This is a genomic window from Streptomyces sp. NPDC050548 (genome assembly GCF_044457385.1).
GTDB lineage: Bacteria > Actinomycetota > Actinomycetes > Streptomycetales > Streptomycetaceae > Streptomyces.
The window spans coordinates 168,838-225,276 of sequence record NZ_JBITGV010000015.1; the positions used below are offsets into that span (position 1 = coordinate 168,838).

General features: G+C 70.3%; 54 protein-coding genes (2 of these 54 cut by a window edge). 30 read left to right on the top strand and 24 right to left on the bottom strand.

The annotated features are described in order from the left end of the window. Positions 1-290 carry the start of a uracil-DNA glycosylase gene (locus ACIBJH_RS34610; RefSeq protein WP_026178657.1) on the bottom strand. The gene continues 388 nt to the left of window position 1, outside the view, so 290 of the gene's 678 nt are visible here — the first part of the coding sequence; its start codon is at positions 288-290; its stop codon lies beyond the left edge, outside the window. Positions 291-462: 172 nt separating this feature from the next. Beyond that, positions 463-1,548: a WD40/YVTN/BNR-like repeat-containing protein gene (locus tag ACIBJH_RS34615; RefSeq protein WP_399120996.1), complete on the bottom strand. Its 1,086-nt coding sequence runs from the start codon at positions 1,546-1,548 to the stop codon at positions 463-465. A 282-nt stretch (positions 1,549-1,830) separates the two neighbouring features. On the opposite strand from ACIBJH_RS34615, the gene ACIBJH_RS34620 reads away from it, so the two are divergent. Next, complete coding sequence (locus ACIBJH_RS34620) at positions 1,831-2,415, top strand: hypothetical protein (RefSeq protein WP_399120867.1); 585 nt, start codon at positions 1,831-1,833, stop codon at positions 2,413-2,415. A 61-nt stretch (positions 2,416-2,476) separates the two neighbouring features. Here ACIBJH_RS34620 and ACIBJH_RS34625 read toward each other — a convergent pair whose 3' ends face one another. Continuing rightward, positions 2,477-4,495: a HEAT repeat domain-containing protein gene (locus ACIBJH_RS34625; protein WP_399120868.1), complete on the bottom strand. Its 2,019-nt coding sequence runs from the start codon at positions 4,493-4,495 to the stop codon at positions 2,477-2,479. A gap of 86 nt (positions 4,496-4,581) precedes the next feature. Beyond that, positions 4,582-6,249, bottom strand: coding sequence for an acyl-CoA dehydrogenase family protein (locus ACIBJH_RS34630; RefSeq protein ID WP_399120869.1), 1,668 nt, complete (start codon positions 6,247-6,249; stop codon positions 4,582-4,584). Positions 6,250-6,323: 74 nt separating this feature from the next. On the opposite strand from ACIBJH_RS34630, the gene ACIBJH_RS34635 reads away from it, so the two are divergent. Beyond that, positions 6,324-7,079, top strand: a complete 756-nt coding sequence (locus ACIBJH_RS34635; protein ID WP_399120870.1) for a PaaX family transcriptional regulator C-terminal domain-containing protein — start codon at positions 6,324-6,326, stop codon at positions 7,077-7,079. Between the two features lie 39 nt (positions 7,080-7,118). Here the strand turns inward: ACIBJH_RS34635 and ACIBJH_RS34640 are convergent, their stop codons facing one another. Next, positions 7,119-7,913, bottom strand: a complete 795-nt coding sequence (locus ACIBJH_RS34640) for a pectate lyase (protein ID WP_399120871.1) — start codon at positions 7,911-7,913, stop codon at positions 7,119-7,121. Between the two features lie 32 nt (positions 7,914-7,945). Beyond that, positions 7,946-8,896: a polysaccharide lyase family 1 protein gene (locus tag ACIBJH_RS34645; RefSeq protein ID WP_399120873.1), complete on the bottom strand. Its 951-nt coding sequence runs from the start codon at positions 8,894-8,896 to the stop codon at positions 7,946-7,948. Between the two features lie 239 nt (positions 8,897-9,135). Between ACIBJH_RS34645 and ACIBJH_RS34650 the strand changes: the two genes are divergently transcribed. Next, positions 9,136-10,464, top strand: a complete 1,329-nt coding sequence (locus ACIBJH_RS34650) for a PHB depolymerase family esterase (protein WP_399120874.1) — start codon at positions 9,136-9,138, stop codon at positions 10,462-10,464. Between the two features lie 36 nt (positions 10,465-10,500). Continuing rightward, positions 10,501-11,772, top strand: a complete 1,272-nt coding sequence (locus tag ACIBJH_RS34655; RefSeq protein WP_399120875.1) for an SGNH/GDSL hydrolase family protein — start codon at positions 10,501-10,503, stop codon at positions 11,770-11,772. Here ACIBJH_RS34655 and ACIBJH_RS34660 read toward each other — a convergent pair. Further along, positions 11,769-13,118 (bottom strand): nucleobase:cation symporter-2 family protein, encoded by a 1,350-nt coding sequence (locus ACIBJH_RS34660; protein WP_399120876.1) that lies wholly within the window; start codon positions 13,116-13,118, stop codon positions 11,769-11,771. The genes ACIBJH_RS34655 and ACIBJH_RS34660 overlap by 4 nt on opposite strands. 126 nt (positions 13,119-13,244) lie before the next feature. Then, positions 13,245-14,591: an FAD-dependent oxidoreductase gene (locus tag ACIBJH_RS34665; protein WP_399120877.1), complete on the bottom strand. Its 1,347-nt coding sequence runs from the start codon at positions 14,589-14,591 to the stop codon at positions 13,245-13,247. Positions 14,592-14,824: 233 nt separating this feature from the next. Here ACIBJH_RS34665 and ACIBJH_RS34670 point away from each other — a divergent pair, with 233 nt between their 5' ends. Continuing rightward, complete coding sequence (locus ACIBJH_RS34670) at positions 14,825-15,295, top strand: DUF6214 family protein (protein WP_399120878.1); 471 nt, start codon at positions 14,825-14,827, stop codon at positions 15,293-15,295. Positions 15,296-15,321: 26 nt separating this feature from the next. Here the strand turns inward: ACIBJH_RS34670 and ACIBJH_RS34675 are convergent, their stop codons facing one another. Further along, positions 15,322-16,017 (bottom strand): TetR/AcrR family transcriptional regulator, encoded by a 696-nt coding sequence (locus ACIBJH_RS34675; protein WP_399120879.1) that lies wholly within the window; start codon positions 16,015-16,017, stop codon positions 15,322-15,324. 261 nt (positions 16,018-16,278) lie between these two features. On the opposite strand from ACIBJH_RS34675, the gene ACIBJH_RS34680 reads away from it, so the two are divergent. Then, positions 16,279-16,527 (top strand): DUF2630 family protein, encoded by a 249-nt coding sequence (locus ACIBJH_RS34680; RefSeq protein WP_093630547.1) that lies wholly within the window; start codon positions 16,279-16,281, stop codon positions 16,525-16,527. A gap of 46 nt (positions 16,528-16,573) precedes the next feature. On the opposite strand, the gene ACIBJH_RS34685 is transcribed toward ACIBJH_RS34680, so the two are convergent. The 4 genes from ACIBJH_RS34685 to ACIBJH_RS34700 all read right to left on the bottom strand — a co-directional run bounded on the left by ACIBJH_RS34685 (position 16,574) and on the right by ACIBJH_RS34700 (position 19,583). Beyond that, positions 16,574-17,269 carry an HAD family hydrolase gene (locus ACIBJH_RS34685; RefSeq protein ID WP_399120880.1) on the bottom strand — a complete coding sequence of 232 codons (696 nt, stop codon included), beginning with the start codon at positions 17,267-17,269 and terminating at the stop codon, positions 16,574-16,576. A 13-nt stretch (positions 17,270-17,282) separates the two neighbouring features. Beyond that, positions 17,283-17,939, bottom strand: a complete 657-nt coding sequence (locus ACIBJH_RS34690) for a phosphatase PAP2 family protein (RefSeq protein ID WP_399120881.1) — start codon at positions 17,937-17,939, stop codon at positions 17,283-17,285. Between the two features lie 49 nt (positions 17,940-17,988). After that, the gene (locus ACIBJH_RS34695) at positions 17,989-18,924 is read right to left on the bottom strand and encodes a M56 family metallopeptidase (protein WP_399120882.1); all 936 of its coding nucleotides are present in this window, start codon (positions 18,922-18,924) and stop codon (positions 17,989-17,991) included. 107 nt (positions 18,925-19,031) lie between these two features. Next, entirely contained in the window at positions 19,032-19,583 is a 552-nt protein-coding gene (locus ACIBJH_RS34700) for a DUF5134 domain-containing protein (protein WP_262062808.1), read from the bottom strand. A gap of 184 nt (positions 19,584-19,767) precedes the next feature. Here ACIBJH_RS34700 and ACIBJH_RS34705 point away from each other — a divergent pair, with 184 nt between their 5' ends. The 3 genes from ACIBJH_RS34705 to ACIBJH_RS34715 all read left to right on the top strand — a co-directional run bounded on the left by ACIBJH_RS34705 (position 19,768) and on the right by ACIBJH_RS34715 (position 24,735). After that, positions 19,768-21,456: an FUSC family protein gene (locus ACIBJH_RS34705; protein WP_399120883.1), complete on the top strand. Its 1,689-nt coding sequence runs from the start codon at positions 19,768-19,770 to the stop codon at positions 21,454-21,456. Continuing rightward, positions 21,453-22,040, top strand: a complete 588-nt coding sequence (locus ACIBJH_RS34710) for a MarR family winged helix-turn-helix transcriptional regulator (protein WP_399120884.1) — start codon at positions 21,453-21,455, stop codon at positions 22,038-22,040. Before ACIBJH_RS34705 ends, ACIBJH_RS34710 begins: the two co-directional genes overlap by 4 nt. A gap of 118 nt (positions 22,041-22,158) precedes the next feature. Continuing rightward, a complete protein-coding gene (locus tag ACIBJH_RS34715; RefSeq protein WP_399120885.1) occupies positions 22,159-24,735 on the top strand; it encodes a cellulosome protein in 2,577 nt (858 codons plus the stop codon). 7 nt (positions 24,736-24,742) lie between these two features. On the opposite strand, the gene ACIBJH_RS34720 is transcribed toward ACIBJH_RS34715, so the two are convergent. From ACIBJH_RS34720 to ACIBJH_RS34730, 3 genes are all read right to left on the bottom strand, one after another. Then, on the bottom strand, positions 24,743-25,810 hold the full coding sequence (locus ACIBJH_RS34720; protein ID WP_399120886.1) for an aldo/keto reductase: 1,068 nt from the start codon (positions 25,808-25,810) through the stop codon (positions 24,743-24,745). 93 nt (positions 25,811-25,903) lie between these two features. Continuing rightward, positions 25,904-26,659 (bottom strand): VOC family protein, encoded by a 756-nt coding sequence (locus ACIBJH_RS34725; RefSeq protein ID WP_399120888.1) that lies wholly within the window; start codon positions 26,657-26,659, stop codon positions 25,904-25,906. A gap of 96 nt (positions 26,660-26,755) precedes the next feature. Further along, on the bottom strand, positions 26,756-27,148 hold the full coding sequence (locus ACIBJH_RS34730; RefSeq protein ID WP_399120889.1) for a VOC family protein: 393 nt from the start codon (positions 27,146-27,148) through the stop codon (positions 26,756-26,758). A gap of 75 nt (positions 27,149-27,223) precedes the next feature. Between ACIBJH_RS34730 and ACIBJH_RS34735 the strand changes: the two genes are divergently transcribed. Further along, entirely contained in the window at positions 27,224-27,763 is a 540-nt protein-coding gene (locus ACIBJH_RS34735) for a GNAT family N-acetyltransferase (protein WP_399120890.1), read from the top strand. Between the two features lie 3 nt (positions 27,764-27,766). Here the strand turns inward: ACIBJH_RS34735 and ACIBJH_RS34740 are convergent, their stop codons facing one another. Then, entirely contained in the window at positions 27,767-28,450 is a 684-nt protein-coding gene (locus ACIBJH_RS34740) for a glycerophosphodiester phosphodiesterase family protein (protein WP_201048328.1), read from the bottom strand. Positions 28,451-28,853: 403 nt separating this feature from the next. Here ACIBJH_RS34740 and ACIBJH_RS34745 point away from each other — a divergent pair, with 403 nt between their 5' ends. The 5 genes from ACIBJH_RS34745 to ACIBJH_RS34765 all read left to right on the top strand — a co-directional run bounded on the left by ACIBJH_RS34745 (position 28,854) and on the right by ACIBJH_RS34765 (position 33,463). Further along, positions 28,854-30,251, top strand: coding sequence for a DUF6421 family protein (locus ACIBJH_RS34745; protein ID WP_399120892.1), 1,398 nt, complete (start codon positions 28,854-28,856; stop codon positions 30,249-30,251). Positions 30,252-30,289: 38 nt separating this feature from the next. Next, positions 30,290-31,036 carry an SDR family NAD(P)-dependent oxidoreductase gene (locus tag ACIBJH_RS34750; RefSeq protein ID WP_399120893.1) on the top strand — a complete coding sequence of 249 codons (747 nt, stop codon included), beginning with the start codon at positions 30,290-30,292 and terminating at the stop codon, positions 31,034-31,036. Then, on the top strand, positions 31,033-32,103 hold the full coding sequence (locus ACIBJH_RS34755; protein ID WP_399120894.1) for a threonine aldolase family protein: 1,071 nt from the start codon (positions 31,033-31,035) through the stop codon (positions 32,101-32,103). The genes ACIBJH_RS34750 and ACIBJH_RS34755 overlap by 4 nt, the downstream gene beginning before the upstream one ends. Positions 32,104-32,189: 86 nt before the next feature. Continuing rightward, a complete protein-coding gene (locus tag ACIBJH_RS34760; RefSeq protein WP_399120895.1) occupies positions 32,190-32,762 on the top strand; it encodes a transglutaminase domain-containing protein in 573 nt (190 codons plus the stop codon). Between the two features lie 8 nt (positions 32,763-32,770). Further along, positions 32,771-33,463 carry a B3/4 domain-containing protein gene (locus ACIBJH_RS34765; protein ID WP_399120896.1) on the top strand — a complete coding sequence of 231 codons (693 nt, stop codon included), beginning with the start codon at positions 32,771-32,773 and terminating at the stop codon, positions 33,461-33,463. Positions 33,464-33,467: 4 nt separating this feature from the next. On the opposite strand, the gene ACIBJH_RS34770 is transcribed toward ACIBJH_RS34765, so the two are convergent. Together ACIBJH_RS34770 and ACIBJH_RS34775 are read right to left on the bottom strand one after the other, a co-directional pair. Further along, complete coding sequence (locus ACIBJH_RS34770) at positions 33,468-34,196, bottom strand: lysophospholipid acyltransferase family protein (RefSeq protein WP_399120897.1); 729 nt, start codon at positions 34,194-34,196, stop codon at positions 33,468-33,470. Between the two features lie 186 nt (positions 34,197-34,382). Continuing rightward, entirely contained in the window at positions 34,383-34,799 is a 417-nt protein-coding gene (locus ACIBJH_RS34775) for a DUF4395 domain-containing protein (RefSeq protein ID WP_399120898.1), read from the bottom strand. Positions 34,800-34,874: 75 nt separating this feature from the next. On the opposite strand from ACIBJH_RS34775, the gene ACIBJH_RS34780 reads away from it, so the two are divergent. The 4 genes from ACIBJH_RS34780 (at position 34,875) to ACIBJH_RS34795 (ending at position 38,063) form a co-directional block, all read left to right on the top strand. Then, a complete protein-coding gene (locus ACIBJH_RS34780; protein WP_399120899.1) occupies positions 34,875-35,288 on the top strand; it encodes a TlpA family protein disulfide reductase in 414 nt (137 codons plus the stop codon). A 208-nt stretch (positions 35,289-35,496) separates the two neighbouring features. Next, the gene (locus tag ACIBJH_RS34785; RefSeq protein WP_399120900.1) at positions 35,497-36,006 is read left to right on the top strand and encodes a flavin reductase family protein; all 510 of its coding nucleotides are present in this window, start codon (positions 35,497-35,499) and stop codon (positions 36,004-36,006) included. A gap of 244 nt (positions 36,007-36,250) precedes the next feature. Then, positions 36,251-37,039 carry an electron transfer flavoprotein subunit beta/FixA family protein gene (locus ACIBJH_RS34790; protein WP_266868343.1) on the top strand — a complete coding sequence of 263 codons (789 nt, stop codon included), beginning with the start codon at positions 36,251-36,253 and terminating at the stop codon, positions 37,037-37,039. 61 nt (positions 37,040-37,100) lie between these two features. Beyond that, complete coding sequence (locus ACIBJH_RS34795) at positions 37,101-38,063, top strand: electron transfer flavoprotein subunit alpha/FixB family protein (protein ID WP_399120901.1); 963 nt, start codon at positions 37,101-37,103, stop codon at positions 38,061-38,063. Positions 38,064-38,131: 68 nt separating this feature from the next. Here ACIBJH_RS34795 and ACIBJH_RS34800 read toward each other — a convergent pair whose 3' ends face one another. After that, on the bottom strand, positions 38,132-39,025 hold the full coding sequence (locus ACIBJH_RS34800) for an endonuclease/exonuclease/phosphatase family protein (protein WP_399120902.1): 894 nt from the start codon (positions 39,023-39,025) through the stop codon (positions 38,132-38,134). A 184-nt stretch (positions 39,026-39,209) separates the two neighbouring features. Here ACIBJH_RS34800 and ACIBJH_RS34805 point away from each other — a divergent pair, with 184 nt between their 5' ends. Together ACIBJH_RS34805 and ACIBJH_RS34810 are read left to right on the top strand one after the other, a co-directional pair. After that, positions 39,210-40,514: a DUF6986 family protein gene (locus tag ACIBJH_RS34805; protein ID WP_399120903.1), complete on the top strand. Its 1,305-nt coding sequence runs from the start codon at positions 39,210-39,212 to the stop codon at positions 40,512-40,514. 95 nt (positions 40,515-40,609) lie between these two features. Further along, entirely contained in the window at positions 40,610-42,577 is a 1,968-nt protein-coding gene (locus ACIBJH_RS34810) for a protein kinase (RefSeq protein ID WP_399120904.1), read from the top strand. Here the strand turns inward: ACIBJH_RS34810 and ACIBJH_RS34815 are convergent. Further along, positions 42,523-43,305, bottom strand: a complete 783-nt coding sequence (locus tag ACIBJH_RS34815) for a hypothetical protein (RefSeq protein ID WP_399120905.1) — start codon at positions 43,303-43,305, stop codon at positions 42,523-42,525. The genes ACIBJH_RS34810 and ACIBJH_RS34815 overlap by 55 nt on opposite strands. 8 nt (positions 43,306-43,313) lie before the next feature. After that, entirely contained in the window at positions 43,314-44,351 is a 1,038-nt protein-coding gene (locus ACIBJH_RS34820; protein WP_399120906.1) for a LacI family DNA-binding transcriptional regulator, read from the bottom strand. A 205-nt stretch (positions 44,352-44,556) separates the two neighbouring features. Here ACIBJH_RS34820 and ACIBJH_RS34825 point away from each other — a divergent pair, with 205 nt between their 5' ends. After that, positions 44,557-45,513, top strand: coding sequence for an ROK family protein (locus ACIBJH_RS34825; protein WP_399120907.1), 957 nt, complete (start codon positions 44,557-44,559; stop codon positions 45,511-45,513). Positions 45,514-45,582: 69 nt separating this feature from the next. On the opposite strand, the gene ACIBJH_RS34830 is transcribed toward ACIBJH_RS34825, so the two are convergent. Further along, on the bottom strand, positions 45,583-47,604 hold the full coding sequence (locus ACIBJH_RS34830; protein ID WP_399120908.1) for an NPCBM/NEW2 domain-containing protein: 2,022 nt from the start codon (positions 47,602-47,604) through the stop codon (positions 45,583-45,585). Positions 47,605-47,792: 188 nt separating this feature from the next. Here ACIBJH_RS34830 and ACIBJH_RS34835 point away from each other — a divergent pair, with 188 nt between their 5' ends. The 8 genes from ACIBJH_RS34835 to ACIBJH_RS34870 all read left to right on the top strand — a co-directional run bounded on the left by ACIBJH_RS34835 (position 47,793) and on the right by ACIBJH_RS34870 (position 56,420). After that, on the top strand, positions 47,793-48,764 hold the full coding sequence (locus ACIBJH_RS34835) for a TIGR01777 family oxidoreductase (RefSeq protein WP_399120909.1): 972 nt from the start codon (positions 47,793-47,795) through the stop codon (positions 48,762-48,764). A gap of 30 nt (positions 48,765-48,794) precedes the next feature. Beyond that, positions 48,795-48,989 (top strand): hypothetical protein, encoded by a 195-nt coding sequence (locus ACIBJH_RS34840; protein WP_019069460.1) that lies wholly within the window; start codon positions 48,795-48,797, stop codon positions 48,987-48,989. A 139-nt stretch (positions 48,990-49,128) separates the two neighbouring features. Beyond that, the gene (locus ACIBJH_RS34845; RefSeq protein WP_399120910.1) at positions 49,129-50,172 is read left to right on the top strand and encodes an NUDIX domain-containing protein; all 1,044 of its coding nucleotides are present in this window, start codon (positions 49,129-49,131) and stop codon (positions 50,170-50,172) included. A 250-nt stretch (positions 50,173-50,422) separates the two neighbouring features. Then, positions 50,423-52,243, top strand: a complete 1,821-nt coding sequence (locus ACIBJH_RS34850; RefSeq protein ID WP_399120911.1) for an ABC transporter family substrate-binding protein — start codon at positions 50,423-50,425, stop codon at positions 52,241-52,243. Between the two features lie 95 nt (positions 52,244-52,338). Continuing rightward, positions 52,339-53,325, top strand: coding sequence for an ABC transporter permease (locus tag ACIBJH_RS34855; RefSeq protein WP_399120912.1), 987 nt, complete (start codon positions 52,339-52,341; stop codon positions 53,323-53,325). Beyond that, positions 53,318-54,238: an ABC transporter permease gene (locus ACIBJH_RS34860; RefSeq protein ID WP_399120914.1), complete on the top strand. Its 921-nt coding sequence runs from the start codon at positions 53,318-53,320 to the stop codon at positions 54,236-54,238. The genes ACIBJH_RS34855 and ACIBJH_RS34860 overlap by 8 nt, the downstream gene beginning before the upstream one ends. Beyond that, on the top strand, positions 54,235-55,353 hold the full coding sequence (locus tag ACIBJH_RS34865) for an ABC transporter ATP-binding protein (RefSeq protein ID WP_399120915.1): 1,119 nt from the start codon (positions 54,235-54,237) through the stop codon (positions 55,351-55,353). The genes ACIBJH_RS34860 and ACIBJH_RS34865 overlap by 4 nt, the downstream gene beginning before the upstream one ends. After that, positions 55,350-56,420, top strand: coding sequence for an ABC transporter ATP-binding protein (locus ACIBJH_RS34870; protein ID WP_399120916.1), 1,071 nt, complete (start codon positions 55,350-55,352; stop codon positions 56,418-56,420). Before ACIBJH_RS34865 ends, ACIBJH_RS34870 begins: the two co-directional genes overlap by 4 nt. Here the strand turns inward: ACIBJH_RS34870 and ACIBJH_RS34875 are convergent. Further along, on the bottom strand, positions 56,393-56,439 hold the final stretch of the coding sequence (locus tag ACIBJH_RS34875) for a protein kinase family protein (protein WP_399120917.1). It continues 1,006 nt past the right edge of the window; only the last 47 of its 1,053 coding nucleotides appear in the window; its start codon lies beyond the right edge, outside the window; it ends in the stop codon at positions 56,393-56,395. The genes ACIBJH_RS34870 and ACIBJH_RS34875 overlap by 28 nt on opposite strands.

Sequence of the window (56,439 nt, forward strand, 5' to 3'; positions counted from 1 at the left end):
ATGTTGAGCAGGCTCGGCGGCAGCGGACGTACCTCGGGGGCCACCGAGAACGACAGCCCCACGGCGTGCCCCGGGGTCGGGTACGGATCCTGTCCGACGATCAGGACACGGACGTCGTCGAAGGGCTGCTGGAAGGCCCGCAGGACATTCGGCCCGGCCGGTAGATAGGTGCGCCCGGCGGCGATCTCCGCGCGCAGGAAGTCCCCCATTTCGGCGACGCGTCCGGCCACAGGTTCCAGGGCTTTCGCCCAGCCCGGTTCGACAATCTCATGCAACGGTCGTGGTGCCACGGGCGTCACCCTACTGCCGTACACGGCACGACGATCAACCGGTGGCCCGAGCCCGACCGAGAACGACCGGACTGTGGTCGCGCGTGAACGAAGCCTCCCCATAAGGCAGTTGCCCACAAGGTGTCTCCGGTTCCCGAGTTCGCGGGCGTCGCGTGCGGGGGAGTTCCCGTCCTCATGCGATCACCGCGGCGCGCACGCACAGCACATCGGGGAGATGGGACGCCAACTGCCGCCAGCTGTCCCCGTCGTCGTCCGACGCGTACACCTCGCCGTTGCGATTGCCGAAGTACACGCCCGCCGGGTCCGCGCCGTCCGTGCACATCGCGTCGCGCAGCACCGTGCCGTAGTGGTCCTCGGCCGGCAGCCCCGCCGACAAGGCCTCCCAGCTTCTGCCCGCGTCGGCCGTACGGAAGACCCGGCAGCGGTGTCCGGCGGGCACCCGGTCCGCGTCCGCGTTGATCGGGAACACATAGGCGGTGTCGCCGCGATGGGGATGGGCCACCGCCGCGAAGCCGAACGTGGACGGCAGTCCCTCGCCGATGTCCGTCCAGTGCGCGCCCGCGTCGTCGCTGCGGTACACCCCCCAGTGGTTCTGCAGATACAGCCGGTCCGGGGTCGCCGCGTCCTGCGCGATCTTGTGCACGCACTGCCCGAACTCGGGGTTGGGATCCGGCAGGAACACCGCCGAGACACCGGAGTTGGACGGCTCCCAGCTCGCGCCCCCGTCACGCGTGCGGAAAACTCCGGCGGTCGAGACGGCGACCGTCACGGCCTTTGGGTCGCGCTCGTCGGTGAGGACGGTGTGCAGCCCCTCTCCACCGCCGCCCGGCACCCAGCGCGAGCGGGTGGGGTGCTCCCAGAGGGGACGGACGAGGTCGAAGCTCTCGCCGCGGTCCTCGGAGCGGTACAACGCGGCCGGTTCCGTACCCGCGTACACCACCTCGGATTCCGCCGCGGCCGGGTGCAGCTGCCACACCCGCTCCAGCGAAGCCCCCGTGTCCTTCGGGAACTTGACGGCCGGCTGCTCCGGCTCGACCCACGTACGCCCCAGGTCGTCGGAGTGGAACACCGACGGACCCCAGTGAGCACTGTCACCACCGGCCAGCAGTCTCGGCATGTGGCCCCTCGTGTCGACAGCGACCGAATACAGCGCCTGCGCGTTGAAGTACGGACTCTCGTCGAACTCCCAGACTCCACCCCGCCTGCGCCCGATGAGCAGGCCTTTTCGCGTGCCCACCGCGAGCAGCACCTCGGTCATGACGATCACCTCCACAGCGTTTTTGGCCACTTCGCCCCCCTCACCCCGCCAGTCTGCACCCCACCACTGACAGTCACCCCTGGAACCGACGTCACCGCAGGTCAGGGCCCTGTTCCGGGCCCGACGGGCAGATCCCGGGAACACCTCTCGCGAAAAGCCCGCGCACACCTCGTCAACCATGGGACTGTCGAGTCGGGGTATTCGTCGTGAGCATCGAGGAGACGTCTCCCGTATGGGAGGGCGGTTCGGCGTATCAGTGCGTTCATGAGGAGGATGCCTTCGATGGCGTTCCGAGGTCCGAAGGTGTGGCTGTGGCGGTGGCGGCGCAATCCGCTCAAGCGCCGCGCCGATGCGGTGGAGTCGTGGATCGTGCTCGGTGCCTGGCTGATCACCGTCCTGGCAGGCGTGCTGGTCGGTCTGACGGCTACCCGGTCCGTCGAACACGAACTGGCCCAGGAGCGCGTCGAGTGGAAACCGGTGGTGGCGCTGGTGACCCAGGACGCGCCCGGTCCCTCCCCGGCGAACTCCGGCAGAACGAACAGCGAGCTGGTCTGGGCGAAGGTCCGCTGGACGGCCGTGGACGGCTCCTCGCACACCGGCCAGATCCGCGTTCCCTCCGGCAGCGGCATCGGCACTCCGGTGACCATCTGGACCGACCCGCAGGGCCATCTGGTCACCAAGCCCGCCTCCGTGTCCCAGGCCCAGCTGCGGGCCGCACTGATCGGCACCCTGCTGGGAATGGGCGCGGCAGCCGTCCCCTTCATCAGCGCACGCGCCCTCCGGATCCGGCTGGAACGCCGACGCATGGACCAGTGGGACGAGGAGTGGGCACGCTTCGGCCCGCTGTGGAGCCGTAAGACGGGCTGAGCCCGGCATGGCATGAGCGCCCCTGGCCCGCAAGCCGATGCAGGGGCTCTCGTCATGTCGGTCACCCCTCCCCGGCATGCCTCTCCTGCGTGCCCTCCCCGCCCGTCACCACCTGCCGGCACCTCCCCAACAGCCGCTCGTCCGCCAGAACGTCCTGGCTCCCGTGCCCGCCGGCCCGCGCCAAATGCCGTCGCGGAGTGGCGAGTTCCGCCTCCACCAGGTCGCGCAGGGGTGTCCCGGCAGCCCCCATCCCGACCAGGGACGCGGCGGCAGCGCCTCGCACACGCGGATGCCCGGTCCAAGCCGACCGCAGCACCGGAAGCACCCTCTCCGCATCCCCGGTCACCCGCCACAGCGCCCAGGCCCCCGCGACCCGCTCCTCCGCGCACTCCGCCTCGACCATCCGCGCCAGCCCGTCCGACGCGACCCGAGCGGACACCCCGACCCGCGCCAGTACCTCCGCAGCCACCCGGCGCCGCTGCCCGTCCGAACCCGCCAACGCCCGCAACAGAGGAGGCAGTACGGCCGACGCATCCCCCTCCAGCGACCACAACGCACCCGCCGCGACCCCCGCACACTCGGAGTCCAACAACCCCCGCAGCACCGGTACGACACCCTCCGCCACGACCCCGAACGCGTCGAGCGCCCGGACCGACGACGCCACGACCCGCTGCCTGGACCGCACCCCGTCCGGCATCCCGCGCAACAGGCGCAGCACCTCCGGTACGGCCTCCCGGTCGGCGAGCGCGGTCAGCGCGGACAGCAGTGGCAGGGCACGGTCGGACGTCTCCGGGGAGTCGAGGGGCACACGGCCGAGCCGGTGCCGCAACGCCGGGGCGAGTGGGGCTGCCGAGCGGCCCAGGTGGACGATCACCCGACCCAGATCGTCGGGTACGACCGGCCCCGCGAGCACCTCGGCCAGTACCGGTGTGGCCCGTGGATCGCCGCTGCGGGCAAGGGACTTGAGCCCGCCGCCCAGGGCCGGCGCCCCACGCTCCCAGCGCTCGGTCCACAGATCGGGGCGCGCGATCACCAGCGCGTGCAGGTGATCGGCGGCCGGTGCCGCCAGGTGGAAGAGTTCCCCCAGCACCGACGACGCTGCATCCCGCAACCGGTAGGCCTCCGCGCCCAGTTGCTCACCGACCAGCGCGACGAGCGCCGAGTGGTCGCCCCGCCACTCGCGGAACAGCCCAGCCGACATCCACACCCCGTTGCACCGGTCGGTGGAGTCCGGGGCGGTCAACTGCCCTTCCAGCAGGGCGATCCGGTCGGCCACCCGCTCGCCGAGCGCGGTATGCAGCGTGCGCACGAGCTGGGCGCCCTCTTCGTCCGAGGGGCGGAGTCGCCGTAACCGTCCGGCGAGCGTGTCCGGGCAGTCGTTGTCGTCCCGCGCACGGGGGCCCGACCGACGCCGCTCGGACCGCTCCCCGAGCAGGCCCACGACCGTGGGGACCAGGTCGGCGGGGAGCAGATCGGGCGCGCATGCCGCGAGTTGGCCGAGCGCGGCGAGCCGTAGCCCGGGGTCGTACGGCGGCACGCCGAGAGGCAGCAGGGTGTCCAGTGCCTCGGTGGCGTGGGCCGGATACCGCCGTACGAACAGACCGAGGCACTCGACGAGGGCGAGCAGCACCCGGTCGTCTCGCTCGGCCGTGATCCGCTGCCGTAACAGGCCCAGCACGCGCGCGGGTTGATCGAGGAACCGGATCAGCCCCTCGGCGGCGGCCCGGCGCACGCCGGGGTCCCGGTCGCCGGCGAGCGCGACGAAGACCTCGGCCCCCGCCCTGAGGACCGCCTCGGCCGATCCGTGCCCCCGCCCGATGCTGACCAGAAACTCCACCAACTCGCCCCGCTCCGCGACCTCCTCGTCAGTGGCGAGCGCGAACAGAAACGGAACGCAGGCGAGTGTCGAGTCGTACACCAACCCCTCGTGGTGCACCGCGCCGTACATCCCGTCGAGCGCGCCCGCCCGCTCGACGGGGTCCGTGGAAGCCAGTCCCCTGAGCAGTCCGGGCACGTCCTCGGCACTGCCGTACGCATGGCGCAGCGAGGCCCAGTCGACCTCGTCGATCCCCGTGAACACGTTGCCCTCCCCAGACGAAGTGCCGACTGATCGTGAGTCTGCACCACGCCACTGACAACGAAGCGGAATCGAGAGGTGACCGAGGGTCAGTCCCCGTCGGGCAGGGCGCGGGAGAGGATCGCGCCGAGGTCTGCGGAGTCGGGGAGCGTGCCGAAGGCGTTCCCCCAGTCGCCGCCCAGCCGGGTCGCGCAGAAGGCGTCGGCGACCGCGGCCGGGGCGTGCCGCACGAGGAGGGACGCCTGGAGGGTGAGCGCCATCTGCTCGACGAGGCGGCGCGCACCGGTCTCGGTCGCCTCGTTCAACGCGCTCCGCAACCGGCTCACCGCCGCGTCCAGTCGGGCGTCCGCGCCCCGCGCCAGGGCGAGTTCGGCGAACAGGGCCTCCGCCGGGCCGGAGTCCCGGCTCAACGCCCGTAGTACGTCAAGGGCGTTGACGTTCCCCGAGCCCTCCCAGATGGAGAGGAGAGGAGCCTCGCGATAGTGCCTGGGCATGCCCGAGTCCTCGACGTAGCCGTTGCCGCCGAGGCACTCCAGGGCCTCCGCCGTGAAGGCCGGACCGCGCTTGGTGACCCAGTACTTGCCCACGGCGGTGGCGATCCGGCGGAACGCCGACTCGGCTTCGTCCCCGCGCACCGCGCGGTCCGCCGCACCCGCCAGCCGCAGAGTGAGGGTCGTCGCGGACTCCGACTCCAGCGCCAGATCGGCCAACACATTGCGCATCAGCGGCTGTTCGAGCAGTCGCGCGCCGAACGCACCGCGGTGGCGCACATGGTGGCCCGCCTCGACGAGCGTCTTGCGCATCAGTGTCGCCGACATCATCACGCAGTCCAGACGGGTGCAGTTGACCATCTCGATGATGGTCTTGACGCCGCGTCCCTCGGGCCCGACCAGCCAGGCGACCGTCCCGTCGAACTCCGGCTCCGAGGACGCGTTGGACCGGTTGCCCAGCTTGTCCTTCAGCCGCTGGACACGGAACACGTTGCGGCTGCCGTCGGGCAGGACACGGGGCACCAGGAAGCACGACAGCCCGCCCGGAGCCTGCGCCAGCACCAGGAACACGTCGCACATCGGCGCCGACGTGAACCACTTGTGCCCGCGCAGTGTGTACACGCCGGGTTCGGCGGTGGGAGTGGCCGCCGTGGTGTTCGTGCGGACGTCCGAGCCGCCCTGCTTCTCCGTCATCCCCATCCCGGCCAGCAGCCCGCGCTTCCCGGTCGGGACGCGCAGGCCCGGTTCGTAGACCCGGCTGGTGAGCAACGGCTCGTAGACCGCGGCCAGTTCGGGCTGGGCACGGAGCGCGGGGACGGCGGCGTACGTCATCGACGTCGGGCAGCCATGGCCCGCCTCGGTGTGTCCCCACACCAACCCGCCCGCCGTACGGGCCACATGGGCGCCGGGGCGCTCGTCAGCCCAGGGCGCACCCGCCAACCCCTCGGCGACGGCGACGCCCATGAGCCGATGCCAGCTCGGGTGGAACTCGACCTCGTCGATCCGGTTGCCGTACCGGTCGTGCGTGCGCAGCTCCGGCTCGTGCCGGTTCGCCTGCTCACCCCACTCCTGCGCCTGTGCACTGCCCGCCGCCCGGCCGAGCCGCCGTACGTCCTCCTCGGCCCAGCCGGCGCCCTCCCGGCGCAGCCCCTCAAGCAGGGCCGTGTCCTCGGAGGCGTCGTACGGGGTCAGGGGCGGGGGCTGGTTGGTGACGTCGTGCGTGGCGTTCCGGGGCTGCGGCGGTGTGTGCGCGAGTGTCTGGGCCATACGGGAAGTGTTGCACTATCTCTGCGGTCGCATCAATGATGTAACACGAGGGTCGCCCCGTAGAGTACGAGGCCATGCGGATGAACGTGACAGAAGGGCCCGGCGAGGTGGACCTGCGCCCGTTGTCCGCGCGCTCGGTCGTCCTCAGCCTGCTGCTGGGCACGCATCCGCCCGAGCTGCCGGTACGCGATCTGCTTCGCGCCGTCGAGCCGCTCGGCGTGGCCGGATCCACCCTGCGGGCCGCGCTCAGCCGGATGGTGGCCGCCGGAGATCTGCGGAGCGCGGACGCCGTCTACCGGCTCAGCGACCGGCTGCTGGAACGCCAGCGCCGCCAGGACATCGCCGTACACCCCGAAACCCGCCCCTGGGACGGCGACTGGGAGATGACCGTCGTCACCGCGACCGGCCGCGGCCCCGCCGAACGCGCCGAACTGCGCGGGGAGTTGACCGCACTGCGGCTCGCGGAACTCCGCGAGGGAGTCTGGCTCCGCCCGGCCAATCTGCTACGACCCCGACCGGACGAACTCGGCGCGGTCGCCCGGCACTTCACCACCCGCCCGGAGGAGCCCGCCCCCCAACTCGCGGCGAACCTGTGGCCACTTGAGTCCTGGGCGAAGACGGCCGAGGCGCTGCTCACTCGGATCACCGCCACCGCCAACCGTCCGGCCGACCGTTTCACCGTACTCGCCGCCGTCGTACGCCACTTGCTCGCCGACCCGGTCCTGCCCCCCGAACTCCTGCCCGCCGACTGGCCGGGCCCCACCCTGCGCGCCGAATACACCCGCCACCGGCGGGAGTTGATCGCGGCCGTGCTCGGAAATCCGGGATGACCCGAGGAACCCGGCACGGCCGCCGTCACCGCGGTGGGCTCACTTGTACGTGATGTCCGAGGCCGCGTACTTGCAGTAAGTGCCGTCCGCGCCCGTGCCGTTGGTGGTCGGCTCCGCGCCCGTGTTGTTCCCGATGTACTTCTGACAGGGGATCATCTTCTTGCTGGTGTCCCCGACGATCGTGATGGCCTTCAGGGTGGCGCTGTCGCCGTAGTTGGTGTTGATGCCGACGATCCGGCTGCCCTTGTACGTCGCCTCGATGGTGTTGAGGTTGATCGTGCGCTTGTACTGCGTCTTGCAGTTGCCGCACGAGCGGACGAACGTACCGAAGGTCTGCGCCGCGAAGTTGGAGACGTTGAGCGTTCCGGCGCCGTTGAACTGGAACACCTTGTCGCTGGCCTCCTTCGCGCCACCGCCGGAGACGGTGTACACGTTGGACGACGAGGAGCCCAGGAAGGTGGCCGCGTCCTCGCCGACGTCCTCCCACCACACGTTCTGCAGCGTGCAGGCGCCCAGGCAGTGGATGCCGTCGGCGGCGGGGGAGCCGATGATGACGTTCTTGACCACCGCGCCCGGGGCCAGTTCCAGGATGGGGCCCTGGTCCTCGTCCTGGCTGCCCGTGCCCAGGTCGCCGCTGCCGTACAGGCGCAGCATCCCGTAGTCCTTGGTGCCCGAGACCGAGATGGTGGAGGTCACCGCCTGGCTGCCGCTCGCGGTGGGCCAGGTGGCGGCACTGGCCGGCGAGAGCGCACCGGATGCCATGATCATGCCAACGGAGAGGCCGAAAGCGGCCAGCGTGCCGGTGAGCGCACGCGATCGTGCGGAAGAAGTCATGTCCCGATTCCTTCTCCGAGGTGGGGGAGTGGTCAGAGCTTTCCGGTGCCCGCGCCCGCGGTCACCGAGGCGGCGACGGTCGAGGCGGGCTCGGCGGTGTAGCTGTACGGCGGGCTGGTGAACGTGCCGACCTGCGAGATCTCGGTGGCGGCTCCGCCGAGGTCGTTGCCGCTGAGGTTGGCGTAGCCGTCCACGTCGCTGTCCCGGTTCGTCGTGACGGCGACCTCCGTGTCGCGGAAGACGTTGTTCTGGACGAACATCTGGGCGCCCATGCGCGAGTGCACGGCGGTCTCGGCGCCGACGACGTAGTTGTCGTAGAAGTGCCCGGTGCCGAAACGCAGGCTGGGGATACGGGAGTTGACCTGGTCGAACCAGTTGTGGTGGTACGTCACCCGCAGATGCCCGGTGTCCTCGCTCGCGTTGTTGTCGCTGTGGCCGACGAGCGAGCCCTTGTAGTGGTTCTTGAAGGTGTTCCAGGAGACGGTGACGTAGTCGGAGGCGTGCGTGATGTCGAGCAGGCCGTCGTAGTAGTCCTTGTCGTGGTCCAGGTCGGACGAGAAGGCGTTGTGGTCGATCCACACCTTCGTCGACGCCTGCACGGTGATGCCGTCGGCGGGCGCGACCGGCTTGCTGATGTTCAGGTTGCGCACGACGACGTTCGTCACCTTCTTCAGGCGCAGCCCGCCGCCGGTGAACCCGGACGCCGAACCGACGCCCAGGACCGTCGTGTTGGACCCGATGTCCACCTGACCGCTCAGCGAGATCAGGCCGTTGACCTTGACCACCTTCGAACTGCTGCCGGTGACGGCCGACTTGAAGGCGTCGAGCGTCGACACCGTGACCGCCGTGGCGCTGCCGCCACCGGTCGTGCCGGCGCCGAATCCGACCGGCGAGGTGTCGGCCGCGGATGCGGAGTGGGGGAGTGCGAGCACGGCCGCCGTGGCGAGCGCGACCGCCGTCAGAGCTGATCTTCGAGTACGCATGCGGGTGCGTCCCTTCGAGAGGGCATGGGTGATCGGATACGTGAACGATGTACGCCATCAAGGACCGCGCGGTCACACTTCTGAACGGAACGTAGAGTGCAAGCGCTTTCTAGTCAACGCTCCGCGCGAAACTATTCGAAGCGTGGGAGCGCTTCCATGGGGCTCATGTCCATGTCACGATGCCGATGGTTCCCCCTCGAACGACGCCGCACGAGCCGCGATCAGGAAGGGACGATGACGTGCGCCCCACAGCCGCCTGGAACACCCTCAAGTCCGCCGGAAAACCGCCCCGTTCGGTACTCGTCGCCCTCTTCGGAGCGCTGATGCCGTTGCTCGCGGCACTGACCCTCCTGGCACCCCCGGCCGCCGCCCGCACCGAGGCCGTCCCCACCGCGACCCTCACCGAGGTCACCGGCTTCGGCACCAACCCCAGCAACCTGCAGATGTACGTGTACGTCCCGGCCGCCGTCACCGCCCACCCGGCGGTCGTCGTGGCCGTGCACTACTGCGGGGGATCGGGCCCCGCGATGTACTCAGGCACCGAATACGCCTCGCTGGCCGACCAGTTGGGCTTCATCGTCGTCTACCCGTCGGTCACCCGGGCCAGCAAGTGCTTCGACGTCTCCTCGCCCCAGGCGCTGCACCACGACGGCGGCAGCGACCCGGTCGGCATCAAGTCCATGGTCGACTGGGTGAAGAGCACATACTCCGCCGACCCGAGCCGCGTCTACGCCCTGGGCATCTCCTCCGGCGCGATGATGACGAACGTCCTGCTCGGCGACTACCCCGACGTGTTCGCGGCCGGTGCCGCCTTCGCCGGCGTGCCGTTCGGCTGCTTCGCCACCACCGACGGCTCCGAGTGGAACACCGCCTGCGCCAACGGCACCGTCGTCCAAACCCCGCAGCAGTGGGGCGACTTGGTGCGCGGCGCCGACCCCGGCTACACCGGCCCCCGCCCTCGTATGCAGCTCTGGCACGGCACCGCCGACGACACCCTGCGCTACCCCAACTTCGGCGAGGAGATCAAACAGTGGACCAACGTGCAGGGCGTCAGCCAGACCCCCGCCACCACCGACTCCCCGGCCACCGGCTGGACCCGCACCCGCTACGGCGCCACCGGTGACCGGGCCCCCGTGGAGGCGATCAGCCTCCAGGGCGTCACCCACAACCTCTACACCTACGGCATGGGCGCCCGCGTCCTCACCTTCTTCGGCCTCTCCGGCGGCGGCACCACGCCCCCGCCCTCGACCGGCCCCTGCAAGGTGACGGCCACGACCAGCGCCTGGAACACCGGCCTCACCGCCTCCGTGACGCTCACCAACACCGGTACGAGCACGGTGAACGGCTGGCAGCTCGGCTTCACCCTCCCCACCGGCCAGACCATCACCAACGGCTGGGGCGCCACGTACACACCGGCCTCCGGCACGGTGACGGCCACCAACGTGTCGTACGACGGCACGATCGCCCCGAACGCGAGCGTGACCATCGGCTACCAGGCGAACCACACCGGCAACAGCGCGGCACCCACCGCCTACACGCTCAACGGGACTGCCTGCACGGTCGGTTGACCCGCACCCCACTCCTTTTCGAGGAAGGTGGATTCCGTGCACCTCACGAGACGGACCGCGATCGTCGCCACGACCTCGGCGCTGTCAGCCCCCAACTCGGTTCGTGCCAGGGGCGGTTCGACCCGCCCCGGCTCGCACTGGGTGAACACCTGGACGGCGATGCCCCAGCTCACCGAGCCCGGCAACCTGCCACCCGCGCCGTTCACCGGGACCAGGTCGGTCCTGGTCGACACCACCCTGAGGCAGACGCTCCGCGTCACCACCGGAGGCCGCACCCTGCGCCTGCGCTTCTCCAACGCCTACGGCGACACCCCGCTGCCGCTCACCGCGGTGACGCTGGCGCTCCCGCGGGACGGCAGGGCGGGCGCGAGCGCGATCGTGCCCGGCAGCGGCAGGCCGGTGACGTTCGCCGGGCGCGGCTCGGCGACCGTGCCGGTCGGTGCCCAACTGGTCTCGGATCCCCTGGACTTGGAGCTGCCCGCAGCATCCGTCCTGACCGTGACGACCTACCTGGCGACGGGCCAGCCCTCGCTCGCGCTCACCTCGCACCCGGGCTCGCGCACGACGTCGTATCTCCAACTCGGGGACCACACACGGGACGAGGACCTGCCCGGTGCGACCCCGGTCGACCACTGGTATCTGCTGAGCGACGTCGAGGTGCTGGCCCCGCGCACCACCACGGCCGTGGCGATCCTGGGCGACTCGCTCACCGACGGCCGCGGCTCCACGACCAACGCCGACGACCGCTGGCCGGACCAGCTCTACGACCGCCTCAGGGCCCACCCCGCGACCGCCGCCGTAGCGATCCTGAACCAGGCGGCGGGCGGAAACCGGGTCCTCAACGACGGTCTCGGCCCCAACGTCCTGGCCCGCCTCGACCGCGATGTCCTCTCCCGCAGCGGGGTCACCCGCCTCATCGTCTTCGAGGGCGTCAACGACATCGGCACCGCCGACGCGACCCCGGCCGCCCAACACCAGGTCACCGAGGACCTGTTGGCGGCCTACGACCAGATCGTCGTCCGCGCCCACGCGCAGGGCATCCGTGTCTACGGCGCGACCCTGCTCCCCTTCGGCGGCAACACCTACGACGACCCGGCGGGCGAACGCGAGCTCTCCCGCCGGGCCGTCAACACCTGGATCCGGACGAGCGGCCACTTCGACGCGGTCCTCGACTTCGACCGTGCCGTACGCGATCCGGCCGATCCGCGCCGCCTGTTGGAGTCCCTCCAGGTGGGCGACTGGCTGCATCTCAATCCGGCGGGGTACGGCGTCCTGGCCGCGACGGTCCCCACCGGACTGCTGCGTTAGACGACCGGCTCCTTCGCGGTGGCGGGGGCCGCGGCCGAACTGCCCTTCACCGGAAGGTGGTTGAAGACCAGGTTCAGCACGATCGCCGTCAGGCAGCCCGCGCTGATGCCGCTGTTCATCACCGTCTGGAACCAGTCCGGGAACTGCGTGTACACCGTCGGCACGCCGACCGGCAGCATGCCCACGGCCACCGAGACAGCGACGACGGTGAGGTTGTGGTTGTCCTTGAAATCGACCTGGGTCAGGGTGCGGATGCCGCTCGCGGCGACCGTGCCGAACATGACCAGACCCGCGCCGCCGAGCACCGGTGCCGGTATCGCGGCAACTACCGCGCCCAGCTTGGGGAGCAGACCGAGAACCACGAGGATGCCGCCGGCGACGGCGACGACCCAGCGGCTGCGGACCCGGGTCATGCCGACGAGGCCGACGTTCTGGGCGTACGCCGTGTACGGGAAGGTGTTGAAGACACCGCCGAGGACGGTGGACAGGCCGTCGGCGCGCAGGCCGTCCGCGAGGGAGCGCGGCTCGATCTTCCGGTCGGTCATCTCGCCGACGGCGATCAGGTCACCGGTCGTCTCCGTCATCGTCACCAGCGCCACCACCAGCATCGACACGATCGCCGAGGCGTGGAAGGTGGGCGTACCGAAGTGGAAAGGCGTGCTGATGCCGACCCAGTCGGCGTCCCCGACCCCGCTGAAGTCCGTGAACCCGAACACCACCGCGGCCACCAGCCCCACGGCCATGCCGATCAGCACCGCGATCCGGCTGAGGAACGCGGGCGCGAACCGCTGCACACCCAGCACGACCACGAGCACGAAAGCCGCGAGCGCCAGGTTCTTCGGCTCACCGAAGTCCTTCGAACCCTGGCCGCCCGCCGCCCAGTTGCCCGCCGCGGGCAGCAGCGACAGACCGATGATCAGGATCACCGTGCCGGTCACGAGCGGCGGGAAGAAGCGCAGCAGCTTGCCGAACACCGGTGCCAGGAGCGCGATGGCGAGCCCCGCGACGATCACGGAGCCGTAGATCGCGGGCAGTCCGCCGCCCGTCGTACCGATCAACACCATCGGCGACACGGCCGCGAACGTACAGCCCTGCATGATCGGCAGCCGCACCCCGAACCGCCAGAAGCCGATGCACTGGATGAGCGTCGCGATCCCGCACACCAGCAGGTCGGCGGTGATCAGATACGCCAGATCGGCGGCCGACAGCTTCATCGCCCCACCGACGATCAGCGGAACCGCCACCGCGCCCGCGTACATCGCGAGCACATGCTGCAGCCCGAAGGCGGCCAACTGCCGTACGGGTGGGACCTCGTCGACGGGATGCACGGGTGTGGTCGTTGCCATGGGCACTCCTGAGCGGCGGAGGGGGAGGGGGATGGGGGGAGAAACTTGTGGACAGCACGAGACCGTAAGCGCCTTGAACAGTTTGTTGATTTCTGAGGTGTTGCCGCCGTGTGTCATGCCCATCCGTTATGCGCGCGACGCACGAACCGCCTCCCGAAGGGCCTCCCAGCCGGGCAGTTTGACCACACCGCCGCGCCCGAGCGAGGCCCCCAGCTCGGCCTCGGCCCGCTCGATGGCCTCCCACCCGGCCCACTCGACCGGCTCGATCCCTTCGGCCCGCAGCACGGTGAGCGGGTCTTCGGACGCTTCATGTCGTACGAGCGTGGCGGCGTCCTCCAGCAGGGACGTCACCGTCTCCTTGGCGTCCGGGCGGTTGGTGCCGATGACGCCGGTCGGGCCCCGCTTGATCCAGCCGGCCACGTACTCGCGGGGTACGGGCACTCCCTCGCGCAGGACGCGGCCCGCCCGGTGCGGCACGATGCCGAACTCGGCGTCGAACGGCAGCCCGTCCAGCGGCACCCCGCGATATCCCACCGAACGCAGCACCAACTGCGCCTCGATGTCCTCCAGTTGGCCCGTGCCGCGCACTGCGCCGTGCCCGTCCGGCGCGGTCCGTTCGAAGCGCGCCGCGCCCACCCGCCCTGCGCCGGCGAGGAGTTCGACGGGACGAAGGAAGAAGCGGAGGTGGATACGGCGGGCGGCGCCCGAGGGTGGCAGGGCCGCCCAGGCGCGCAGCGTCTCCACGTTGCGGCGTTGCGCGGCGGGCAGGGCGGAGGGGTCCAGACAGTCCGGGTCGAGCGCCAACTCGGCCGGTTCGACGGTCACTTCGGTGTCCGGGAGGCCGCCCAGTTCGCGCAGTTCCTTGGTGGTGAAGCGGGCCTGCGAAGGGCCGCGCCGGCCCACCATGTGGATGTCCGTCACGCCGCTCGCGGCCAGCGCGGTGAGCGCCGCCTGCGGGATGTCGGTGCGGCTCAGCTCGGCCGTGCCGCGCGCCAGCAGCCGTGTGACGTCCACCGCGACATTGCCCACGCCGATGACGACGGCCGAGCGCGCGCCGAGCACGAATCCGTCGGCCGTGGAGTCCGGGTGGGCGCTGTACCAGGACACGAACTCGGTCGCCGACCAGCTGCCCGGCAGCTCCTCGCCGGGAATCCCCAGATGGCGGTCGGTGGCCGCACCCACGCAGTACACGACCGCGTCGTACAGCTCCCGCAGCCGCGCGGCCGACAGCCCACCGGGTCCCACCTGCACCTCGCCTAGGAACCGCACCCGCTCGTGCTCCAGCACCGTCCGCAGATTGTTCTGCAGGGACTTGATCTTCTCGTGGTCCGGCGCCACGCCGTAGCGCACCAGGCCGTACGGGCACGGGAGCCGGTCCAGGACGTCGACCAGCACCCCGGGCTCCCGCTGGACCAGGCTCTGGGCGGTGTAGACCCCGCTCGGCCCGGAACCGACCACGGCGATACGCAGCACGGCGGAACTCCTCACCCGTCAGGCACACAGGAGATCGCTGAATCGTCAGACCGCTGGCAACTCCAGGGTCCCACCACCGCGGCTCCGCTGACAGGGTGCCGTGCGTACCCGTCCGGGATGGGGGCGCGCGTGTCCGTTCGTATGGAATGTGATCATGCGGTTACGTTGCGTGTGTGCTAGAAGCATCCTTTGTTAATCTTTCCGATCGCTGCCCGGAGGACGGCGCGGTCTCCGTGTGGCCCGCGTGGGAAGTGCAGGAGCACGACGGAGCCACCGCGTGGTTCCACGTCCGGCTGGCCTTCACCGACGGCGCCCGGGTCGACGCGCTCGCCGTGGTCTCCGACCAGGGCCTCTCCGTCGAGGACGTACGGGCCCAACCGGCTCTGTCCCTCGACGACTTGACGGTGCTGGCCGACTGGATCGAGGGACCGCTCTTCGAGGCGTGCGGCTTGGAATCGGGGCACGTGTACGAGGGGGAGGAGGGGGCGGAGTCGGGTGGAGCGCGCCGGGCCCGGCCGCCCTGGCCGCGTGGCATCGAGGGGCGATGGCTGGTCGCCCAGGAGTACCGCGCCGCGCAGGAGGAGGGCGTCGATCCCGTCCTCGCGGTGATGTGCGCGACCGGACACAGTCGGCGCCGTTCTCTCCGGCTCATCTCCCAGGCGCGCGACGCGGGCTATCTGACGCCTCGTCATGCGAGGCGCTGAACCGGTGAGTCGGGGCGGCGGCCGGGCTATGCGTCGGTGGGCTCCGCGGGATGCTCGTCCGGCGACCGGTCGTCCGTCGCGAAGAACCGTGAAAGGTCCGTGTCCGCTGCCGCACTCGGTGTGCTGCCGGTCTCGGGTGGGACCCCCAACTCCCAATCGAGCCCGTACCGTTCGAACAGCTCGGTGCGCAGCACCGGGATCGGCATCGGTACCCCGGGCACGAGTGCCGCGTAGACCGCGCCCATGAGGAGGGCCCGCAGCATCGGGTAGTCGGACGGGTCGTTCCCCGACTTGTACCGGGCGATCGTCTCCCCGAGCAGTTCGGCCAGGCGCCGCTGCTCCGGGCACTGCACGAAGCCCTCACCCTGGAGCAGCCCCGCCATGTGCTGGCGCATCAGCACGGGCCGGTCGTGCGCGAGGCCCAGGATCGCGTCGACGGCCCGCGCCATGCGCTCCCGCTCGTCGGTGGTGCGCGGCTCGCGCTCCAGCGCTTCTTCCAGCGTCCGGTGCATCAGCCGGTGCACGGCGGACTGCACGAGCTGGCGTTTTCCGGGGAAGTAGTACGACACCAGTCCGCGCGCCGAGCCGGCCCGGTCCGCGATGTCACCCAAGGTCGTGGCCTCGAAACCGCGCTCACCGACCAGCTCGACCGCCGCCTGCAGAAGCCGCTCCCGGGAACGCCGTCGCAACTCTTCATTGACCGAGGCGCTTCGCGGGGACATGCTGTAACTCCTGCGTTGACTGGCTATCAGCCAACTATACTCAGGACGTTCGGGCCCCCGTCGCGAGGGCCCGTCGAATGCTGCCGTCCGTCTGGGGCGACGCGGGGGATCGTCTCAGGCGGGCGGCTCCTTTTCACCCCAATGGTTACCTCGGGCTACCTTTGACCCGGCGTCCGGCGCCGCCTTCTCGCACATCTGTCGCACGGCACGTGATCCGTCCCTAGAGTGGGCACGGGTGACGAGCCGAGGAGGCGCACGGGCATGGACCAGGACCAGCAGATTTTCGCGCGGATCAACGAGATGGTCGACGACGAGCGCAAGCTCCGGGAGGCCCTCGCCTCCGGCGCGATCGACAGCACCACGGAGCACCAGCGCCTCGGCCAGCTGGAACGCGAACTCGACCAGTGCTGGGACCTGTTGAGGCAGCGCCGCGCCAAGGTGGAGTTCGGCGAGAACCCGGACGAGGCGCGGGTGCGCCCGGAGTCCGAGGTGGAGGGGTATCAGGGGTGACTCGGCGGGCTGGGTCGGCTCCTGGACTTCTGGAGCCGACCCCGGCTCAGCGCTGACCGACCAGGTCGAGCACGGGGCGCAGCGCGTCCGGCCGTTCGGCCACCGGGCGGTGGTCCACGAAGTGCACCCCGCAGCCCAGGGCAGCCGCCCCGCCGTCCGAACGTCGCTCGTCGCCGACCATCAGTACGTCCTTCGGGTCGACCCCGAGCGCCTCGCAGGCAACCGCGAACAACCGCGGGTCCGGCTTCTGAACGCCGTGCTCGTACGACAGCGCATACGCGTCCACGTAGATGTCGAGGCCGTGCTCGCGGAACACCGGCCGCAGATCCCAGCCGATGTTGCTCACCACGCCCACGGCGATGCCACGCTCGCGCAGTGTCCGCAGCACGAATTCCGCGTCCGGGTACGGCGTCCAGGCGGCCGGCGTCATGTGCCGGTCGTACAGCGCGTCGTACAACGCCGGGTCGGGGAGCGGGACTTGGCGGGAGACGCCGGTGTACGCGGCCCGGTGCAGTTCCGCACTCCGGTCCCGGATCGCCCACATCTCGGCGAACTCCGCGGGCAGTTGCTCCGGCTGCGCCCCACCCGGCATCGCCCCCGCCGACTCCAGCGCCCGTGCCGCATCGGCCAACTCCGGCTCGGGCAGCGCGATCCCGGTCTCCCGCAGGACGGCACGCAGCCAGGACTCGGTGGACTCGACACGGAAGAGGGTTCCGGAGAAGTCGAAGAGGACGGCAGTCATGTGGTGATCCTACTCAGCCCTTCGCATCCCACCGCCGCTCGTACACCTCGACGGCCACCGCCACCACGAGGGCTCCCAGAACCCAGCCGCCCAACACGTCCGACGGCCAGTGCACACCCAGCCACACACGGGTCAGTCCCACACCCACCACGCAGATCACGGCGAGAGCCATGGCCGTACGCCACACAACACGTCCGGCGCCGTGATGGTGGAGCAGCCACAGGAGGAGGCCGCAGACCACCGTGGCGGTCATGGCGTGACCCGAGGGGAAGGCCGCGTAGTGCGCGGAGTCGACGGGGTCCGGCCACACCGGGCGGGGTCGGCCGACCAGTGCCTTCAGGGCCTGCTGCAACAGTGTGCCGAACGCGCATGTGGCCGCCAGCCACAGTGCCGTCCACCATGCGGAGCGCCGCCACACCAGCCACACCATGGTGGCCGCACATACAAGGCGGAGGGTGAGGGGGTCCCAGACCCAGTCCGTCAGGACGCGGCACAGCTGCGTCACGCCGTGGTCCTCGACCGCCCGGCGATGAGTGGTTACGGCGATCCGGCGGTCGAGGTCGATCAGTGGACGGCACTCGACCGCGACCAGGGTGAGGAGCAGCGCGGAGCACAGGGTCAGGGCGGCGAGGGTGGTGTGCCGGCGACTCGGGCGGGACGGACGGTGCATGGAACGATCCTCGCCGATCCATTCCACTCCCTGCCGATCCGCGTGGACCTCAGCCGAGCGCCCGCAGCCCCGGCACGAACGCCACCAGCACCGGAATCACCGGCACCAGCGCAGCCGTGGCGGTCAGTCCCAGGCGGCGGGTCGGCGTGAGCCGGTCCTGGGGCGTGAGCAACCGGTGCACCCGCTGCGGGACATGGGCGTGCGGGGTCGGGCAGGGCCCGAACACCCCACGGTCCTCGTTGAGTTCGACGAGTGCGAGCGCGGTCGTGAGGCGGCCGAAGCGGCGGGATGCCATGTCGTCGGCGGCGAGTTCGACCAGGCGGTGCATCTCGTCACGGAACGCGGCGAACACCGGAACCTGCGGGAACCCGGTCGCCAGCGCGGTCGAACAGTGCAGCAGCCAGTCGTGCCGGGCCTGCGCGTGCCCCTGCTCATGTGCGAGCAGGGAGTCCAGCTGCCGCCCCTTGAGCCGACGCAACGCGGCTGTCGTGATGACCAGTTGGGGCGCGGGGCCGGACATCCACCACGCGTCCGGCCGCTCGCCCTCCAGCACGACCAGCGGCTCGGCACCCGGCTCCTCGCCGGGCAACAGCGGTGCGCGCACGAGGAGTTCGGCCCTTCGCCGCCGACGGCGCGACCGGGCCCGTACGACCTCACGGACCAGCATCGCCACCGTCCACGCCCCGCCGCACGCGAGGGCGACCGCGGTCGCCGCGGCCCAAGGACCGTTCGTCATAAGGGGATAGGCGTCCAGAACGGCGTGCGGGGCGTTGGCGAAGACGTGGCCGCGCACCGCCTGCCAAGCGGCGGCGGCGCTCAGCGTCATCGACAAGGCACAGCACAGGAGGACGGCCGCCACGACGCACTGCCACACCCACAGCGCGAGCACCGGCTCATGGTCCGGCCAGTCGGCCCGGGCGAGCAGCCGTGGGGCGACGACGGCGGCCAAGGCGCCGAGCAGCAACAGTGCCGCGGGGACCATCATGGAAGCACCCTATGAGCGCCGCGGTGATCAGGGGTACGGCTTGTCACGGCAAAGTGACGCAGACCACGATTTCGTACAGTGCCCCGGATTCCTGGATGCCCGGCTCCTCAGAGCGTGAGCAGCATCGCGACCATGGCGATCCCCATCGACAGCCGGCACGCCCGGGCCAACTCCGGCCGGTCGCCCCACCCGACACTCCCGCCGTCGCCGACGGCCGCGCCGGTGACGGGCACCAGCCGTATGCCCGACAGCAGCACGTATCCCACGAAGTAGAGGAGCAACACGCCTGTCACGAGCGGGACTCCGGAGCCCTCGTGCTCATGGTGGTGACCCGGGGAGGCGCCCATCACGAGCGCCATGTAGACCATGGCGGCGGTGCCCAGCAGATGGTGCACATGGTGCGGGCTCCTGCGCGCGGTCCACAGGGCGCGCAGCGCCGCCGCGCCGAACACCGCCGCGTAGCCGGGCCAGGCCCACGACGGGGGCGCGAACACCGCGGCGGGCACGGCCATCGCGGCCATCCCGAAGCCCATGAGGGCCTCGCCGCCGGCGGCCCGTCGCTGTTCCTCGACGGGGCTGCGCATCCGCAACAGGCAGTAGGCCCCGGTCGCGGCGCAGAGCGCGACCAGCAGCCAGCCCGGCGAAGCCGGTCCGTGCATGCGCATCCCCCCGTTCGGCCCCGGTTCTCACTCTTCGTGGATGATCGGTCACAGGTTGCCCGTGCCGCACGGGGCGCAATCGAGCGCAACGGTGTACATGGGGAGCACTCGGCGGAGTGCGGCAGGTCGGAGGCGCGCTCCCGTAACTAATTTACGAGTAAAACACCTGCTAAACTTGTTCTCCATGAGCAGTGCGACCCCCGCCCCCACCCCGCGCGTCCGACGCCTTCCGCTCGCCGGTGCGCTCCGCCTCGGCAGGCCCTCCGACATCTGGTTCAAGCCCGCGCTCAGCGTGGTCGCCTCGGTCGCCCCGCCCAACCTGACCCTGCTCGCCCTGGGCCGCCTCGACCTGGCGATGTACACGATGGCCGGCTCCTTGTGCGCGCTCTACGCCCACAACAAGCCCTACGCCGCCCGGGCCCGCGCTCTGGTGTGGGTGGTGCTCGGGATGATCGGCGGCCTCGCGGTCGCACTGGTCACCGCCTCCCTCACCACGAACGCCGTCGTGCTGGTCACGGTCGGCGCCGCCCTGGCCGCCGTACAGAAGGGCCTGTGCGACGCGACCCGGATCGGCCCGCCCGGCAACGTCGTCCTCACCTTCATCAGCTCCGCCTCGCTCTTCGCGCCGCAGACGCTCGCCCAGATCCCCGGTCATCTCGCGCTCGCCGCCCTGGCGGGCGTCTGGGCGTGGCTCGTCGGCATGGCACCCGGCCTGGTTCGGCCCTACGGCCCCGAGCGGCGTGCCACGGCGCAGGCACTGGATGCCGCCGCCGCGTACGCCGCCACCCACGGCACCGGCGACGACCACGCACGCGCGCGTGCCGTCACGGCAGCGGCCGTCCAGGCGGCCTGGCAGTCCCTGCTCGCCACGGGTGTCCGCACCGAGCCCCGCCGCGCCCTCGAACGTCTCGTCGTCCGTGCCGAGGTCGCCCTCGCCGCGCCCGCGGACACCGACCCGGAGCCGCTGCGCACCTGGGCCCGCGAACTGCGCGGCGGGGGACCGGTCCCAGGGAACGACGGCCCGGTGGACGCCGTAGCCGAACTCCTCGGTGTGGACGCCGAACTCGCCGCCCCCGCAGGCCCGTTGTGGACCAGGCTCGGACCACTCGCCCCCCTCGTGCTGCGCACGGCGATCGGCTGCGCCCTCGCCGGTTACGCCTCCCTGGCCCTCGGTGTCGGCCGTCCCTACTGGGCCCTCGTCACCGCCGCCTCCCTCTATCAGGCCAACATCACCCTCACCTGGGGCCGGGGAGTGCAGCGGGTCGTCGGCAACCTCGTGGGCGTGCTCGTCTTCGCCGGGGTGGCACCGCTCGCGCACAGCCGTCCGGCGCTCCTGGTGCTGTGCTGCCTCGCGTTCAACTTCGGCGCCGAGGCGCTGATCGGCCGCAACTACTGGCTCGGCAGCGTCTGTGTGACCCCGATGGCGCTGCTCATCACCGAGTTCGCCCGGACCCAGCAGCCCGGGGAACTGATCACCGAGCGGGTCGTGGACACCCTCGTCGGCGCTCTGGTCGGCCTCGTGGCCGCGGCCGTCGTCACCAACCGGCGCGCGACGGACCGTATCGAGGAGGCGCTCACCGCAGTCGAGGGGGCGCGCGGGCGGGCCGCGCGCCTCTTGTGCGAGCCCGTTCCCGCGCCCGGAGCCCTGGATTCCGCGCATCGCGCGCTCGCCGCGGCGCTGGTCGAACTGCGTGCCACCGTCGACGCCGCGTCCGGCGAGTGGTGGCAGCGCGCCCTGCCCCAGGAGCGGGTCGTGCTCGCCGAGCAGTCCGGACACCGTACGCTCGCCGCGACGGTACGACGCCGGGGGCCGCACTCCCGGCCGACCGCGGATCGGCGCACGGGCAGGAAGACGGAGGGCGTACGGGGATGACGTCAATGAACGGACGGCCGACGGACGGAAACGGTGCCTCTCCGGATACGGCCCGGCACGACCCCTCGCCGAGCGCGCCCCGCCATGACACCGTCGCCGCCGTCGTCGGGCAGTGGCAGGCCGTGCACCCCGATCTCGACACCGGGCCGATGGAGATCATCGGCCGCATCAACCGGTGTGCCGCCCTGCTCCAGCAGGCCGAGGACGCGCCGCTGCGCCGCGCCGGGCTCAGCCGCCCGGAGTTCGACCTGCTCGGCGCGCTCCGCCGTACCGGACACGAGCTGACGCCGAGCGAGCTGACCCGGGAGACCTTCTCCTCGGGGGCCGCCGTGACCAAGCGCCTCAAGCAGCTCACCGAACGCGGACTGGTCGAGCGCCGTGGCGACACCCGCGACCGCCGTGTCGCGCATGTCCGCCTGACGGACACCGGCCGCGAGCTGGTCGACGCGATCCTGCCCGAGCAGCTCGCCTACGAGACCACCGTGCTCGCCGGTCTCGACACGCCAGGGCAGGGCGAACTCGCCACGCTGCTCGGCGAGTTGCTGGTCCAGCTGGAAGGCCGGCTGGGCGTGCTGCGCGTCTGAGCCGCCGCAGGTGAGTGGCGGCGGACCGTTGACGCGAGCCGCGTGATCTCCCTACGTTCGACCAGGTCGGTTCGGGACGCCGACTGTCGTACGACATGCCGAACAAGGGATTGATGCCGTGGCAGCCGAAGCCTCCACCCCGGAGACACTCACCATCGACCTCGGCACCGACACGGGCCCGTTCCACGGCGGTGCGAGCGGCACGCTCTACGGCCTCTACGGCGACGGTGTCCCCAGCCGCAACGTCGTCGAGGGCATGTACGTCCGTACGGTCTCCACCAAGGCCCAGGACGGCGTGCAGCACCCGGGCGCCGACGCCCTGGAGATGCTGCGCCCCTTCGTCGAGGTGGGCGGCAAGGACGTCTACGTCTACCTGACCGACATCTACCGCGGCTTCCCCTACGAATGGCCCGGCGCCACCGGCCCCGAGCGCCTCGCCGACTTCACGGCGCGCGTCCGCAGGCACGTCGAACAGGTGCTGGCGCTCGGCGAGTACAGGTCCCATGTCGTGTACGTCCCGTTCAACGAGCCCGAGGGCAACATGTTCGGCACGGGGGAGTGGAGCTACGACGGGACCTCCTGGCGCACCGACCCGCGCGCCTACTTCACCGCCTGGCGGGACATCTACCGCCTCATCAAGGGCCTCGATCCCGACGCCCGCATCGCCGGCCCCAACACCTGCGAACTGTACGACGAGGTCAAGGACTTCCTGGAGTTCGCCGAGGCCGAGGGCGTACTCCCCGACATCGTCACCTGGCACGAGCTGTCCTCGCCGGAGGAGATCCGCACGAACGTCGCCAAGTACCGTGCCCTGGAACGGGAGTTGGGCATCGGTCCGCTCCCCGTCAACATCAACGAGTACGCGCACAACTACCACTTGTCCGTCCCGGGGCAGATGATCCAGTGGATCGCCGCGATCGAGGAGTCCAAGGTCGACGCCGACATGGCGTACTGGAACATCGACGGCAACCTCAACGACTCGGCGGTCGAGGCCAACAAGGGCAACGGACAGTGGTGGCTGTTCAACGCCTACGGCCAGTTCACGGGCCGCACCGTCCAGGTCACCGCGCCCCACCCGAACGTGCAGTACACCCTCCAGGGCGTCGCCGCACTCGACCCGGACAAGCGGCAGGCGCGGGTGCTGCTCGGCGGCGCGGGCGGTTCGGCGGACGTCGTGTTCGAGCACATCGACCCCGAGGTCTTCGGTACGACCGTCCACGCGCGGCTCCTGGAGATCCCCTGGACGGGGCAAGTCGGCTCCTCCGCACAGCCGTTGCGGCTCGGCGACAGTCAACTCCTCGTCGTGGACGGCAAGGTGACGCTGCGTCTGACGGACCTGGAGGAGATGTCGGCGTACCAGGTGATCCTGTCCCCGGGCGGCGAGGGGGTCGTGGCGCTGCCGCCCTCGGTCGGCTGGCGGCGGACGTACCAGGCCGAGGACGCGACCTACCTCGGTGGCGGCCGGTCCCTGAACGGGCCCGAGGGGTCGCCGTCCGACGTCGACAAGTTCGCCACCTCGACCGGCTACCACGTGGGCGGACTCCGCACCGGCTCCGACGGCGTGCTCGCCTTCCCGGTCGAGGTCCCGCAGGACGGGACGTACGACGTGAGCGTCTTCGCCAACTCGTACAACCTGGCCGACGCGGTGCGCGAGCAGGGGCCCACGAACGTCTTCCTGCGTGTCGACGGCCGCCGGCCGCGCGAACTTCGGCTGCCGCTCGGCTACAAGTGGGCGGTGTGGGGGCACACCGACACCCAGGTCGAGCTGACCGCCGGCGCGCACACCATCACCCTCGCCGCCAAGGACGCCGACCTCGGTGTCACACGGGGCGACGCGGTCGTCGACAAGCTCGACCTCGCCCTCCGCGACGACGAGGTGAGCGGGTCCGCGGTGTACGACGCCGAGTTCGCCGCCCTGGGGGGTGGCGCCCGCGTCGACTACGCGATCCGCGGAGCCTCCGGCCCCGGTGTCGCCGTACTGCCGCGGGGTGGCACCGCCACTTTCTGGGTGCACGCGGCGGACGGCGGGGAGGCGGCGGTGATCGTCGACCGGATCGGCTCCGGGGAGGGCGAGTTGACGATCAACGATGAGAACGTGGGGATTGTTGAACGATCCCCACGTTCTCTCTTGCTCGTGTCGGGCATCAACAAGGTCACCATCACCGCCACGTCCGACGACCTCGTCCTGGACCGCCTCCGGGCGGCGCCGTCACGCGGTCTCCTGCCCACCGCGACGTACCCGGCCGAGGAGGGCGTCACGACCGGCGGCGCCCGGGTCACCGGCGCCCACACGTTCGCCACCGGCGGCAAGGCGGTCGAAGGCATCGGTGCCGGACCGGCGAACGCCCTCGCCCTCACCGTGACGGCGGAGTGGGCCGGCCGGTACGCGCTCACGATCCGCTACTCCAACGGCGAGCAGGCGCCCGCCACCCACTACAACCCGGACCCGGTCTGCCGTCACGCGGACATCGCGGTCAACGGGGCCGCCCCGCGGCGCGTCCTGTTCCCCACGACCTTCCACTTCAACAACTTCCACGACCTGACCGTCCCCGTCACCCTCGACGAGGGCGCCAACACCCTCACCTTCACGGCCGACGAACTCCCCGACCACGACGGCAAGTCCAGGAACCAGTACGGTCAACGCTCCGCGTACGCCCCGGTGATCGACCAGGTGACGGTGACGCGGCTGGCCTGACGGTGTGTCAGGTCTCGTGCGCCTGGAGGACCTCGGTTGCCGTGCGGCGAGAGCCGGAGCGCCGGTCGTCGATGTCGGCCCAGCGGTCGCCGTAGATGTTCTGAACGACGTCCGGCTCCCGTACGAAGTCGTGCGGGAAGCCGAGTTCGACCGCGCTCACCGTGTCGAGCCGGGCGACGGCGTCGGCGTCGAGGCGGATGTCGACGCTGCCGAGGTTGTCGGCGAGCTGGTGCTCCTTGGTGGCCGCGATGATGGGGACGACGGTGCCGGGGCGGCCCAGCAGCCAGGCCAGGGCGACCTGGGCCGGACTCCAGCCGCCCTGTTCGGCGATCTCCAGGACGGCGGTGATCACGTCCTCGTCCCTCGGGTTCGGCCGGTCGCTCCAGCTGTCGAGCCGGCCCGCCTCGCCCCGGCGGTATTTGCCGGTGAGCTTCCCGGCCGCGAGCGGCGCCCACGCCAGCACCGCCTGGCCGAACGCCCGGGCCTGCGGCAGCAGTTCACGCTCCGGCGTCCGCTCCAGCAGGTTGTAACGCAGCTGCGAACCGGCGAACGCGGTCCAACCCCTCAGCTCCGCAAGGGTGTTGGCCTGCGCGATCTCCCACGCGGGCCAGTCCGAGACACCGACGTACAGCACCTTGCCGGTCCGGACGAGATCGTCGAGCGCCCGCATCACCTCGTCGACCGGGGTGAAGTTGTCCCGGGCGTGCACCCACAGGATGTCGAGCCGGTCCGTGCGCAGCCGCTCCAGGCTCGCTTCCACCGACCGCACCAGGTTCTTGCGGTGGTTGCCCGCCGCGTTGACGTCCCCCTCGCGGGTCCCGCACGTGTACTTGCTGGCCAGCACGAACGACTCGCGCCGTCCTTCCAGCAGTTCACCGAGGATCCGCTCGGACGCTCCGCCGGTGTAGATGTTCGCCGTGTCGACGAAGTTGCCGCCCGCGTCGGCGTAGGCGTTCAGAAGGCGGGCGGTGGTCTCCTTGTCGGAGCCGTGGGCGGGATCGTCGCCCATGACCATCGCGCCGAGGCTCAGCTCGCTCACGCGCAGGCCGGTCTTGCCGAACAGTGTGTACCGCACGATCGGTTCCCCTTCAGGCAGGTCGTGCGGACGACGCTAGAAGCTGGAGCGCACTTCAGGGCAAGGGCCGGTCGCGGCGGGCCGGACTTCGCCTCAGTCCGCCGCGTGCACCCCGAACACCGCGCCCTGCGGATCCCGCAGCGCGGCGATGTGCCGTACGTCGCCGACGGCTCGGGGTTCCATGAGGACCGCGCCGCCCGCGCCGGTCGTCGCGGCGGCGGCCGTGCCGACGTCGGTCACCGCGAAGTACGGGAGCCAGTGCGGTGCGACCTGCGGCGGGAACTTCTCGTCCATCGCCATCAGGCCGCCGAAGTCGGCGCCGTCGATGCCCCACTGCGGGTAGTAGGCCGAGGGCCGGACGGTCCAGCCGAACACGCTCGTGTAGAAGGTCTCGGCCCGCTCGGGCGCCCGCGTCAGCAGTTCCACCCAGCCCAGCGCGCCGGGTGAGTTGAACAGTCCGGCGCCGGGGAAGGTCCGCGCCTGCCACATCTGGAACACGGCCCCGCCCGGGTCCACGGCGACCGCGAAGCGCCCCATGTCGAACACGTCGGCCGGCTCCATCAGCAGCGTCCCGCCGGCCGTACGCACCCGTTCCGCGGTCGCGTCGGCGTCCGTCACCGCGAACGACACGTTCCACGCCACCGGCTGCGACTCCTGGAACAGGGGCGTCAGACCGGCGACCGCCGCTTCCCCGACGTGCGCGACCGTGTAACCGCCCGCCTCCTGCCGGGGATCGGTCTCCGGACGCCAGCCGAGCACGTCCGTGTAGAAGCGCTTGGCCGCGTCAAGGTCACTGGTCCCCAGCTCGACCCAACAGGGCCCGCCGGTCACCGGCCTGTCGAGCTTCATGGTGTTCCTTCCGCAGGAAGTACCCCTTCCAGCACGCTAAGCCCGGGCCGCGACCCCGGCCAACCGACACGGAAGGCCGCCGTGGGAGCCGTACGCCTAGATGCCCGGCCGGTACCGCAGCGGATGATCCGCCGGCACCTCCACCAGCACGATCCGTGTCCCGTCCGGGTCCGCCACCCACATCTCCACCAACCCCCAGGGCTCCTTCACCGGCGGCCGTGCGATCTCGACGCCCTTCGCCCGCAACTCCTCGTACGCGGCCCCCGCGTCCGCGACCTGCAGCCACAGCCGCACGGCGGGCGAGGGCGGGGTGTCGGAGCGTCCGGAGACCTCCAGGAATCCGCCGCCGAGGAAGTAGACGGTCCCGCGCTCCACCCCCGTGCCGAACTCCCGGTAGACGGGCAGCCCGAGCTGCTCGCCGTAGAAGGCGCGGGAGCGGTCGGGATCGGTGGGGCGCAGCAGAATACGGCTGCTCAGTACGTGCACCATGCGGCCGGAGCCTAGTGTGCGGGCCGCGTTACTCTCGTCACTGCCGAGCCGCGCCTCTGATCGGAGTTGTGCACCATGGACACCGCCGCCACCGGACTGACCTTCCGCGACGCCACCGACGCCGACGTGGACGCCCTCGTCGTGCTGATCGAGTCGGCCTACCGGGGCGACGACAGCCGGGCCGGATGGACCACCGAGGCGGACATCCTCGAAGGGCAGCGGACCGATCCCGAGGGTGTGCTGACGGTCATCAAGTCGCCCGACAGCCGACTGCTGGTCGTCGAACGCGACGGCCGGGTCGTCGCCTGCTGCCAGCTCGAACACCGGGGCGACCACGCCTACTTCGGGATGTTCGCGGTCAGCCCGCAGCTCCAGGGCGGCGGCCTCGGCAAGGTCATCATCGCGGAGGCCGAGCGCGCCGCCAAGGAGAGCTGGGGGGTGGGGGAGATGCACATGACCGTGATCTCCGTACGCAACGACCTCATCGCCTGGTACGAGCGCCGCGGCTACCGCCGTACGGGCCGGATGACCCCGTTCCCGTACGGCGACGAGCGGTTCGGCATTCCGCAGCGCGACGACCTGCAGTTCGAGCTGCTGGTCAAGGAACTGGTGTAGTCCTCACGCGGTGAAGCGACCCGTGCGTTTGATCTCCGGGTAGTCGGTGGTCGCGCCGTCCAGGCCCAGGGCGCGTACGAGCCGCAGCTGGTCCTGGGTGTTCACCACCCAGCCGATGATTTTCAGGTCCGCCTTGCGGGCCGCCTCGACGACCTCCAGGGTCAGCCTGCGGATGTTGAGGCAGACCGTTTCGGCACCGGCCTCGGTGGCCCGCTCCACCACGTCCGGGCCGAAGCGGCTCGCGATCAGCGCGGTACGGACGCCGGGCACCAGGCGGGCGATCTCGGTGATCGCCTCGTCGTGGAACGAGGACACCTCGACCCGTCCGACCAGGTCCCGCCGGTGCATGACCTCGGCCAGCGCCCGTGCCGCCGCCAGGTCCTTGATCTCGGCCTGGAGCGGTGACCGGACCGCGTCCAGCACCTCCTCGAAGGTGGGTACGCGCTCGCCGCGGCCCGCGTCCAGGGTGCGCAGCTCGTCGAGGGTCCGTTCGGCGATCGGACCGGTCCCGTCGGTCGTACGGTCCACGTCGGCGTCGTGCATGACGACGAGGGCGCCGTCCCTGCTCAGGTGCAGATCGAGTTCGATGACGTCGAGGCCGCCCTGCTCGGCGGCGACGAAGGAACGGAGAGTGTTCTCGGGTTCGAGACCCATGACTCCGCGGTGACCGATGGTAAGGAAGTTCAAGGTTCAACTCGCTTCCGTCGACGGCGGCTCGGCACGCGCGCGTGGGCGCGGCCGGACACCGGCGTCCACGCGGCAGAGCCGCAGCCTAACGGCCGGGCCCGGCGTTGGACCCGCGCGTACACGGAGGATCGCGGAGACGTCGGCGGCCGACCTGCGCGGCACCGGTCGGGACGGTCACCCCGGGGTGGGCGAGTCCCGGGGCGATTGACCGCTGGCCGGTTTCGACGCCCCGCTCCCTGGGTAGCCGCGCGATGGCTCTTCGGCGGCCTTCACGGTTTCCGGCAGGAAAAAGTTCGGTCACGAGCAGGGGTCGGCAGGATAATTTCCCGAAGGTCCCCTTGCTGGGAGAAACCACATATGTATACGGTTTCCATACGCTGGGTTCTCCCGTGGAGGAAGTGACATGACGGAAATTCTTGTGCAGGTGGGTTCGGAGGAGCAGGTTCCTCCCGTGACCAGGGTGGTGGAGCATCCGGCATGGCCCGTGCTCAAGGATGCCGTGGAGCGGATCCGGCCATGGCAGACCAAGGACGGGTCGATCGACTTCGCGGCCGAGGGCGCCCCGGACCGCGCGGAGGCCGAGTTCGCCGTACGCCGGGTGACGGGTGCCGTCGAGGTGCTCTCCCCGCTGCTCCCGCACGATGCCGGTTATCACGCCGCTCTGGTCAGGGACCTGGAGCAGTGGGCCGCCGACGGCTTCCAGGTGCCCGACTTCCTCGACTCGCTGCTGGCCTTCCAGCCCGCCGCGAACCGCCGGGACGGACTCCAGCACCTGGTCGTCTTCCCGATGTACACGCAGAACGGCAACCCGGACCGCAACCTCGAAGCGGTCGTCCTGCGCATGGTCTGGCCCGACTGGCTGGCCGAGCTGGAGGCGACCCGCTACGACAACCCGCTGTTCTGCGGCATCACCTTCGAGGACTTCACGACCGGCTACGACACCAACTCGGCCGTGCTCTTCCCGGAGACCATCGCCGTACGCCAGGCGCCGGAACGATTCTCCTGGGGTGGCATCTTCTGCGACCGCGAGGCCGCCCGCTTCCGCCGGGTCACCGAGGCCGCCGTGGAGATTCTCGGCATGCGACTGCCCGAGGACATCGCCACGATGGTCGACGACCAGAAGCGCTGCGAGGAGGCATTCGTCCTGTGGGACATGGTCCACGACCGCACCCACAGCCACGGCGACCTGCCCTTCGACCCGTTCATGATCAAGCAGCGCCAGCCGTTCTGGATGTACGGCCTCGAAGAGCTGCGCTGCGACCTCACCGCCTTCAAGGAGGCCGTGAAGCTGGAGGCCGACGGCGTCCCGCAGGCCCGTGACGTGCAGTACGCGGTCCTCTGCGACCGCATGTTCCGCTTCCCGGTCACCGGCGAGCGCGTCCGCAACTACGACGGACTCGGCGGCCAGCTCCTCTTCGCCTACCTCCACCAGCACGACGTCGTCCGCTGGACCGACAACAAGCTGCACATCGACTGGCGACGCGCCCCCGAGGTCACCAACCAGCTGTGCGCCGAGATCGAGGACCTCTACCGCGCGGGCATCGACCGCCCCAAGCTCGTCCACTGGTTCAAGGCCTACGAGCTGGTCGCCACCTACCTCGCCCCGCACCCGGGCTCCAAGTGGGCCAAGGGTCCCGACGCCCTGGACCTGAGCCAGCCGCCGCGGAAACTCGTGGATGACGTGCTTCCGGACGAGTTTCCGCTGAGCATGTTCTATGAGGCCCTCTCCAAGAAGCTCAAGAACGTGATCGCCTCGACCCGGGGCATCACGGCGGAGAGTGCCGAGCGGATCGCCGCGTGAGCGGCCGCAGCACCGAAGTGGCTCAGGAGGCGAGGACCATGGGGAACGGGGCGCTCAACGGCGCGGTGATCGCGGTGGCCGGAGCGGGCGGGCCGGCCGGCCACGCCGTGCTGCTGCGGCTGGCGGAGGCGGGCGCGACCGTCGTCGGCTCGGACGCGCATCCCGAACGCCTGGCGGAGGCCGTGGACGCGGCCCGCTACGCGCACGGCGGCGCCACCGTCGTAGGAGACACCGTCGACCTGCTCGACCCGCAGGCCACCCGCGACTGGGCCGCGCACATCGAGAAGGACTTCGGCCGCGTCGACGGCCTGGTCCACCTCGTCGGCGGCTGGCGCGGCAGCGCCACCTTCACCGAGACCGACCTCGCCGACTGGGACCTGCTGGAGAAGCTCCTCATCCGCACCGTCCAGCACACCTCCCTGGCCTTCTACGACAGCCTGGAGCGCAGCGACCGCGGCCGGTACCTGCTGATCAGTGCGGCGGGCGCCAGCAAGCCCACGGCGGGCAACGCCGCGTACTCCGCCTCCAAGGCCGCCGCCGAGGCCTGGACCCTCGCGATGGCCGACGGCTACCGCAAGGCGGGGGGTGCGGACGGGCCCACCTCCGCCGCCGCCATCATGGTGGTGAAGGCGCTGGTGCACGACGCGATGCGCGCCGAACGCCCCAACGCGAAGTTCGCGGGTTTCACCGACGTCAAGGACCTCGCCGAGGCCATCGCCGGCGTCTGGGACAAGCCCGCCGCCGAAGTGAACGGACACCGTCTGTGGCTGACCGAGAAGCCGTGAACCCTCCGAAGACCGACGCACGGCGCCACCACGACCCGGAGATCCGCGGCTTCGCCAGCGACAACTACGCCGGCGCCCACCCCGAGGTGCTCGCCGCCCTCGCCCTCGCCAACGGCGGCCACCAGGTCGCCTACGGAGAGGACGACTACACCGAGAACCTCCAGGGCATCATCCGCAGCCACTTCGGCGCCACGGCCGAGGCATTCCCGGTCTTCAACGGCACCGGCGCCAACGTCGTCGCGCTCCAGGCGGTCACCGACCGCTGGGGCGCGGTCATCTGCGCCGAGAGCGCCCACATCAACGTCGACGAGGGCGGCGCCCCCGAGCGCATGGGCGGGCTGAAGCTGCTCACGGTGCCCACCCCCGACGGCAAACTCACGCCCGAACTGATCGACAAGCAGGCCTACGGCTGGGACGACGAGCACCGCGCGATGCCGCAGGTCGTCTCGATCACCCAGAGCACCGAACTCGGCACCCTGTACACGCCCGACGAGATCCGCGCGATCTGCGACCACGCCCACGCGCGTGGCATGAAGGTCCACCTCGACGGCTCCCGGATAGCCAACGCGGCGGCCTCACTGGACGTCCCCATGCGGACGTTCACCAACGCGGTGGGCGTCGACATCCTCTCCCTGGGCGGGACGAAGAACGGCGCGATCTTCGGCGAGGCGGTCGTGGTGATCAATCAGGACGCCGTCAGCCACATGAAGCATCTGCGCAAGCTGTCCATGCAGCTCGCCTCCAAGATGCGCTTCGTCTCTGTGCAGTTGGAGGCGCTGCTCGCCAAGGACCTGTGGCTGCGCAACGCCCGCCACGCCAACGAGATGGCCCAGCGCCTCGCCGAGGGCGTCCGCGCGGTGCACGGTGTGGAGATCCTCTACCCGGTGCAGGCCAACGGTGTCTTCGCCCGCCTCCCGCACGACGTGAGCGTGCGCCTTCAGGAGCGCTTCCGGTTCTACTTCTGGGACGAGGCGGCCGGTGACGTCCGCTGGATGTGCGGCTTCGACACGACCGAGGACGACGTGGACGCGTTCGTGGCGGCGCTCAAGGAGGAGATGGCGCGCTAGTCACGCTTGAGCAGATATTGCATAGGTATGCGGTCTCCTGAAAAGTCATTGACTCTCGTGTGATCGCTTTCCTATGCTCTCCAGTCATGGAGCTGATCCAGAACACCCCCGACCTGTCCGCCTACTTGGCAGCTGACGAGGCCATCGACCACGACCATCCCCTCGTCCGGGAGACGGCCGCGCGTCTCGCCGTGGGCGCTGCAGACTCGTATGGCTATGCACGCCTGGCCTTCGACTTCGTGCGGGACGAGATTGCCCACTCGCAGGACGTCGGTGATCCGCGCGTCACCTGGCGGGCCTCCGACGTCCTGGAGCAGGGCACCGGCATCTGCTACGCCAAGGCGCACGCGCTGGCCGCGCTGCTGCGGGCCGAGGACATCCCCACGGCCTTGTGCTACCAGAAGTTCGACGTGGTGCACGGGCTGATTGCCGTGCGGTTCAACGGGGCCTGGCACCGGCAGGATCCGCGCGGCAACAAGCCGGGCGTGGACGCGCAGTTCTCCCTCGACGGCGAGCGGCTGGCCTTCGTACCCGATCCGGAGTTCAGTGAGCTGGACTACCCGGTCCTGTACGCTGAACCGCACCCGGTCGTGCTGAGCGCTCTCAAGGCCGCCCCCGACCGGCCGCACCTGTGGCAGGCACTCCCGACCGCACTCTGAGGCACCCCATGACGCTCACCCTGACCGTGACCGACGAAGTCCGCACCCTCGCGCCCGGTTTCACGCATGTCGCGATCGAGGCGCACGGACTGGTCAACGGGCCCAGCACCGAAGCGAGTTCGGCGCTCCTCGACGACGCGGCCCGCCGACTGGCCGTACGGCTGGACGGTCGTGCCCCGCACGAGGACCCGCACATGGCGGCCTGGCGCGAGGTGTACACGGCGTTCGGGTCGAAGCCGTCGCGCACCCGCAACTCGGCGGAGGCGCTGGCCAAGAGGGCGCTCACGGACGCCGGGCTGCCCCGGATCAATGTGCTGGTCGACCTCTACAACGCCATCAGCGTCGCGTACTTGATCCCCGTGGGCGGTGAGGACATCGACCGCATCCAGGGCGGCATGACCCTCCAACGGGCCACTGGGGACGAGGAGTTCGTGACCGTCGCGGGCGGCGAGGAGGTCGTCGAACACCCGGACGCGGGCGAGGTGGTGTGGACCGACGCGGTCGGTGTCACCTGCCGCCGTTGGAACTGGCGACAGGGGCCGCGCACCAGGCTCACGGAGGAATCGACGTCCGCCGTCTTCCTGTTGGAGAGCCTGGCGCCGATGCCCGTGGCCGAGGTGGAACGCGCGGGCGCCGAACTCGCCGAACTGCTGGAGAAGTTCAGCCCCGGGGCGCGGATCACCGTCCACGCCCCGGCGTGACGATTCAGCGAGCCTCGGCCGCCTTGACCTCTTCGGCGGTGGGTGCGGTGCCGCCGAGATGGGCCGGCATCCACCAGGTGTCGTCCGGGCCCTTCGGGCGGACCGGATAGGCGCGCTGCGCGACCTCAAGCAGCTCCTGGACGCGCTCGCGCAGCCGACGGGTGATCGCGCCCGCGTACTGGTCCTGAGGGGCCTCCACCGGCTCGCCGACCCGGATGGTGATCGGGGTGTGGCTGCGCTTGAAGTTCTTCGGGTGGCCCTTGGTCCACAGCCGCTGCGTGCCCCACAGGGCCATCGGGATCAGCGGGACGCCGGCCTCCTGGGCCATGCGCGCGGCGCCGGACTTGAAGCTCTTCAGGGTGAAGGACTGCGAGATCGTCGCCTCGGGGAAGACGCCGACGATCTCACCGGACCGCAGCGACTCCAGCGCGTGCTGGTAGGCGGTCTCGCCCTGCTTGCGGTCCACCGGGATGTGCTTCATGCCGCGCATCAGCGGACCGGAGATCTTGTGCCGGAACACCGACTCCTTCGCCATGAAACGCACCAGGCGCTTCTGCGGCAGGGCGGCCAGGCCGTCGAAGATGAAGTCCAGGTAGCTGATGTGGTTGCTGACCAGCACAGCGCCGCCCGAGCGCGGAATGTTCTCCGATCCCTTGAGGTCGATCTTGAGGTCCCAGACCTTGAACAACGTTTGGGCGAGACCGACGACGGGGCGGTAGACAAGCTCAGCCATGGACGGGGTGGACCCTTCTCTCTGCCTGGAAGGGGTTCTCCGGGCGGGAAAGTTACGCAGCCGTAGGTTTACGGCATTGCGCAGATCGTGCCCGAAGAACGAACGACTGGCCAGTCCTCGTGCCGTAGAACGGCGAGATCCTCGTCACGTCCATCACTTGATCCACCTCGGACTTTTAAATTGCCTTTACTCTGTGCGAACCGTCACCCGCCGTACGAGCAGGTACATCTCGCACCCCAAGCAGTACCCGAACGCGGCATTGAGGAACGCGGCGGCGAGCGCGGCACCGGTCGCCGCGAGCCCCAGCCAGGTCGGCCCCAGGCCGAAACCGACCAGACCCACCCCCGCGAAGACCAGCCCGACGGCCTGCGCGAACCGCGGCGGCTCCGGCGACTCGAACTCGGTCGGCGGCCCGATCCGCGGCCGTACGGCCTTCCGGAACAGCCAGCCGTACGGTGAGCGGCCCACGCCGCCCGCCGCGCCCAGCGCGAACGCCAGGGTCTGCCAGGCCAGCAGCCAGAAACTGCCGGTGACCAGCACGACCGCCAGCACCGCGGTCGTCAGGGCCGCCCCGAAGCGCGGTCCTCTCACATCGATGTCCATGAACCCAGGATTCCGCAGCGGAAACGATTCGTGGTGCTGGGAATCTTTGCAGTCTCGTGAACGCTGGAGCAGGGGATGACCGGACTTGTGGTGTGCGTGGCGGTGCTCGCGGCGGCGAGCGCCTACGGAGTGCTGCATCGGCGGCGGAGCGGGAGAGTACGGGTGCGCGGGCGCGACGGCGGAAAACGGCTCGGCGCCACCGAGTTGGGCGGCGACCTCGGCGAGAAGGCCACCCTGGTGCAGTTCTCCAGCGCCTTCTGCGCGCCCTGCCGGGCCACGCGCCGGGTGCTGGGCGAGGTGTCCGGCATGGTCCCCGGAGTGCGTCACATCGAGATCGACGCCGAGGACCATCTGGACCTCGTACGGGAACTCGACATCCTGAAGACCCCCACCGTGCTGGTGCTCGACGCGGACGGGCGGGTCGTGCGGCGCGCCACCGGGCTCCCCCGCAAGGCGGATGTCATCGCGGCCCTGGGGGAGGCGGTTTGACGATTCGGGCGGAAGCGGTGAGTCATCTCCCATATGCCGGAACGTACTTGACTGCGCACACCACCTATCGTCAGCCTGACTGTATGCCTTCGGAACTCCTTCTTTTCGGGCGGGTGCACGTCGACCTCGCACGCACCGCGAGCGCGTGCTGTCCGGGCTGTTGAGCAGCCACGGTCCAGCTCGTCGCCTCCCCAAGAAGGACAGCCCCATGACGGCCACGCCCGATCTCGGCACCTCCCAGCTCGCCTCTCCCGACCTGCTGCGTTCCGTCTTCCGGCAGCACGCGGCCGGTGTGGCGGTGATCACCGCGCGCGGTGAGACCGGTCCGGTCGGCTTCACCGCCACCTCGCTCAGCTCCGTCTCGGCCCAGCCCCCGATGCTGTCCTTCGGGATCAGCACCGGCGCGTCCAGCTGGCCCGCGATATCCGGGGCCGACCACGTCGGCGTGCACATACTCGGCGAGCACCAGGAGCAGTTGGCCGCCACCTTCGCCCGTAGTGGCGCCGACCGGTTCGGGGCGCCCACCGTCTGGCACGAGGGGCCCGAGGGTGTACCGGTCCTCGACGGCGTGCTCGCCTGGCTGGTGTGCAGGGTCGTCGCGCGCGTGCCCGCGGGGGACCATCGCATCGTCATCGCCGAGGTCGTCCTCGGTGACCACGCCGGCTCCGGCCGCCCGCTCCTCTACCACCAGGGCCGCTTCAACGGGCTGCGTGACTGAGACCACTCCCGGTGGGTGACGGGCCACCCTGCGGAAGCGTCGAGTTCCGATTACGCTGCGTTGCACAGGTCACAGTTCAAAGCGCTTGCTTAGCGGGCACCTGCTGAGGGAGCGTAGTGCTGCGTACTGGCGAGTAATATTTCGCTCGGAGCACCGGCCGCCCGCACCGGGAACGGCCGTTCAAGGCGCCTATGCTGCCTGGAAGTAGGCAGCCGAAAAATGACGATGCAGTAGGAGAGCCGGCGTGAGCTTGAGGATCGTTGTCACTGTGAAGTACGTGCCCGACGCCACTGGCGACCGGCACTTCGCCGATGACCTGACCGTCGACCGGGACGACGTGGACGGTCTGCTCTCCGAGCTCGACGAGTACGCGGTCGAGCAGGCGCTGCAGATCTCCGAGAACTCGGACGACGACGTGGAGATCACCGTCCTGACCGTGGGCCCGGAGGACGCCAAGGACGCCCTGCGCAAGGCGCTTTCCATGGGTGCCGACAAGGCGATCCACGTCGAGGACGACGATCTGCACGGCACCGACGCCATCGGCACCTCCCTGGTGCTGGCCAAGGCGATCGAGAAGGCCGGCTTCGACCTGGTCGTCTCCGGCATGGCCTCCACCGACGGCACCGCCGGTGTGATCCCCGCCCTGCTGGCCGAGCGCCTGGGCGTCCCCCAGGTCACGCTGCTCTCCGAGGTCTCCGTCGCGGACGGCGTCGTCAAGGGCCGCCGGGACGGCGACACCGCCTCCGAGCAGCTGGAGGCCTCCCTGCCGGCCGTCGTGTCCGTCACCGACCAGTCGGGCGAGGCGCGTTACCCGTCCTTCAAGGGCATCATGGCCGCCAAGAAGAAGCCGGTTCAGGCCTGGGACCTCTCCGACCTGGAGATCGACACCGACGAGGTCGGCCTCGAAGGCGCCTGGACCGCCGTCGACTCCGCGGCCCAGCGCCCCGCGCGCACCGCCGGCACGATCGTCAAGGACGAGGGCGAGGGCGGCAAGCAGCTCGCCGAGTTCCTCGCGGGCCAGAAGTTCATCTAGGCCCAAGGCCCAACTCGCTTACCGCCCCTCAGACTTCGCAAGCACGCAGGAGACCATTCCCATGGCTGAAGTTCTCGTCTACGTCGACCACGTGGACGGTGCCGTCCGCAAGCCCACCCTGGAGCTGCTGACGCTGGCCCGCCGTATCGGCGAGCCCGTCGCGGTCGCCCTCGGCTCCGGTGCCGAGAGCACCGCCGCCGCGCTCGCCGAGCACGGCGCGGTGAAGGTGCTCACCCACGACGCCGCCGAGTACGCCGACTACCTCGTCGTACCGAAGGTGGACGCCCTCCAGGCCGCCTACGACGCCGTCTCCCCGGCCGCCGTCCTGGTGCCGTCCTCCGCCGAGGGCAAGGAGATCGCCGCCCGCCTCGCGGTGCGCATCGGCTCCGGCATCATCACCGACGCCACCGACCTGGAGGCCGGCGCCGAGGGTCCGGTCGCGACGCAGTCGGTGTTCGCCGCCTCCTTCACCACCAAGACCCGTGTCTCCAAGGGCACCCCGGTCATCACCGTGAAGCCCAACTCGGCCGCCGTGGAGGCCGCCCCGGCCGCCGGTACGGTCGAGGCCCTCGCGGTCACCTTCTCGGACAAGGCCACCGGTACCAAGGTCACCGCGCGCACCCCGCGCGAGTCGACCGGCCGCCCGGAGCTGACCGAGGCCGCGATCGTCGTCTCCGGTGGTCGTGGTGTGAACGGCTCGGAGAACTTCGCGATCATCGAGGCGCTCGCCGACTCCCTCGGCGCGGCCGTCGGCGCCTCGCGCGCCGCCGTCGACGCCGGCTGGTACCCGCACTCCAACCAGGTCGGCCAGACCGGCAAGAGCGTCTCCCCGCAGCTCTACATCGCCAACGGCATCTCCGGCGCGATCCAGCACCGCGCGGGCATGCAGACCTCGAAGACGATCGTGGCCGTCAACAAGGACGCCGAGGCCCCGATCTTCGACCTCGTCGACTACGGCGTGGTCGGCGACCTCTTCGACGTCGTCCCGCAGCTCACGGAGGAGATCAACACCCGCAAGGGCTGATCTCCACAAGTGCCGTCAGGCCCCTGCGACCCGCGCGGTCGTGGGGGTCTCGGCGTGTCCTGGGCCGCTCATCCCAGGCTGATCGTGGACTGCACGGGCAGATGGTCGCTGGGGAACTGGCTGTTCTCGGAGAACGTGTCGATGGCCGTACGGCGTACGGTGACCCCCTCGGTGACCAGGATCCAGTCGATGCGGTTCCCGTCGGGGACGAGCGCGCGATAGCCGTGGAAGGTGCCGTACAGCTGCCCGCGCCCGGCCGCCGCGTCCCAGGTGTCCCTGAGGCCGGCGCCGAGCATCGTGTCGTAGACCGAGGTGGTGTGGGCGGCGGTGTTGAAGTCGCCGGTCACCACGATCGGCAGGGAGCGGTCGAGACGGGCGAGGCGCTCGGCGATGAGTGTGGCGGCACGCTCGCGTGCGTACTGACTCGCGTTGTCCAGATGGGTGTTGAGGACGTAGAACTGCCGTCCGCCGTCCCCGAGGTCGCGGAAGCGGATCCAGGTGGCGATGCGCGGGTGGGCGCCGCCCCAGGTGTTCGAGCCGATCACCGCGGGCGTGTCGGAGAGCCAGAACTGGTCGTACTCGACGGGGGCGAGCCGGCGGGTGTCGTAGAAGATCGCCGTCTCCTCGTCGAAGCTGCCGCCCTTGCGGCCGCCGCCGATCCAGTCGTAGTGCGGCGCGAGGTCCTGCTTGATGTTCTGGAGCTGCGCGTAGAGGCCCTCCTGGGTGCCGATGATGTCGGGGGCCGCGCGGAGCAGCAGGTCGCGCATCACCGGGCGACGGACCTGCCAGCTGTTGGGCTCCTCGCTGCTCGCGAAGCGCAGGTTGAAGGTCATGACGTCCAGCAGGCGGGTCTCCTTCCGGGCTGTTCCGGAACGTGCCGTTCCGATGAGTGGCAGGGCGACGGCGGCCGCCACCAGTGTGGTGAGCCCGGCGCGACGCGTCACCGTCCTGACAGTGGCCATGTGCATCCCCTCCCCTTGGGAGTCAGGATGAAGGGGCGAAGAGCCGGGCGGAAGAGGGCCTCGGGGCGGGAGTGAACGGTGTCGGTTCACGCCGTGGACAGGGTGTTGACCGGCGGGAAGATCCACGGATAACTTCGTTCTACGGATTGTTGATTCCGTAGAGCGGAAACCTGGAGGCTGTGGGATGGGTCAGGGCGAGCAGGAGAAGGTGGCGACGAGCCTCGCGGGCGCGGTCGGCGAGGAGATCAGCGCCTCCCTGGCACCGGTCGACGCCGAACTGGAGCGCCGCTACCCCGGCGACCCCGGCACCCGCCAGCCCGTCCACACGGTCTACGTCCCTGGTGACGTCTTCGCCGCCGACACGATCCGCGCCTGGGGCGACCGCGCGCTGGCCGCTCTCGACGAGCACGCCCCCGACGCCGCCTCCTTCGCCGCCGTCCTCGGGCTCTCCGACGAACTCGCCGAGCCCGTCCACGCGCGCGTGCGGGCCAAGTTGGAGCGCGAGCCGATCGAAGACCTGCGCGTCGACTTCGAGGACGGCTACGGCCCCCGCCCCGACGCCGAGGAGGACGAGGCCGCCGCCCGCGCGGCCCGGCTGATCGCCGACGCGTACGCGAAGGGCACGGCGGCGCCGTACATGGGCATCCGGATGAAGTGCATGGAAGCGCCGGTGCGCGACCGCGGCATCCGCACCCTCGACATCTTCCTGACCGGACTGATGGCGGCCGGCGGACTGCCCGAGGGGCTGGTCCTGACCCTGCCCAAGGTCACCTACGCCGAGCAGGTCACCGCGATGGCGCGACTCCTGGAGGCCTTCGAGAAGGCGCACGGGCTCGCCGCCGGCCGGATCGGCTTCGAGATCCAGATCGAGACCAGCCAGTCCATCCTGGCCACCGACGGGACCGCCACGGTCGCCCGCATGATCCAGGCCGCCGAGGGCCGTGCCACCGGCCTGCACTACGGCACCTTCGACTACAGCGCCTGCCTCGGTGTCTCCGCCGCCTACCAGGCCAGTGACCACCCCGCCGCCGACCACGCGAAGGCCGTCATGCAGGTCGCGGCGGCCGGGACGGGCGTACGCGTCTCGGACGGTTCGACCAATGTGCTGCCCGTCGGTCCGACGACTCAGGTCCACGACGCCTGGCGGCTGCACTACGGCCTCACCCGGCGGGCACTGGCCCGCGCGTACTACCAGGGCTGGGACATGCACCCCGGCCACATCCCCACCCGCTACGCGGCCGTCTTCGCCTTCTACCGCGAGGGCTTCGAACAGGCCGCCGCCCGCCTCGCCCGCTACGCCAACCGGGCCGGCGGCGACGTCATGGACGAGCCCGCGACCGCCAAGGCCCTCAGCGGCTATCTGCTGCGCGGCCTGGACTGCGGCGCGCTCGACATCGCCGAGGTGGCCGACGCGACCGGGCTGACCCGCACGGACCTGGAGGGCTTCGCCGCGCCCCGCCGGGGCGACCTGACGGCGTCCGCCAAGTAGCGGACCTGTCACAGCTGCCGCCGCCCCCTCCTGTTGTCACTGCCGCCCCGTAGGCTGTACGGCGTTCATGGTTGTGCCACAGAAACGGAGCGGCAGTGTCTTCGGGGGAGAGCGGACGCGCGGACGGAGTCGGCCGACTGCTGGCCGGGCGCTATCGCGTCGTGGCCCGGCTCGGGCGCGGCGGAATGGGCGTGGTCTGGCGCGCCGTCGACGAGGTCCTCGGCCGTGAGGTCGCGGTCAAGGAACTGCGCTCCTTCACCGACGACTACGCGCCCGAACTCGCCGATCTGCGGCTGCGGATGCAGCGCGAGGCACGGGCGGCGGCGCGGGTCCGCCATCCCGGTGTCGTCGCCGTGCACGACATCGCCGAGGTCGACGGCCGCCCGCTGATCGTCATGGAGCTGATCGACGGTCCCTCCCTGGACGACGTGCTGGGCGAACGCGGCCCCATCGACCCGCGCGAGGCGGCCGGGATCGGCGCGAGGGTGATGGAGGCACTGGCCGCCGCCCACGCCGCCGGTGTGCTGCACCGCGATGTGAAGCCCGGGAACATCCTGCTGGAGCGCTCGGGCCGGGTCGTCCTCACGGACTTCGGCATAGCGACCATGGACGACCCGGGCGACGGCTCCGCCACGCACCTCACCCGCAGCGGCGAACTCATCGGCTCCCTGGACTACTTGGCTCCCGAGCGCGCGCAGGGCGCCGACCCCGGCCCGGCCTCCGACGTCTGGGCCCTGGGCGCCACGCTGTACGCGGCTGTCGAGGGCGCCTCACCGTTCCGTCGCACCTCGACGTACTCCACCCTCACGGCGATCGTCGACGAGCCCCTGCCCGAACCCCACCGCGCCGGTCCGCTCACCCCCGTCCTGCGCCAACTCCTCGACAAACGCCCCGAGTCCCGCCCCGACGCCGACCTGGCACGCAGGCTGCTGGAAGCGGTGGCGCAGGCGCCGGAGACGGACTCGCCGACGACTTTGCTGAGGGGGGCCGGGGGAGGGGCTGCCGCGGTGGCGGCGGGCTTCGGAACGGGGGCGAAGACACCGAGCGGAAGCGATGGGCCGGAAGCCCCGGTTCAGGACCCGCAGGAGTCAACGGCGGCCCGCACCACCGGTCTTGGGAGTGCGGAGCGGCCCGAAGCCCTGGCAGGACCTGGAGAGCCGTCCGAGGCCCCGGCCGGAACCGGAGAGCCGAGCGCGGCCGGTACCCCCGGGATTCCGCCCGGACCGGGAGCCCAAGCCCCCGGTTCACCGGTTCCGCCGACTGGATCGGACACCCTCCCACCCGTCTCCACGCCCGCTCCCACGCCCACTGCCACCTCTGTCCCCCAGGGCTTCGGCCCGCCCCTCGCCCCAGTGCCCCACCCGGCCCCACCGACCGGGCCCATGGCGCACCCCGCCCACCCCCGCCGCAAGGTACGCGTACTGATCGCCGCCGCTGCCGCGGCGGTCGTCCTCGCCGGTGCCGGAGTGGTCGTCGCCCACTACGTCAACTCCGGTGACACGTCGGTCACTTCGCAGGGCGGCTCACCCCCGGTCCAGGACGCCGGCGACGCCTCGCCCACCGCACGCGCGGACGTCAAGCGCTCGGACTCCGCCAAGCCCACCGGGCAGGGCGCCGACGGGACTCAGGCACCGACCGAGCAGCACACCGGCAAGGGTGAGGACCCGACGGCCAAGCGAACTCCCACCGCCTCGCCGAGCAGGTCCACGTCCTCCGGCGGCGGAGGCTCGGGCGGCAACAGCACCCCCACCGACGGAACCAGCCCCAGCTCCAGTCCCGCCCCGGCCTGTCAGTCCATCGGCGGCGGCAAATACAACTGCCAGGTGTGGCGCACCGCCAAGTCCTACACCGCGTCCGGCACGGAGGTGGGTGTGCTCGGCACGGGCACCAACTACTTCTACTGCCAGGCGAATCTGGGCCGCCGCGAGACCTACGGCCAGTGGACCAACATCTGGTGGGCGAAGACGGACGACGACAGCGGCAACACGAACGTCTATGTCAGCGACGTCTACATCAAGGGCGGGGGCAACGACGAACCGGTCCCGGGGCTGCCGGTCTGCTGAGGCCCTACGAACCGCTCCAGACCGGATACCGTCACCAGCCCCTCCTCCCGGAACAGCCGTGTACCCCGCTCGCACAACTCCCGGTCGGCGCGCGCCCGAGCACAGAACTCCTCCGGCGTCCGCCCGAACAGCTTCCTCAACTCCGGTGAGGCGGCGAGAAGTTCGGTGAGCAGCGCGCGCTCCCCCGGATGCCGGCGCGGAACACCCGCACGGTCCCTCAACACCCCGTACCGGTTGACGTAGACATACGCGCCCCGCAGCGGCTCCCCGGAGTCCGACGGCGCGAAACGGAACTCGGGCCCGGTCAACCGCGCCCGGTCGTACGCCCCTTCACTCGCGTCCACCACCGCGAGCTGCCGCGCGTCGAACCACGTCACGAACAACTCCCGCACGACACCAGGTGAGTTGAGCGGCGACGCGGACACATAGCCCACGCGGCTCACGTGCGCCGAGACACCGACGTCGACACCGGTGACCCGTACCTTCACCATCGGGACGGGGGAGTCGATCCCGAACTCCGCCATCTTGTGCCGCAGTTGACCGGGACAGGCGTTGGAACCGATGGCGAGGACCGGAGTGCGGTCCTCGTACGTGACGCGGCCGTCCAGGGGCAACAGCCGGTCCCCGACGAGGAGTCCGGAGCCTGCGGGCCAGGCGCCCGGGTAGTCGAGCGGGAACTCGCGCGGCGCCCGGGCCAGCCCCAGAGCCTCCAGCGTACGGTCGTTCACGGTTCGGCTCAGTCCGACGGCGGCAGCTCGCCCGAGCCCCGGGTGATCAGCCGGGTCGGCAACTCGATGCGTTCCGGGGCGATGAGCGTGCCGTCCAACTGGCGGAAGAGACGATCGGCCGCGGTACGGCCGAGGGCCGCCGCGTCCTGGGCGACGACGGTCACGCCGGGCTGCAGCAGGTCGGCGAGTTCGAAGTCGTCGAAGCCCACGAGGGCGATCCGCCGGGCCTGTTCGGCGAGGACCCGGACGACGGTGACCGTCACGCGGTTGTTGCCGGCGAAGATCGCGGTGACGGGGGAGGGGCCGGACAGCATCTCCTCGGCGGCCCGGCGGACCCGCACGGGGTCGGTCACACCGAGGGACATCCAGGAGTCCTCGACCGCTATCCCGGCGTCCTCCATGGCGGCCCGGTAGCCGCGCAGGCGCTCGGCCGCCGTGTGGATGCGGGGCATGTCACCGATGAAGCCGATGCGCCGGTGGCCGTGGGAGATGAGGTGGGTGACCCCGTCGTGCGCGCCGCCGTAGCTGTCGGAGAGGACGACATCGGCGTCGATCCGCCCGGCCGGACGGTCCACGAACACGGTCGCGACACCCGCCTTGATCTCAGGCTCCAGATAACGGTGGTCGTCCCCGGCCGGGATCACCACCAGACCGTCCACCCGCCGGGCGCACAGCGCGAGCACCAACTCCTGCTCGCGGTCCGGGTCTTCGGCGCTGGAGCCGTTGATGAGCAGGGCGCCGTGGGCGCGGGCCACCTCCTCGACCGCGCGGCTGAGGGGACCGTAGAACGGGTCGGCGAGGTCCTCCAGGACGAGGCCGATGCTCGCTGTGCGACCCTTGCGCAGGACGCGCGCGCTGTCGTTGCGCCGGAACCCCAGTGCGTCGATGGCCTCCTGGACGCGGCGCTCGGTGTCCGGGGTGACGCCCGGTTCGCCGTTGACCACCCGCGACACCGTTTTCAGGCCGACACCGGCGCGCGCGGCCACGTCCTTCATGGTCGGACGGTTGCCGTAGCGGTTCTCGGGGCGGCGGGCGGTCTCTGGCACGATGCGCTGTCCTGTCCTGTCGTCCACGGGGGATGCATAGGTCCATGGGTTTGTATGAGGATGTGGCGTCGAGCATAGAGCCTGGACAACGTTGTCATATGCGAGAGAGACTGTCCACCGACATCTACGGCCTGCGCCCCCACCGCGAGACCGGTCCAACTCACCTTCTGGTGGTTCTCATGTTTGACGGGGAGATCTGACACTGATGCACACCGACCTCGTGGCCGCGCTCGACATCGGCGGCACCAAGATCGCCGGGGCGCTGGTGGACGGCCACGGCAAGATCCTGGTGCGCGCGCAGCGCCCGACGCCCTCGCAGGACGACGGCGACACCGTGATGCGGGCCGTGGAGGAGGTGCTCGCGGAACTCACCGCATCGCCCTCGTGGTCCCGCGCGAGCGCCCTCGGCATCGGCAGCGCGGGTCCCGTGGACGCCTCCGCGGGCACCGTGAGTCCCGTCAACGTGCCCGGCTGGCGCGACTATCCGCTCGTCGAGCGGGTGCGTGCGGCGGCCGGGGACCTGCCCGTGGAGCTGATCGGCGACGGCGTGGCGATCACGGCCGCCGAGCACTGGCAGGGAGCGGCGCGCGGGCACGCCAACGCGCTGTGCATGGTGGTCTCCACCGGAGTCGGAGGCGGCCTCGTCCTCAACGGGCAGCTGCATCCCGGGCCGACGGGCAACGCGGGCCACATCGGCCACATCAGCGTGGACCTGGACGGCGACGCCTGTCCGTGTGGTTCGCGCGGCTGCGTCGAGCGGATCGCCAGCGGTCCCAACATCGCCCGGCGGGCGGTCGAGGGCGGCTGGCGGCCGGGCCCGGACGGTGACACCTCGGCCGCCGCGGTGGCCGCCGCCGCCCGCGCGGGCGACCCGGTCGCCGTCGCCTCCTTCGAACGGGCCGCGCAGGCCCTCGCGGCCGGTATCGCGGCCACCGCGACCCTCGTCGAGATCGACATCGCCGTGATCGGCGGGGGCGTCGGCAAGGCGGGCGATGTGCTCTTCACGCCGCTGCGCAAGGCGTTGAGCGACTACGCGACGCTGTCCTTCGTACGGCGTCTGACGGTGACGCCGGCTCAGATGGGCACGGACGCCGGGCTGGTGGGAGCGGCCGCGGCCGCGCTCGCCGGGCAGGCGAGCAGCGCGACCGCGGCCGGGGTGTGAGGGCGCAGAACGGACGAAACGTTCGTTCAGTGCCCTACGCCCTTGTCCGGCACGTGAGTTGTACGTCGCTCAGCAAGTGAGCCGCGCGTCCGCCCAGTCCGCGTGGTCCGAGTCGATCCCGTCGCCGCCGTCGGTGACGACGAGTCGGACCACCTGGGCGCCGGTCACGTCCGCCGTGACCGGCTGGGCGGGCATCGCGTTGGTGAGGACGCCGGTCGAGGCGACCTTCGTGCCGTCCGCCCAGATCTCGAAGGCGACGGTCCCGTTGGCCCCCTTCTCGTCGTCCACACCGACGTCCGCGGTGACCTTCTCGCACGCCTTCCCGGTGTAGTACGCCACCTCGCTCTCGGCGTGTACGCCAAGTCCCTTGGCGTACACGACTCCGCCGAGAGTGATGGGATTGCCGTCCCCGGCCGCGCTCTCCCCGTTGCTGGTGTTGCGCTCAACGGGCCCCCATCCATTGGCCGTTGACATCCACGGAAGGTCACCGAGGTACGAGGTGCCCGCGGGCGGAGCGACCACCACGGACGCGGTGAACGGCAGGGTGTTGGTGACCCGCGCACCGCTCGGCGAGCGGTAACTCGCCTTCAGCGCAAGGTCGTACGACCCCGTGGGCGTCCCCGCCGGAGCGGTGACCGTCCACTTGGTGCGCAGCGACCTGCCGGTCGGCACGGCCTTCGCGGTCGTCGAGGACTTGGCCCGGATCTTCCAGCCGGCGGGTCCGGTCAGGCTCACCGAGACGCGCTCGGCGGTCGTCCGGCCGAGGTCGGTCACCGTCGTGGTGAGCGGGGTCGCGGTCGCCGCCTGGACCAACGGGGCGCCGTCCAGGCCGAGTTCGACGGCGGGCGGGTTCTTGACCGCGTGCCGGTCGGCGGAGACCCGTACGAGCACCGTGCCGTGGGCGGGGACGGTCGCGGAGATCGTGCCCGCGGTGTTGTAGCTCTTGTGCTGCCACAGGTCGCGCAGGGTGTAGGCGCGGGAGTTCGGGAGGCCGACGGCGGTCGCGGTGGTGGCGATGCGCTGGGCGCTGCCGGACTCGTTGAAGAGTGCGACCGTACGGCTGCCGTCCTTCATCTCCTTGGCGACGACCCAGCGTCCGCCCTCGGACATGACAACGTTGCCCTGCTTGCCCAGCGGGTCCTGGTCGACCGCGATGACCTCCTTGTTGTCGAGGATGTCGAAGGTCGCGTCGGTCGCCTTGCGCAGGTCCGAGCCGATGAGGAGCGGTGCGGCCATGATCGACCACATGGAGAAGTGCGAGCGGTACTCGGTGTCCGTCATACCGCCGTTGCCGACCTCCAGCATGTCGGGGTCGTTCCAGTGCCCGGGTCCTGCGTACTGCGCGAGCGGCAGGTTCTGCTTGAGGATCGACAGCATCGAGCCCCAGTTGTCGCTGATGTCACCGGTGGTGCGCCAGAGGTGCCCGACGTCCGAGGCCCACTCCCAGGGCTTGTTCTCGCCCCATTCGCAGATGCTGAAGACGATGGGCCGGCCGGTCGCCTTCAGGGCGTCGCGCATGGTGGTGTAGCGCAACTTGGCGTCCACGCCCTGGTTGTTGCAGTTGTCGTACTTGAGGTAGTCCACGCCCCAGTCGGCGAACTGCCGCGCGTCGCTGTACTCGTGGCCCAGCGCGCCGGGGAATCCGGCGTCGTTGCAGGTCTTGGTGCCCGCGCTGGTGTAGATGCCGAGCTTGAGCCCCTTGGAGTGCACGTAGTCCGCGACGGCCTTGATGCCGTGCGGGAAGCGGACGGGGTCGGGGACGAGCTTGCCGTCGGCGTCGCGGGTCGGCAGGGCCCAGCAGTCGTCGAGGTTGACGTACTGGTAGCCGGCCGCCTTGAGGCCCTTGGCGACGAAGAGGTCCGCGATTCCCTCGACCATCGACTCGTTGAACTCGGCGCGGCAGTTGGTGGAGTTCCAGTTGTTGAAACCCATCGGAGGTGTGAGCGCCTGACCATCGGCCAGGGCGGGGGAGACGGGGTCCTGTACGGGGGCGGCGACCGCGGGCGCGGCGAGGCCCGCCGTGCACAACAGCCCTGCTGTGAGCACTCCTACCACTCTTCGGCGGGTCGTGCGGGTGTGGGGGTGACGCATGGTGACGTTCCTCCGGACTCGCGAGAGATGGGATCACTTCCTGTGCATGTCATGTGCGCGATTACGGTAGGACGTGTCGAACTCTGTTGGAAGAGTTGCGTATTCATTGTTCGACTTTCCATCGCGTGAGTTTTGAACACGTTCAACTTTCTGCGCTAGGCTCACTCCCGAACAGAAGGGGGAGCCCTGTGAAGATCGTCATTCCCGGCGGTACGGGACAGGTGGGCGCGATCCTCGACCGCGCCCTGACCGAGGCCGGCCACGAGGTCGTCGTCCTGACCAGGCGGCCGAAGCGCGACCGCGAGGTGTGGTGGGACGGCGAGCACCTGGGCTCCTGGGCCCGGGAGATCGACGGCAGCGACGTCGTGATCAACCTGGCGGGCCGCAGCGTCAGTTGCCGCTACACCCCCGCCAACCTGAAGGCCATGATGGACTCGCGCGTGCACTCCACCCGGGTCGTCGGCGAGGCGATCGCAACCGCCGCGCAACCGCCGCGCGTCTGGCTCCAGATGAGCACCGCCACCGTCTACGCCCATCGCTACGACGCCCCCAACGACGAGGCCACGGGCCTGATCGGCGGAGCCGAACCGGACGTCCCCGGCTGCTGGTCGTACAGCGTCGAGATCGCCAGGAACTGGGAACGCGAGCAGGAGCGCGCCGGCACCCCGGGCACCCGCAAGGTGGCCCTGCGTGCCGCCATGGTGATGAGCCCCGACCGGGGCGGTGTCTTCGACGTGCTGCTCGGGCTGGCCCGGCTCGGGCTCGGCGGTCCGGTCGCGGGCGGCGCCCAGTACGTCTCCTGGATCCACGACCAGGACTTCGTCCGCGCGGTGGAGTTCCTCATCGCTCGGGAGGACATCGCCGGGCCGGTCAACCTCGCCGCCCCGGGGCCGCTCCCGCAACGCGCCTTCATGCGCGTCCTGCGCGCCGCCCGGGGCATCCCCGTGGGCCTGCCCGCCACGAGGTGGATGGCCGAGCTGGGCGCCTTCACGCTGCGCTCGGACACCGAACTCCTCCTGAAGAGCCGGCGGGTCGTCCCGGGGCGGCTGCTGGCGGAGGGGTTCACCTTCGACCATCCGCAGTGGCCCGAGGCGGCCGTGGACCTCGTACTACGGTCGCGCGGCGGAGCGGTTTCCACCCGGCGGCCGGTCCGGGCGTGACCCCGGCGCGCTTCGTCAGTTGAACGGGGCATGAAGAAGCGCAGCATGCTGGCCATCGCCTCCCTCGCCACCGGGTTCGTCGTCGCCGCGATCACTCCGTCGCACTCCCACGACCACGACGTACTCGGCGATCTCAACGTCAAGGACACCGTGGGCTCCATGGACCACCTCGTCAGCGACGGCAGCCTCGCCGTCGACGAGGGCGCCCTGGGAGAGAACAGCTGATACCGGTCCATGGCGCACGGCGCCGGTGCCCCGTCGGAGGGGGTGCCGGCGCCGTCGTATGTACGCCCTCAACTGCGGCTGGTTTCCGTGGCAGGGTGGAACGGGCAAGCCTCAGGGGGCCAACAGAAGAGGGGGACCTGTGACCGTCGTCTGGATCAACGGCGCGTTCGGTGCAGGCAAGACCAGCACCGCACGGGAACTGATCGACCTGATCCCGAACAGCACGTTCTTCGACCCCGAGATCATCGGCGGGGCACTTCCGAACCTGCTCCCGCCCAAGCACCTCGCGGAGGTCGGCGACTTCCAGGACCTGCAGATCTGGCGACGGCTCGTGATCGACACGGCCGCCGCCATGCTCGCCGAGCTCGGCGGGACCCTCGTCGTCCCGATGACCCTGCTGCGCCAGGAGTACCGCGACGAGATCTTCGGCGGCCTCGCGGCCCGCCGGGTCGCGGTCCGGCATGTTCTCCTGGCACCGGCGGAAACGATCCTGCGCGAGCGAATAGCCGGCCGGGAGATCCCGCCGGACCTCCCCGACGGCGAGCTGCGGATACAGCAGTGGGCGTACGACCACATCGAGCCGTACCGTGCCGCACTCGCCTCCTGGCTCACCGCCGACGCTCATCTCGTCGACACCAGTGCCCTCACCCCGTACGAGACGGCCCGCCGGATCGCCGACGCCGTCGGCAGCGGTACCGTCCCCGTCTGCGACATCGTGCAGACCCCGGAGCCCACCTCCGAGACCATCGCGGCCGGAGTGCTCCTCTTCGACGAACAGGACCGGGTGCTGCTCGTCGACCCCACCTACAAGGCCGGCTGGGAGTTCCCCGGCGGGGTCGTCGAACCCGGCGAGGCACCCGCCCGGGCCGGCATGCGCGAGGTCACCGAGGAGACCGGCATCGTCCTCGACGACGTACCCCGACTGCTCGTCGTCGACTGGGAACCACCCGCACCACCCGGCTACGGCGGTCTGCGCCTTCTCTTCGACGGCGGCCGGCTGGGCGCCGCCGAGGCGGACCGACTGCTGCTGCCGGGACCGGAGTTGCGCGGCTGGTGCTTCGCCAGCGAGCAGGAGGCCGCCGACCTGTTGCCGCCGGTCCGCTACGAGCGCTTGCGGTGGGCGCTGCGCGCCCGGGAACGCGGGGCCGCGCTCTATCTGGAGGCAGGCGTACCGGTTGGCTGACGATCCGTCAATTTGCGGACTGATCAACGATGTTGAACGGGACTTTGCCTTTTCGGGGACGCGACCTGGCGATTTTGCGGGGCATGGGTCATTCCGATAACAAAGCGAGGGCGAATTGTCGCCGTCCCGGTATGAACAAGAACGTGAAGAAGGTACATCGGAGCTCTAACGTCTTTGCGCAGCTCAGTTCTCTCGCGGCCGCCGGCCGCCTCGACGGGACCGGACATTTCGCCGGTCGAAGGAGAGGAACATGCGCGCGCCATCCTCGGCCCTCACCCGGGCACTCACTCTCGCCGCCGGGCTCACCCTGGTGCTCACCGCCTGCAGCAGTGGCGGCGGTGGGGGCGGCAGCCCCAGCAAGGGCAGCTCGGCCGGACTCACGTCCTGCAACACCGTGGGCAAGGCCAACACCTGCAACTCGGCCGCCACCAAGTCCGGCGGAACGTTCACCTATGTGCTGGAGAAGAACATCCAGCAGTGGAACGTCCAGGACGTCAACGGCAACACCTTCGAGAACGCCGAGGCCATGGAGGTCGTCCTGCCTCAGGTGTTCGTACCCCAGCCGGACTTCACCGTCACTCTGAACACCGACCTGGTGACCTCGGCGACGCAGACCAGCACCAGCCCGCAGACCATCGTCTACAAGATCAACCCCAAGGCGGCGTGGAACGACGGCACGCCCATCACCGCCGACGACTTCGTCTACTACTGGCGCACCAACAACGGCAAGGACTGTCCGCCGCCGCCCGCCAGCGACTCCACGCAGACCAAGGGCTGCCTGCCCCAGAGCACCGCGGGCTACGACCGGATCAAGTCCCTCACGCCTTCCGACAACGGCAAGACCTTCACCATGGTGATGTCCAAGTCGTACTCGGACTGGAAGTCGCTGTTCGGCGGGGGCTATCCGCTCTACCCGGCCCACACCGCCGAGAAGCTCTCCGGCGCCAAGGCCGGTGACGCCGCCGCCATGACGGCCACGCAGATGGCGCAGGCCTGGCAGTACTTCCTGAAGACGCCGCCCACCAAGTACCCCACCGCGGGCGCCTACAAGATGCAGCAGTGGGTCGACAACGACCACGCCACCTACGTGCCCGACCCCAAGTGGACCGGTGCGAAGAAGGCGACCCTCCAGCGGCTGATCTTCAAGGTGATCTCGGACGCCACCCAAGAGCCGACGGCGTTGAAGAACAACGAGGTTCAGGGCATCTACCCGCAACCCGAGGTGGACCTGGTCAACCAGGTCAAGGACATCCCCGGTGTCACCTACACCATCGGCAACGGTCTGACCTGGGAGCACTTCGACCTGAACCTGCACAATCCGGTGATCGGCAAGTATCTGGCGCTGCGGCAGGCGATGTTCACCGCGATCAACATCAAGGACATCATCGCCAAGACGGTCGGCCAGTTCGACCCGGCCGTGAAGCCGCTCGGCAGCCACAACTTCGTTCCCGGACAGGCCGGTTACAAGGACCTGGTCACCAGCACCGGCCAGGGGTCGGGTGATCTGACCAAGGCCAAGAAGTACCTCACGGACGCCAAGTTCACCGGGGTGGGCACGGCGTTGAAGACGCCGGACGGCAAGGCCGTCGGACCCTTCAACTGCCGCTACACCACCGGCAACCAGATCCGGCAGAGCGAGTGCCAGATCCTGCAGAGCAACCTGGCGAGCCTCGGCATCAAGGTGACCATCAAGCCGATCGGCGCCGCCGACCTCGGCACGGTCCTCGCGGGGCACCAGTACGACATCATCGTGTTCGCCTGGGTCGCGGCACCGTTCCCGACCAGCAACGCCCAACAGAACTGGTTCACCGGCGGTGGCGGCAACTTCGGTGGCTACAGCAACAAGACGGCCGACTCCATGATCTCCCAGGCCGTGGGCGAGACGGACGCGACGAAGGCCGCGGCCCTGCTCAACCAGGCCGACCAGCTCATGGTGAACGACGCCTACGTCCTGCCGCTGTACCAGAAGCCGACGTTCCTCGCCGTGCAGACGCGGTTCGTGAACATGAGGAACAACGCCACGAACGTGGGCCCGGCGTACAACACCGGCGAGTGGGGCCTGAAGAAGTAGCCCCGCAGGAAAGCCTGTTGGGCTCGGCTCCGGTACCGGAGCCGAGCCCGACCCCGACGGCATCCCCGACCCGCCGGCCTCCGAGAGAAGACCGCATGCTCGCCTACACAGTGCGTCGCGTCCTCGTCTCCATACCCGTCCTCCTCGTCTCGACGTTCATCGTGTTCCTGGTCGTCGTCAACTCCGGCGACCCGGTGGCCAACTTCGCCACTTCCCGGCAACCCGCGCCCAGCAAAGCGGCGGTGGCCGCCTTCGCCCGGCACATCCACGCCAACCAGCCGGTGATGGAACGCTATTGGAACTGGATCATCGGTGTCCTGCACGGCGACTTCGGCCCGTCCGTGCAGGCCAACCTGGACATCGGACACGACCTGTTCACCCGCTTCAAGGTGACCATCACCCTGGTCGCCGCCGCGATGATCCTCGCGCTGATCATGGCCGTGGTGTTCGGTGTGTTCAGTGCCATCCGCCAGTACTCCGCCGCCGACTACACCATCACCTTCTTCGGCTTCCTCTTCCTCGCCATGCCCGTGTTCTGGTTCGCGGTGCTCCTCAAGCAGGCCGGAATCTGGTTCAACGAGAAGACCGGCAGCCAGTTCCTCGGCACCATCGGCGAGAAGTCCCCGTACCTCGAAGTCGACACCACCTGGAACCAGTTCACCGATCACGTGGGCCACCTCATCCTGCCCACCATCACCCTCGCCCTGGTCTCCTTCGCGTCCTGGACCCGCTACACCCGCGCCTCCATGCTGGAGGTCCTCAACAGCGACTACGTACGGCTCGCCCGCGCCAAGGGACTTCGGCGCGGCAGGGTGATGACCCGGCACGCACTGCGCACCGCCCTCATCCCGCTCGCCACCGTCACCGCCCTCGACATCGCGATCATCCTGGGCGGCGCGGTGATCACGGAGACGATCTTCCAGTGGCACGGCATGGGCGAGATGCTGGTGCAGGCGGCGACCACGCTCGACGTCTACCGCACCATGGCCTGGTTGTTGCTCTCCGCCGTCGTCGTCATCGGGTTCAACCTCATCGCCGATCTCCTCTATGCCGTACTCGACCCGAGGATCCGCTATGACTGACATCGAGGCACCGGGGTCCGCGGGCACTCAACTGCCGCCCGGCGACCATGAGTTCACCGTACGGCAGCGCACCCAGACCCAGCTGGTGCTGCGCCGCTTCCTGCGGCACCGGGCCGCGATGGTCAGCCTGGTCGTGTTCGTGCTGATCCTGCTGTGGGCGTTCATCGGCCCGCACCTCTGGCACTACTCCTACGAGAAGTACACCGAGGACAACTCCAAACCGCCGTCCTGGAAGCACCCGTTCGGCACCAACTCCTCGGGATACGACGCCTACGCCCAGGTCATGCGCGGCACCCAGACCTCGCTGAAGATCGCCATCATGATCGCGCTCGGCTCCACCCTGGTGGGCGCGATCTGGGGCGCCATCGCGGGCTTCTACCGTGGCGTCGTCGACGCGGTCATGATGCGCATCGCCGATCTCGTGCTGACGCTGCCCCTGTTCGCGATCGCCCTGGTCATCTCCTCCCGCACCGGCGGCTCCTGGTACTGGATCGCGATCGTGATCGCCGGACTGACCTGGGCGTACGTGGCCCGTGTCGTGCGCTCCTCGGTGCTGTCGCTGCGCGAGAAGGAGTTCATCGAGGCGGCGCGGGCGCTCGGCGCCTCCGATGTGCGGATCATCTTCCGGCATCTGCTGCCCAACGCCCTCGGCCCGATCATCGTCAACGCGACGATCCTGGTGGCCACCGGCATCCTCACCGAGACCGCGCTGTCCTTCCTCGGCTTCGGTGTCCAACCCCCCGACACCTCCCTGGGGTTGCTGGTCTCCCAGGCGCAGACGGCGGTCGACACCCGGCCCTGGCTCTTCTACATCCCCGGCGCGTTCATCATCGCCATCGCGCTGACCATCAACTTCATCGGCGACGGCCTGCGCGACGCCTTCGATCCCCGGCAGCAAAGGGTGCGACAGTGACGACCACGAGTCATGGAGTGCGCGAGGTCCCCGTGACCTCGGCCGTGCTCGAAGTCGAGGACCTCAGTGTGGAGTTCGGCACGGAGGACGGGACGGTGCGGGCCGTGCGCGGCGTCGGCTACCGGCTCGACCGGGGCGAATCGCTGGGCATTGTCGGCGAGTCGGGGTCCGGGAAGTCGGTGACCGCCCTCGCCGTGATGGGGCTGCTGCCGACCGGCGCCAAGGTGCGCGGCTCGGTGCGCTTCGAAGGTACCGAGCTGCTGGGTCTGTCGGACGCCCGCCTGTCCGACCTGCGCGGCAGCGGCATCGCGATGATCTTCCAGGACCCGATGACCTCCCTCAACCCCGTCTACAACGTGGGCTACCAGATCAGCGAGACCCTGCTCCGCCACAACCCCGAGATGACACACAAGGACGCCCGCAAACGCGCCGTCGAACTCCTCGGCACCGTCGGCATCCCCAGCCCCGAGCGGCGCGTCGACAGCTACCCGCACGAGATGTCCGGCGGCATGCGCCAGCGCGTCGTCATCGCGATCGCCATGGCCAACGACCCGGACGTGATCATCGCCGACGAACCGACCACCGCCCTCGACGTCACCGTGCAGGCGCAGATCCTCGAAGCCCTGGAGACCGCCCGCGCCGAGACCGGCGCGGCGCTCGTCCTCATCACCCACGACCTCGGTGTGGTGGCCGGCCACACCGACCGGGTCGCGGTCATGTACGCGGGCCGGATAGTGGAGACGGGGTCGGTCGAGGACATCTTCTACACCCCGCGCATGCCCTACACCCTGGGCCTGCTCGGCTCCTTGCCGCGACTCGACCGCGAGGAGGCACGCCTCACCCCCATCAGCGGCTCACCGCCGAGTCTGCTGAACCTGCCGCCCGGCTGCCCCTTCGCGCCCCGCTGCCCGATGCGCCGGGACGTGTGCGACACCGACGAACCCGTCCTGCGCAGGGCGGGCGGGGACCTCCATCTCAGCGCCTGCCACTTCGCCGACGAACTCGTCGACACCGGCGCGGACCAAGTCTTCGACGCGGTCGGCGCGGACACCGAGGCCCTGGCCCGCTTCGCCGACGCGGCCCCCGCCACGAACCCCGAGGAGGACGCCGTATGACCGCGCCCGCGCAGGCCGTCACCCCCCTGCCGCCGCTGCCCGGCCATGGCGGCACCGGCGAACCGGTCCTCCAGGTACGGGACTTGGTCAAGCACTTCCCGGTCATGTCCAAGGGCGTCATCCGCCGCCGCGTCGGCGATGTGCACGCCGTCTGCGGAGTCTCCTTCGACCTCCACGAGAACGAAACCCTGGGCCTGGTGGGGGAGTCGGGCTCCGGCAAGACCACGATCTCCCGCACCGTCCTCGGTCTGGAACGGGCGACCGCGGGCCAGGTCCGCTACGGGCAACACGAACTGACTCGGCTGAGCAGACGTCAGATGCGGCCTCTGCGGCGGGAGTTGCAGATCGTCTTCCAGGACCCGTACGCCTCGCTCGACCCGCGGATGACCGTCCACGAGATCGTCGCCGAACCGCTGCGCATCCACGGCCGCTACGGGTCCGGGGCGGGCGCAGAGGTGAGCGAACTCCTGCGGCTGGTCGGACTCAACCCCGAGCACGGCAACCGCTTCGCCCACGAGTTCTCCGGCGGACAGCGCCAACGCATCGGCATCGCAAGGGCGTTGGCCCTGCGGCCCAAGGTCGTCATCCTCGACGAACCCGTGTCGGCCCTCGACGTGTCGATCCAGGCGGGCGTCCTCAACCTGCTGATGGACCTGCAGAGCGAACTCGGCCTGTCCTTCCTGTTCGTGGCCCACGACCTGTCGGTGATGCGGCACGTGGCGGGCCGGGTCGCCGTCATGTACCTGGGCCGCCTGGTCGAGATCGCCCCCGCCCGACAGCTCTTCGCCCGCCCGGCGCACCCGTACACCCAGGCCCTGGTCTCGGCCATCCCGCTGCCCGACCCGCGCAAGGAACGCGCCCGGAAGCGCATCACCATCCAGGGCGACGTCCCGAGCCCGGTCCGCCCGCCGAGCGGTTGCCGCTTCCGCACGCGGTGCCCGAAGTTCGCCAATCAGCTGACGGAGAGCGAACGTACCTCCTGCGTCGAGGAGGCACCGGCACTCGTCGACCGGGGCGGGGGGAACCCGGTCGCCTGTCACTATGCGGAGAGCGTGGAACTGTTGTAGGCGCGGCTCAGTTCGGCGT

Bases quoted from the DNA above. Each gene is read 5' to 3' on its own strand.
- ACIBJH_RS34630 (WP_399120869.1), bottom strand. From the start codon at position 6,249: ATGGCCCAGACACTCGCGCACACACCGCCGCAGCCCCGGAACGCCACG.
- ACIBJH_RS34800 (WP_399120902.1), bottom strand. From the start codon at position 39,025: ATGGCCACTGTCAGGACGGTGACGCGTCGCGCCGGGCTCACCACACTG.
- ACIBJH_RS34830 (WP_399120908.1), bottom strand. From the start codon at position 47,604: ATGCGTCACCCCCACACCCGCACGACCCGCCGAAGAGTGGTAGGAGTG.
- ACIBJH_RS34750 (WP_399120893.1), top strand. From the start codon at position 30,290: ATGGGGAACGGGGCGCTCAACGGCGCGGTGATCGCGGTGGCCGGAGCG.
- ACIBJH_RS34765 (WP_399120896.1), top strand. From the start codon at position 32,771: ATGACGCTCACCCTGACCGTGACCGACGAAGTCCGCACCCTCGCGCCC.
- ACIBJH_RS34825 (WP_399120907.1), top strand. From the start codon at position 44,557: ATGCACACCGACCTCGTGGCCGCGCTCGACATCGGCGGCACCAAGATC.
- ACIBJH_RS34840 (WP_019069460.1), top strand. From the start codon at position 48,795: ATGAAGAAGCGCAGCATGCTGGCCATCGCCTCCCTCGCCACCGGGTTC.
- ACIBJH_RS34660 (WP_399120876.1), bottom strand. From the start codon at position 13,118: ATGGCAACGACCACACCCGTGCATCCCGTCGACGAGGTCCCACCCGTA.
- ACIBJH_RS34860 (WP_399120914.1), top strand. From the start codon at position 53,318: ATGACTGACATCGAGGCACCGGGGTCCGCGGGCACTCAACTGCCGCCC.
- ACIBJH_RS34645 (WP_399120873.1), bottom strand. From the start codon at position 8,896: ATGCGTACTCGAAGATCAGCTCTGACGGCGGTCGCGCTCGCCACGGCG.
- ACIBJH_RS34690 (WP_399120881.1), bottom strand. From the start codon at position 17,939: ATGCACCGTCCGTCCCGCCCGAGTCGCCGGCACACCACCCTCGCCGCC.
- ACIBJH_RS34680 (WP_093630547.1), top strand. From the start codon at position 16,279: ATGGACCAGGACCAGCAGATTTTCGCGCGGATCAACGAGATGGTCGAC.
- ACIBJH_RS34760 (WP_399120895.1), top strand. From the start codon at position 32,190: ATGGAGCTGATCCAGAACACCCCCGACCTGTCCGCCTACTTGGCAGCT.
- ACIBJH_RS34795 (WP_399120901.1), top strand. From the start codon at position 37,101: ATGGCTGAAGTTCTCGTCTACGTCGACCACGTGGACGGTGCCGTCCGC.
- ACIBJH_RS34770 (WP_399120897.1), bottom strand. From the start codon at position 34,196: ATGGCTGAGCTTGTCTACCGCCCCGTCGTCGGTCTCGCCCAAACGTTG.
- ACIBJH_RS34725 (WP_399120888.1), bottom strand. From the start codon at position 26,659: ATGAAGCTCGACAGGCCGGTGACCGGCGGGCCCTGTTGGGTCGAGCTG.
- ACIBJH_RS34870 (WP_399120916.1), top strand. From the start codon at position 55,350: ATGACCGCGCCCGCGCAGGCCGTCACCCCCCTGCCGCCGCTGCCCGGC.
- ACIBJH_RS34635 (WP_399120870.1), top strand. From the start codon at position 6,324: ATGCGGATGAACGTGACAGAAGGGCCCGGCGAGGTGGACCTGCGCCCG.
- ACIBJH_RS34730 (WP_399120889.1), bottom strand. From the start codon at position 27,148: ATGGTGCACGTACTGAGCAGCCGTATTCTGCTGCGCCCCACCGATCCC.
- ACIBJH_RS34685 (WP_399120880.1), bottom strand. From the start codon at position 17,269: ATGACTGCCGTCCTCTTCGACTTCTCCGGAACCCTCTTCCGTGTCGAG.
- ACIBJH_RS34775 (WP_399120898.1), bottom strand. From the start codon at position 34,799: ATGGACATCGATGTGAGAGGACCGCGCTTCGGGGCGGCCCTGACGACC.
- ACIBJH_RS34850 (WP_399120911.1), top strand. From the start codon at position 50,423: ATGCGCGCGCCATCCTCGGCCCTCACCCGGGCACTCACTCTCGCCGCC.
- ACIBJH_RS34785 (WP_399120900.1), top strand. From the start codon at position 35,497: ATGACGGCCACGCCCGATCTCGGCACCTCCCAGCTCGCCTCTCCCGAC.
- ACIBJH_RS34745 (WP_399120892.1), top strand. From the start codon at position 28,854: ATGACGGAAATTCTTGTGCAGGTGGGTTCGGAGGAGCAGGTTCCTCCC.
- ACIBJH_RS34855 (WP_399120912.1), top strand. From the start codon at position 52,339: ATGCTCGCCTACACAGTGCGTCGCGTCCTCGTCTCCATACCCGTCCTC.
- ACIBJH_RS34710 (WP_399120884.1), top strand. From the start codon at position 21,453: ATGACGTCAATGAACGGACGGCCGACGGACGGAAACGGTGCCTCTCCG.
- ACIBJH_RS34675 (WP_399120879.1), bottom strand. From the start codon at position 16,017: ATGTCCCCGCGAAGCGCCTCGGTCAATGAAGAGTTGCGACGGCGTTCC.
- ACIBJH_RS34805 (WP_399120903.1), top strand. From the start codon at position 39,210: ATGGGTCAGGGCGAGCAGGAGAAGGTGGCGACGAGCCTCGCGGGCGCG.
- ACIBJH_RS34640 (WP_399120871.1), bottom strand. From the start codon at position 7,913: ATGACTTCTTCCGCACGATCGCGTGCGCTCACCGGCACGCTGGCCGCT.
- ACIBJH_RS34780 (WP_399120899.1), top strand. From the start codon at position 34,875: ATGACCGGACTTGTGGTGTGCGTGGCGGTGCTCGCGGCGGCGAGCGCC.
- ACIBJH_RS34620 (WP_399120867.1), top strand. From the start codon at position 1,831: ATGGCGTTCCGAGGTCCGAAGGTGTGGCTGTGGCGGTGGCGGCGCAAT.
- ACIBJH_RS34615 (WP_399120996.1), bottom strand. From the start codon at position 1,548: ATGACCGAGGTGCTGCTCGCGGTGGGCACGCGAAAAGGCCTGCTCATC.
- ACIBJH_RS34695 (WP_399120882.1), bottom strand. From the start codon at position 18,924: ATGATGGTCCCCGCGGCACTGTTGCTGCTCGGCGCCTTGGCCGCCGTC.
- ACIBJH_RS34735 (WP_399120890.1), top strand. From the start codon at position 27,224: ATGGACACCGCCGCCACCGGACTGACCTTCCGCGACGCCACCGACGCC.
- ACIBJH_RS34700 (WP_262062808.1), bottom strand. From the start codon at position 19,583: ATGCACGGACCGGCTTCGCCGGGCTGGCTGCTGGTCGCGCTCTGCGCC.
- ACIBJH_RS34705 (WP_399120883.1), top strand. From the start codon at position 19,768: ATGAGCAGTGCGACCCCCGCCCCCACCCCGCGCGTCCGACGCCTTCCG.